The following is a 57,671-nucleotide window of genomic DNA, read 5'->3' on the forward strand; positions in this document are numbered from 1 at the left end:
GACAATGGAAGTAATAAAAACAGGAATAGAGGGCGTGGTTATCATCGAGCCGCGCCTGTTCAGGGACGAACGCGGATATTTCTTCGAAAGCTTCTCGCAAAGGGAGTTTGACGAGAAGGTAGGGCATGTGACATTCGTGCAAGACAACGAAAGCATGTCTTCATACGGCGTGATGAGGGGGCTGCATTTCCAGCGTCCGCCATTTACGCAGGCGAAACTGGTGAGGTGCGTAAAAGGGGCGGTGCTCGATGTGGCAGTAGACATACGCAAGGGTTCGCCGACATACGGGAAGCATGTAGCGGTGGAGCTGACCGAAGACAATCACCGGCAGTTCTTCATCCCCAAGGGCTTTGCCCATGGCTTTGCGGTGTTGAGCGAGACAGCCGTGTTCCAGTATAAATGCGACGAATTCTATCATCCGGAAGCGGAAGGCGGAATCAGCATCCTCGACAAGGAGCTGGGCATCGACTGGCGCATCCCGGCAGACGGCGCGATATTGAGCGGAAAAGATACCGCGCATCCCCTGCTGAAAGATTTTGAAACTCCGTTTGAATAATGTGACAATGTGCTAATGAGTTAATGTGCTAATGAGTTAATGTGTGAATGAGTCAATGTGCTAATGTGCGAATGTGATAATGTGACAATGTTTGTCACGCCGGATTTGCAATCCGGCGTAATCCTTCTTGTGGATTTGCAATCCACATCGTCAGCAATGGTTTCGGATTACAAATCCGATTCGGCTATTACGCCGGATTGCAAATCCGGCGTGACCCCTCTTCATTAACCCATTATCACATTAGCATATTGACTCATTCGCACATTAACTCATTCGCACATTATCACATTATCACATTAACACATTGTCACATTATCACATTAACTCATTCGCACATTAAATTGAAAACCTTATGAATATACTTGTAACAGGCGCAAACGGCCAGCTTGGCAACGAGATGCGCATCATCAGCAAAGATACGGATGACACCTATACGTTTACCGACGTGGTGGAGGCGGAAGGCGTCGAAACGGTGCTTCTCGACATTACCGATGCCGAGGCGGTGAGAAGCATCGTGCGTGAAAAAGGCATACGCTGCATCGTGAATTGTGCAGCCTATACGAATGTGGACAAGGCAGAGACGGATGAGGCTTTATGCCATACGCTCAACGCCGAAGCCCCGAAGATACTCGCCCTTGCCATGAAAGAGGCAAACGGGCTGCTTGTACAGATTTCGACCGACTATGTATTCGGCGGAGACCCTTACAACACGCCGTGCCGTGAAGACCAGAAGGGCACGCCCACCGGTGTGTACGGCAAGACAAAGCTCGAAGGCGAGCGGAACGTGCAGGAGGCAGGGTGCGATTATGTCATCATCCGTACCGCATGGCTTTATTCGGAATTCGGAAAGAATTTTGTGAAGACCATGCTGGGGCTGACGGCTTCGAAGCCGCAACTGAACGTGGTGTTCGACCAGGCAGGGACACCTACTTATGCCTACGACCTTGCCCGGGCAATCCAAACGGTGCTGGCCGATTACGCAGGCGAGAATCCGGAAAACGGGTATTCCAAACGCGGCATTTACCATTTCAGCAACGAAGGCGTATGTTCATGGTACGACTTTACGAAGAAGATAGCGGAACTTGCCGGAAATACGGAGTGCGACATCAGGCCGTGCCATAGCGACGAGTTCCCGAGTCCGGTGAAGCGGCCGGCATATTCTGTGCTCGACAAGACAAAAATCAAGCAGGTTTTTGGCGTGGAGGTGCCTTATTGGACGGATTCGTTGAAAGTCTGCATGAACCGCATGTTCAATTGACAATTGCGATGCCGTTCTGTTTGTTACGCTGGATTTGTAATCCAGCGTAATCAAATTTGCGGATTTATAATCTCATCGTCTGTAGATGTTTCGGATTACAAATCCGATTCTTTCATTACGCCGGATTGCAAATCCGGCGTGACAAAACTTTTTCGTAATCCATTTCTGATTGACTATAATTGTCAATTGTTCTGTTTTTGCAGGGTGAAGACAAATTCCAGCCCTCCGCTCGGGTTGTTTTTGGCGAAGATGGTTCCTCCGTGAAAAAGCACGGCGTTCTTTACGATGGCAAGCCCCAGTCCGGTGCCTCCCAGTTTGCGCGAGCGCCCCTTGTCTACCCGGTAGAAACGTTCGAAGATGCGGTTCAGGTGTTCTTCGGGCACGCCCGTTCCGGTATCCGAGAAGCTGAAGTAATAGAACTTCTCGTCTTCGCGGAAGCAGTTTATTTTTACGGTTACTCCTGTGCCTGCGTATGCGATGGCATTGTCCATCAGGTTGCGGAAGATGGAGTAGAGCAGCGAGCTGTTTCCGTTGATGCTCAGTTCGTCGGGCAGGCGGTTGATGACCGTGATGTGTTTCTCTTCCAGCGCCAACGCCACTTCGTTCAGCATGTTCTTTATCATCAGGCTCAGGTTGATGTGCTCCCTTTCTACCAGGTTGGGCGCCTCGTCCATCCGGGTCAGCACCGAGATGTCGCGCAAGAGGACGGTCAGGCGGTTGCTTTGCGCATAGCTCCTCTCCAGGAAGGTATGCATGGTTTCTTCCGGAAGGTTGGGCGTATTGAGGATGGTTTCCAGATACCCTTGGATGCTGCTTACCGGCGTTTTCAGTTCATGCGCGATGTTTTGCGTGAGCTGGCGTTTCAGGCGCGCCTGTTGTTCCTCTTGGGTAATGTCGATGATGGATATTTCGAACGACAGGTCCTGGAAGATGATGCATTCCACCGAGAACGAGCGCCCGTTTTTGTCTACGTGCAAGGCGAGCCTTTTTTCTTCCTTGCTGAAATTCCCTTCGTTGCGCTTCAGGAATTCCGTAATGGGCTGTAGCTCGGCGATGTTGAACACCTCTTCGGTCGAAGCCAGGTTGTGGTCGGAGATGGTGTTGGCGTATTGCGTGAACAGGTTGTTCACCAGTATTTCTTTCCGCTCGCGTGTGAATACGCCCAGTCCTTCGTGCGAGGTTTGCAGGTGTGATATCAGTTTTTCGCGCTCGATGTACAGTGCTTCCTTCGTGCGGTGCAGGCGCTGGTATATCTTGATGATGTGTTCGGATATTTCTCCCAGCTCGTTTTTAGGGAATGTCTCCGAGGTGTCTATCCGTTCGTTCCGGTCGGCACGCAACGCGAATTGTTGCAGCTTGGCGATGGATGTGCCCAGCTTTTGCGTATAGCGGTAAAACAGGATAATCAGCAGCATGCTGATAGCCAATGTGAACCATACGAATTTCGAGTCGGCTCTCAGGTGCTTGCTCAGGCTTACGTTATAGGGGAGCGCCGAGCGGATGATGAGCCGTTGCGAGGGGTAATAGCGGGCGGAATAGAAGTATTCTCCTCCTTTGATGCTTGCCGAATGGCGGCTGATGTCGTATCCGCTTCCATACATCAGCGCGTCTTGCACCTCTTTCCGCGTCCGGTGGTTTTCGAAACTGCTTACATCGGGCTGTATGTTGTCGTACACCACTTTTCCCTGCGGGGTAATCAGGGTTACGCGCAAGTCGGGAATCATGTGTGTAGACACGTAGTTGTGTAAAGAGTCGGTATTGAGGCCGCCTTTACTTGCGATAAAGTCGTACATCCGGTTGTTGTAATTCTGCAGTTGCATGTTCAGCAAGTCGCTCTTGTACTCCTTTTCCCTGTTATACTGGAATATCAGGAAGCATACCGCAAAGGAGATGAACAACAGGACAACAGACAAAAACAGGCGCTTGCTGAACGGAAGCAGGCGGTATATCAGCTTGGTCATAATGGTTTTTTGAGTTTTTAAGTTTTTGAGTTTTTATACTATGTGCGGTATGAATTTGTGCATTTTGAGGCTGTCTCAAAATAAAAAAGCGACAATCAAAAAGTGATGTCATGCTGAACGTAGTGAAGTATCTCGGATACATCAGCTTACGTTTTCGAGATCCTTCACTGCGTTCAGGATGACAAAATGAAAGCTAATTTCTATTTTGATACACTCTCAAATATTTTTTAAGCTCCCCCCTTCGGGGAAGTTGAGTGGGTTTCTATTCACATTCGAAACAATACCCGTATCCCAGGCGGGTGACGATGTTTTTCCCGTATTCGCCGATTTTCTTGCGCAGGCGGGTGATGTTGACGTCTATCGTGCGGTCGAGCACATATACCTCGTCGTTCCACACCTTCGAGAGAATGTCCTCGCGCGAGAATACCCGTCCCGCATTCTGAAGCAATAGCGACAGGATTTCAAACTCTTTCTTGGTCAGCGAGATTTCTTCTCCCTCGATGGTCACCTTCTTCTGCGGCACGTTGATGACCAGTCCCTTGTATTGCAGCTCTTCACTTTCCTTCCGTTGCAGGTTGGCGGTGCGGCGCAATACGGCTTTTACGCGCATGATGACCTCGCGCAGCGAGAACGGCTTCGAGATATAGTCGTCGGCTCCTAAGTTGAAGCCCGTGATGGTATCGTTTTCCGTGTCTTTGGCGGTGATGAAGATGATGGGGATGTTTACAGTGTCTTTGTTGGCTTTCAGCATGCGCGCCATCTTGAATCCGGAAATTTCGCCCATCATCACGTCCAGCAGCAACAGGTTGTATTGCGTAAGGTCCAGTTTCAGGGCCTCTTCTGCCGAGTTGGCAGTATCGACTTTGTAACCCTCCATTTCGAGGTTGAACTTCAGGATTTCGCACAAATCGTCTTCATCGTCTACTACAAGGATTCGGTATTCGTTCATGGTTCTGTTTTTTTTAGTTAATAATTAATAGTTAATAATTAATAGGGTGTAATGGCGATATTTGCCTTTATTAACTATTAATTGTTAATTATTAATTAATAGAAAATCTGTGTAATCTGTGGTGAAAAATTCACTCGCAAAGATGAGGCTTTCTTGTTTCGGTATTGTGAAATAGGTATTACAATCCGGTTACAAAGTAGGGCGGGTAAACTCTCCGGCGATGGGACGGCTCAGCTCGTTGCGCACCTGTTGCGGGGTAAGCCCGTGCCCTAACAGGAACATCAGTTTGGTGAGCACACTTTCTACAGTCGAGTCGTATCCGCTGATGACGCCCGCGTCCAGCAGGTGCAGGCCGGTTTCGTAGCGTGCCATTTCCACCATGCCTGTAGGGCATTGCGAGATGTTGACGATAATGATGCCGCGCTCCGTAGCTTCTTTCAGCAGGCGGATGAACCAGGGCTTTTGCGGGGCATTGCCCGAGCCGTAGGTCTTCAGCACCACAGCCTTCAGTCCCGGGGTGCGTAAGACACCTTGTACGATGTTTTCCTGTATGCCGGGGAAGATGGTGAGGATGATGACATTGGTGTCGAACACGAAGTGGGGGTGCATCGGCACATCGGGATGCGCTTTGCGGATGCGGTCGTACTCATACTTGATGTGGATGCCTGCCGTAGCGAGCGGGGGATAGTTGTACGAGCGGAAAGCGTTGAAGTTCTCGGCGTTGATTTTCGTTGTGCGGTTTCCGCGCAGCAGCAGGTTTTCGAAGAAGATGCATACTTCGGGCACCACTGCCGTACCGTCGGGATGTTTTGCCGCGGCAATCTCGATAGAGGTTATCAGGTTTTCTTTTCCGTCGGTGCGCAGCACGCCGATGGGCAGCTGGCTTCCTGTCAGGATGACCGGTTTGCTCAGGTTTTCCAGCATGAAGCTCAGTGCCGATGCCGTATATGCCATGGTGTCCGTGCCGTGCAGGATGACGAATCCGTCGAAGTTATCGTAATTGTATTGGATAATCTTGACCAGTTTTGCCCACAGTGCCGGTTCCATGTCCGATGAGTCGATGGGCGGGGTGAACTGGTACGAAGATATCCGGTAGTTGAACCGCCGCAGTTCGGGCACGTTTTCCTGAAGCTGGTCGAAGTTAAAGGCTTCCAAAGCCCCTGTTTCGGGGTTTTCTATCATACCGATGGTTCCGCCGGTATATATAAGGAGTACGGATGGATAGTCGGGCTTAATCATAATTCGTGTCTGTTTTGTGCATGCAAAGGTACGAAATAGCGTGCGAAATCCGAAATGTTTTCTATGATAAATGACAAAATGTTTGCTTCGGGATGAGAAACTGAAAACTCAAACGGGTGCTGTTGTTGCTAATTGATAGCTTATGGCTGGATTTTTCGCGTTTTTGCCCCTGCCGGGGTCGTTTCCAACCACGTTGTCTTCTTGCATTATCATAGTAGAGACGATGTGCACAGACGATGTGCGCATCGTCTCTACGGAAACGGTACGAGGATGAACCGGCGCCGCAATTGTTCATTGTCTATTGAAAATCGCCTCTTTGATCCTTGTAACCGCTTTCAGGGCATCGCCTTGCGCTTCATTGAGCAAGGTGACGAACTTGCTTCCGATGATGCATCCGGCGGCGTGGGCAGAGGCGGCTTCGTAGGTTTGGCGGTTTGAGATGCCGAAGCCTATCATCCGTGGGTTGCGCAGGTTCATCGCCTCGATGCGGCGGAAGTATGCCTGCTTCTGCTCGTTGAAGTCGCGTTGCGCGCCGGTGATGGCGGCAGAAGATACCATATAGATAAAACCTTCGGTATGGCGGTCGATTTCGCGGATGCGTTCTTCGCTGGTTTCGGGGGTAATCAGCATAATGATGCGCAGGTCATAGCGTTCGGCTATGGGACGGTATTCTTCCATGTAGTCTTTGAAAGGAAGGTCGGGGATAATCATTCCGTCTATGCCGCATGCCTGGCAGCTTTGGCAAAAGTTCTCGAATCCGTATTGCATGATGGGGTTGAGGTAGCCCATCAGGATGAGGGGGATGCGTACGTTGCGGCGGATGCCTTCCAATTGGGCGAAAAGGCGGCGTAGGGTCATTCCGCCACGCAGGGCTCGGGTAGCGGCGTCTTGGATGACGGGGCCGTCTGCCATCGGGTCGCTGAAAGGGATGCCGATTTCTATCATATCCACACCTTGCGCTTCGAGGGTGCGGATGACATCGGCGGTGTTGTCGGGTGTGGGACATCCTGCACAGAAATAGATGGAGAGGATGTCGTGTTTCTTTTGTTCGAATAGTTGATTGATACGGTTCATGGTGGTAATAATTAATAATGTGCTAATTAATAATGTGCTAATGTGTCAATGTGATAATGTGTCAATGTGCTAATTCATTCTCTCATTGTCACATTGTTCATTGATACATTGTTTATTCTCTCTATAAATGCCTTCAGCTTTCCGGTATCCTTTACGGCGGGAGCGGTTTCGAAACCGCTGTTCAGGTCGATGCCTGCCCACTGGGGATGATGGAAACGCCGCAATGCTTCGAGGCTTTCGGGGCAGATGCCTCCGCTCAGCAGAAACGGCACGTCGCCGAGATAGAAGCGAAGCAAGGACCAGTCGAACGCCTTGCCTGAGCCTCCGTGTCCGGCACTCGGGGTGTCAAACAGCAGGTAGTCGCACAAGGGAAGGTAAGGAATGGTCTGCTCCAGGTCGGCAGGCGTGCGAGGTGCGAACGCCTTGATGAGGTGGAACCCGTGGCACCGCAGTTCGAGACACAGCTCAGGGCTTTCGGTGCCATGCAGTTGCACGTAGTCGAGGCGCAGGGCTTCGGCACGTGCGGTTATGGTGTCGAAGCCGGCGTTGACGAATACGCCGACGCGTTTGGCGTGGCGGGGCAGATAGGCGGGTGTGTCCGCCACGAAGCGGGGCGAGCGTTCGTAGCAGATGAACCCTATCCAGTCGGCTCCGGTATTTTCTATGGCGCGGATGTTTTCGGGCTCGCGCATGCCGCATACTTTGATTATCATGTTGTTTGTTGTTTGGGCACCACAGATTACACAGATTTAGTAATATGAACGTCCGTATTTTGTCCAATTTGTTTGTAGGGGCGTATTGCATACGCCCTGATAACGTCTTTGTGGGTTAGTTGGCGCATTCGGGCCTATGCGATACGCCCCTACAGCGGATGTGTGCGGAATTCATTTTTAATAAAATTGTCACTGTGGTGAATGGGTTATAATTAATTATTTTAATCTGTGTAATCTGTGGTGAGTAAATCTGCAATAAACCGGCTTAATGCTTCTCCCGGTTCGTCGGTCTTCATGAAGGTTTCGCCGATGAGGAAGCCGTCGAATCCTGCCTCGCGCAACTGAAGGAGGGTATCGGGGCTGGAAATGCCGCTTTCAGAGATTTTCACTATGCCTCGGGGCAATGCCTCGGCAAGCCGGAGCGAATGGGACGCATCGGTGTGGAAGGTGCCCAGGTGTCGGTTGTTGACGCCCACTACGTCGATGTATTCGTTCAAGTAATCCAGCTCTGCTTCGGTATGGATTTCCAGCAAGGTTTCCAGTCCCAGCGCGTGTGCTTCTTTTGCCAGCGTGAGGCACGCTTGGGGGGTAAGTGCAGAGGCTATCAAGAGGACGGCGTCCGCCTGTACTGCCTTTGCCTGCAACAATTGGTATCGGCTGATGATGAAGTCCTTGCGCAGGATGGGCAGGCTGGTCGTAGGACGTGCCGTGCGGATGTCTTTCAAGGTTCCGCCGAAGTATGCCTCATCGGTCAGGATGGAGAGTGCGGCGGCTCCTGCCTGCTGGTATGCGGCAGGTATTTTGCCGGCATCGGCGTCCTGATGAATCCAGCCCTTCGAAGGCGAACGGCGTTTGAACTCGGCGATGATGCCCGTGGGCGATGACTGAAGGCTTGCCTTCAGGCTGCGTGCCGGAACAGGTTCGCCCAGTTGTTTTTCAAGGAAGGCGGCAGATACCACTTTCTCTTGTCCGGCTATCTCGATGCGCTTGTGCGCGATGATTTCTTCTAAAATGTCTTTGCTCATAAGTGGTTGCGTTTGTGTTTGATTCACCACAGGGGACACAGAGTATCACAGAGGAAAAAATTAAAAGGTTCTGTGTTCCCTGTAGTGAAAAATCCATATTTTACTTGTTTATCTCTACGAACTTGCAGAAGGTGCTCCATGCCTTTCCGCTTTCCAACGACTGGCGTGCCAGTGCCACACATTCTTCTATCGGCTTGCCGGGCTCGCGTGCCTGAATGGCGAACGAAGCGTTGATGAGCACACATTCGGTCTGCGCTTTCGTGGCACGGTTGCAGAGCACGTCGTCGAATATTCGGGCGGCTTCCTGCGGGCTTTTCCCTCCCGAAAGTTCTTCCTGGCGGGCAAGCGAGAAGCCTAAGTCTGCCGGGCGGTAAATGGTCTCGTAGCGGTTGGTCATCACCTTGAACTCGTCGGTGAGCGAGATTTCATCGTATCCGTCGAGGTTGTTCACTACGGCGAAACCGATGCCCAGTTGCTGGAGCGTGTTGGTGTAGAGACGCATCTGGGCGAGGTCTGCCACTCCCAATAGCTGGTATGCCGGCTGGCAGGGATTGATGAGCGGTCCCAACAAGTTGAACAGGGTGCGCACCTGCAACGCCTTGCGCACGCCTGCCACGTGTTTCATTGCCGGATTGAAGAGGGGAGCATGGAGGTATGCCATGTGACAGGTCTCAATGGAGCGGCGCAATCGGTCGGGGTCGGTAGTGAACCGCACGCCGTGTTGTTCCATTACGTTGCTGGCTCCGCTCACCGAAGTGGCGCCATAATTGCCGTGCTTGGCTACGGCGTAGCCTGCTCCTGCCACCACGAAGCAGGCGCAAGTGGAGATATTGAAGGTGTTCTTGCCGTCTCCTCCTGTCCCCACGATGTCGATGGGGCTGTAGTCGGAGAAATCGACGGGGATGCGTGTTTCAAGCAATGCCTGGCGGAAGCCGGCAAGTTCGTCTACTTTGATGCCCCTCATCTGGAATACGGTGAGCAGGACGGCTATCTGTGTATCGTTGTATTTGCCTTGTGTGATGCCTTTCATCAGTCCGTATGCTTCGTCGTGCGAAAGCTCTTCGTGGGCAAATAGTCTTGTAAGTATTGCTTTCATATTGAGTGAGGTTTATAGTTCTTGAAACGCAGATTATCGCAGATTAACGCGGATTGAATTTTTATTATAGGGCATATCCGTAGAAATAAATTTTAATCTGCGGAAATCTGCGTTAATCTGAGTTTCACAATATGTTCTGTGACGCTTAGTGCTCCAGCCAGTTTTGCATGATGCGTTTCCCGTCGGGGGTCAGCACCGATTCGGGATGGAACTGGATGCCTCGGATGTCATATTCGCGGTGGCGCAATGCCATGATGTATCCCTCTTTGCTTAGGGCGAGTGTTTCGAGGCAGGAAGGCAAGGTGTCCTTGTCGACTACCCACGAGTGATAACGCCCTACGGGAATCTCACGGGGTAATCCTTGAAAGAGGTAATCGTCGGCGATGAGGTCTACCGGGCTTTGTATGCCATGGAATACGGTGGAAAGGTTTACCAGTTTTCCGCCGAACACTTCGCCGATCGCCTGTTCGCCCAGACAGATGCCCAGTATAGGCTTCTTTCCGGCATAGGAACGGATTACGTCAAGCAATAATCCGGCTTCTTCGGGGATGCCCGGTCCGGGCGAGAGGACTATCTTGTCGTATGCTTCCAAGTCTTCCAACAGGAATTTGTCGTTGCGGAGCACGGTCACTTCGGCTCCCAATTCTTGCAGTATCTGGCTCAGGTTGTAGGTGAACGAGTCGTAGTTGTCTATAATAACGGTTTTCATTTTTTGAGTTCTTAAAGTTTTTCAGCTATCAGGATGGCTTTTTTCAAGGCTCCCAGTTTGTTGTTCACTTCTTGCAGTTCGTTTTCTTCGTTGCTCAGGGCGGTGATGCCTCCGCCTGCCTGGAACCAAAGTTCGTGGTTGCGGCTTACGAAGGTGCGGATGGTGATGGCCTGGTTCAGGGTTCCGTTCAGCCCGATGAAGCCGATGCAGCCTCCGTATGCACCGCGGTTGTGTGGCTCTATCTCGCTGATGAGTTGCATGGCACGTACTTTGGGGGCGCCGCTCAATGTACCTGCCGGAAAGGTGTCGAAGAACGTGCGGATGGGATTGGCGTCGGCGTTCAGTGTGCCGCTTACCCGGCTCACGAGGTGGATAACGTGGCTATAATATTGCGGTTCTTTGTAGAAAGCTACGTGCGTGCCCGTGCAGTTCCGGCTTAGGTCGTTGCGTGCCAGGTCTACCAGCATCACATGTTCGGCGTTCTCTTTCGGGTCGGCAAGCAGGGCTTCGGTCAGCTTTCGGTCGGTTTCCTTGTTTCCGCTCCTTCGGGTGGTGCCGGCAATGGGGTCGATGGTGGCTTGCCCGTCTTCTATCCTGCAATGGGTCTCGGGCGAGGAACCGAAGATGCGGAATCCTCCGAAGTCGAAGTAGAACAGGTAAGGCGAGGGATTGATGCTGCGCAGGGCGCGGTAGAGCTTGAAGTCGTCTCCCTGGAAATACTGGATGAAACGGCGTGAGAGTACGATTTGGAACACATCGCCCCGCAGGCAATGGGCGATTCCCTTGCGGATGTTTGCCTTGTGCGCTTCATCGGTCAGGGTACTGGTGGTTTCCCCTATGGGGTGGAAACCGTAGGTGGTATAATTACGGTCGTGGATGGCACGTTCTATCTCGCCAATGTGGCTCGGCTCGCTTCCGTCGTTCATCTCGATGAGTACCATTTCGCTCTTGAAATCGTTGAATACGATGATGTACTTATACAGGATGTAGAGGATATCGGGTGCATCGTTCTTGGCTTCGGTGCTGTCTTTCACCTCCACAGGTTCGAAATAGCGCACGGCGTTGAACGAGGTATATCCATACACGCCGCAATAGTCGGCATATTCTCCTTTTACCCGGAAGCGGGCAAGGAAGCGGTTCATCACATCCTCCACCGTACATGCTTCGCTGATAGGAGTTTCTTCGCGCGAGTGGTCGGGATAGATAGCGGTAGCTACATCGTGGCTTACGCTGATGCTGGCTATCGGGTTCAGCCCGATGAACGAACGGTTGTTTTCGCTCCCGTGATAGTCGGAGCTTTCCATCAAGGCGCTTTGCGGAAAGAGGTCGCGCACCTTCAGGTAGGTGCTGACTGGTGTATGCAGGTCGCCCAGCAGCACTTTATGATTGGTATGGTAATGGTAGGTCATTTTTTAGTTAATAATTAATAGTTAATAGTTTAATGTGCTAATAGACAATGTTGCAATGTGCTATGCTAATAGGCAATGTGGCAATGTGCTAATAAACAATGCACATTCTCTCACATTAGCACATTCTCACATTAGCACATTCTCACATTAGCACATTTGCACATTATTCAAATACGTTTCCATGTCCTTGTCCCCTCGTCCCGATACGGTGAGCACCACGATGTCTTCGGGGCGGAAACTGACCTTCTCCAGTGCGCCCAATGCGTGTGCCGATTCCAGTGCGGGGATGATGCCTTCCAGACGGGTCAGTTCGTAGGCGGCACGGATGGCTTCGTCATCGTTGATGGCGAGCACCGTGGCACGGTGTTGTGTGGCAAGGTTGGCGTGCAGGGGACCGATACCCGGATAGTCCAGCCCTGCCGATACCGAGTAGGGTTCCAGGATTTGTCCGTCTTCGTCTTGCATCACGAGGGTTTTCGCTCCGTGTATGATGCCCAGCCGTCCCAGTTGGATGGTGGCGGCAGAGTATCCCGAATGGATGCCCTTTCCGCCTGCTTCGGCGAGTACGATTTTCACCTTGTCGTTGTTCAGGTAATGATAGACGGTGCCGGCGGCGTTGCTTCCTCCGCCCACGCACGCTATCAGATAGTCGGGATAATCACGTCCCTCGTGCTCCATCAGTTGTTTTTTGATTTCTTCGCTGATGACCGATTGCAGGCGTGCCACCATGTCGGGGTAAGGATGAGGCCCTACGGTAGAACCTATCACGTAGTATGTGTCTTCGGGGTGGCAGCACCAGTCGCGTATGGCTTCATTGGTGGCATCCTTCAGGGTTTTGTTTCCCGAGGTGACCGGGCGCACTTCGGCTCCCAGCATCTTCATTTTTTCCACGTTGATGTGCTGGCGTGCCACATCGGTTTCGCCCATATACACCACGCATTCCATGTTCATCAGTGCGCAGACCGTAGCGGTCGCTACTCCGTGCTGTCCGGCTCCGGTTTCGGCGATGATGCGTTTCTTTCCCATTCGCCGTGCCAGCAGCACTTGCCCGATGGCGTTGTTTATCTTGTGTGCGCCTGTATGGTTCAGGTCCTCCCGTTTCAGGTAAATCTTGCATCCGTATTTCTCCGAAAGCCGGTTGGCAAGATACAGGGGAGAGGGACGTCCCACGTAGTCGCGCAACAATTGGGCGAACTCTTGCTTGAAATCATCGCTATCCAATACCCGTAGGTACGCGTCTTTCAGTTCGGTCACGCACCGGTGAAGAATTTCGGGGATGTATGCTCCGCCGAAATTTCCATAATACCCGTTTGAGTCTACTTGATACTTTTTCCGATTCATATTTTGATTGTTTAAGTTATTGCCAATGGGGATAAAAACAAAAAAGGCTGTCGTAAGAACGACAGCCTTTTTTGTATGCCTTGATAAATGATTGTTGGTTATGAGAACAGACAGATACACACGGACTGGGTTAGCTTACGACTTTGGGAGTAGTAAGTAACGCCACCAACGATATGTATTTGTCATTACTGAGTTCATGAGTTTTTTGTTATGTTTCTGTTTAATTCGGGAGCAAATATAGCGATAATTTTTGAAGATGCAAACAAAATGGAATTTTTTTTGTTCTATATCCATAGAAGTTTATTTGTATAAACAAGAAAAAACAACTATCTTCGTAGTACATATATAAAAGGAGAAAATTATGAAATTATTCGGTTATTCAGTAGTGAGCAGCCTGTGCGCATTGGTAATGGGCGTTTTGCTGGTAATGTGGCCCGAGGCCGCAGTGATTTATCTGGTAATAACGGTAGGGGTGCTGTTCCTTTTGCCGGGCTTGTATGGCATATTCGCCTATTTGGCTTCGCGCCGTCAGGCAGAAAGCGGAAGGGCTTTTCCCGTTGTAGCGTTGGGCAGTGCCCTGTTGGGGTTATGGCTCATTGTCATGCCCGATTTCTTTGTCGGCACCCTGATGTATGTGCTGGGTGCATTGCTGGTGTTCGGAGGCGTCAGCCAGCTGATGAATTTTATTTCCATACGGAAGCTCACGGGTACGGTTCCGGGCATATTCTATGTCCTTCCGGTTCTGCTCCTGCTGGCTGGCATCCTGATTCTGGTCAACCCCTTCGAAGCGGCAAAAGTTCCTTTCATTGTCCTCGGCGTATCTTCCATCGTCTATGGCCTGACCGACCTCTTCCGCATCATCCGCTACCGGCAAAAGAAAGAGGCGGGGATAACGGATGTGGAGGTGATAGACGAGTGAAGGGGATGAACCGCGAATAAGCTTAGAAGCTGTTTTGAATTTATCGTGCGATGATTTGGGATGAGTTTTTGAGGCATTTCCGCTTGTGTGATGAGGAAGATAGCGGGCTATCTGACGAAGAACAGAAGCGGAAAGGACCAAAAAAATCGCCCAAAGCACATACGAAAACGGAAACATCAAGACGAGAAAAACTTTTTGGAGAAATTCAAAACAGTTTCTAAATACGGATTTTGCATGGAAGAAATGCAGAATTCCCCGAAAACTGCACGAAAATGATGCAAAATCTGTGTTCCAACGCTTGTTGGCATACTTATTTCCAAGATAATCCTTGGAACATTTAGCTTTGCGGCTGGGCAATATCAGGTTTCATGCCAGTTTAGATATACTGAAACTTTAGTTTTATCCTGCTGAAACTTTTGTTTAAATGCACTGAAACTAAAGTTTCAGTATATCTAAATCGGGTATGAAACTTGTCGCCTTCCCTCATTCAGTCTTTCTTCCAGTTATATTCATGCTTATATAGGTCGTATTCCGGCTCGTTTGTTACACCGTGACGCTTGAATACCTTGCGCACGAAGTCTTGTGCTTGGGGCGTGAAAGGCCGTTCGTGCCGCTTCAGGCGGTAGAACATGTTCTTTCCGAAGCTGTAGAGCAGGTCGTTTTTGATAGCGACGGCATCTTCATGAACCAGCTTGTCGAACATCTTGCTCCAGCCATACGCGTATTTCACGGGCGTATCGTCTATAAACTCGGTACATTTCTTTCCGGTCAGTTTCCGGTTCGGATTGAGCACGCGCACGTAAAGCGTGTCTTCCGGAATGAACTTTGAAGCCTGATAGCGCAGGCATTTGTCCGCCCTTTTACATTGGGCGTTGAGGCACAGCCCGAAGTTTTTCGGGACGCTGTTATAATCCAATTCGTTAATCATTCGTGTATTTTTCGGTTAGTCAGGCATAAAGGTAGGCGTTCTTTCCGGCTTATGCAAGTTTTCGGAATTAATTTTTATCTTGCCGCCTGCTTTCTCTTTGCGCGGGGCTTCCCTTTACGTGCCGGAGCTTTGGACTCGTGCCGGATAATCGCGAAGTGTCTAATTTTTTGACACCTACTGTCTAATTATTTGACACTTCTTGAAATATTAAAATATGTAACTTGTTATAAACGAACGGTTTGGCTTTTTGGCACGGTATTTGCTTGTGTTTGGATAGAAATCTAAAACAAATAATATGAAACACGATTACAGTATGACATTGCGCATCTTTGTACTATCGCTTTTAGCAGGATGCTTTTTGCCGGGCTTTGCCCAGCATATCATTAAAGGAATTGTTACCGATAAAGGGAATGTTCCGCTTTCGGGAGCGACTTGTGCGGTTTATGCTTCCGATTCGGTGTTGGTATCCGGGAGCATGGCGGACGAGAAAGGAAAATTTGCCTTGAAAGGCATTGCACCGGGCGATTATGTCCTGCAAGTGTCTTTTGTCGGTTATCAGAACATGCGCATAGCGATAGAAAATCTGGCGGAAGATGTTGATTTGGGAACGATTGTCTTGCAAGACGATGCGCAGGTGTTGGGCGAAGTAAGCGTAGTGGGTTCTGCCCGAAAGTACAATGTAGACAGGCAGGTCTTGATTCCTACCCAATCCCAAGTGACCATTTCCAACAATGCGTGGACCTTGATGCAGAACATGCAGCTTGCCCGTATCCGGGTGAATCCGGTGACCAATGACATCACGACGTATGAAGGAGATAAGGTCATTCTTCAAATCAACGGGGTAAGCGTGCCGAAAGAAGAAGTTATCGCCTTGCGTGCCCAAGATATCGTGCGGGTGGAATATACCGAGAATCCGGGTGCACGCTATCAGGCGGGAGCCTTGGTCAACTATGTGGTGAAGGAACGCAAGCAAGGCGGGTATGTTTCGGCGGAAGGTTTCCAGAACCTTTCTTCATTGGGCATCAAGCGGTATAGCCTGAACTCCAGCTATAACTGGAAGAAGTCGCAATTGGGCGTAATAGTAGGTTATGAGGAGATGCGTTCCAAGTGGACGAGGGAGAATGAATACCGATACCAGCTTCCCGATTATAGTTTTGTGCGCAAGGAGGAGGGGATGCCTACAAAATACAAAGACCAGACTTTGAATGCTACCTTAAAATACACGCTCTACGAAGCGGACAAATATCAGTTTAATGCCACGTTCCGGAACAAGTACAACAATGTACCGAACCAGTTTTCCGACAGGAAAGGGTATGTGACGGATTCGTACACGGGTGAACGCACTTTCCTTCAGGATTACTCCCAATGGAAAGAAAACTCCTCTTCGCTGGACTTGTATTTCCAGCGCAACCTGAAGAATAAGCAATTCCTTTTATTTAATGTAGTGGGTACATACATCGGTTCGGATAATACCCACCGGTATCAGGAGGATGATGAGAGCGGTCAGGTCTTGTCGGATATTTATTCGAAAATCGATGGGAAGAAATATTCGTTTATCGCCGAAGCCGTGTATGAGGGGAGCAATAAGCATAGTAAGTGGAGTGTAGGAGCACATCATAACCAAAGCTATACAGATAATGCGTATACGGGTGATGTGGTTTCGGACGTGAACCTGCGCTATATGGAATCGTATGTCTTTGCCGATTACCGGTATGCGTATAAGAAGTTCAGTGCTTCCGTTGGGCTGAACGGGAAGTATATCCGCTATAGCCAGAAAGGGGGGAAAGACAAGAATTTCTATTTCGAGCCCCGCCTGCAATTGCAATACCTCTTTACCGATAACCTGATGTTGCGCTATAATGCACGGATTTCATCGTATGCTCCTTCGCTTTCTTCCTTGAATGATACGGAACAGGAGGTGGATATGTGGCAAGTGACACGGGGAAACCCCAACCTTTCCACTTACCAGCGTTACCGTCAGGAGTTATTGTTTTCTTACAATAACCGGTATTTTGGCATAGACATAGTGGGGCGCTATTTCTATGATGATAATCCGATTATGACCAGCCTGTTTTATGAGGACGGGAAGATCGTATCGATGGACGAGAACCACCGGAATATGCACCGGTTGGTGTTCGAGCCTACGTTGAACCTGCATCCCTTTGGTGAATATATTTCCTTGAGCGTTACTCCGGGAATGAACCGGTATATCGTTAATGGCAATTCGTATGTGCACACTTATACGCACTGGTATGTATTTGCTTCGTTAGTAGCCAGCTACAAACGCTGGTTCCTGAATGCATCGATGAATACCCGGTTCAATTCGTTGAGCGGAGAGGTCATTACGTATGGCGAAGCCTTCCACCAAATCGCTTTGGGCTATAATGCCAAGCGGTGGAACGTAACAGCAGGTGTGATGCTTCCTTTCACCAAAGAATATTCCCAAGCTTCCCGAAACCTTTCGGAGATAGCTTCCAGCTATTCGAAGGTATCTACCAAGAGCCTTTCACACCTGTTTTTTATTTCGGCATCGGTCAATCTCGATTTCGGAACGAAGTATAAGGCGGGCAAGCAGAAGCGTTCCAACTCGGATACCGATTCGGGCATCTTGTCCGGCTCGAAGCGGGGAATGGATTGACAGACTTGGATGGTCGGATAAACGCATATAGATGGGATGTCCGATGCAACCGTATGTGTGTGGCTCCGCACCTATATGTCCTGCCCGATGGAGTCCTATGCCTCCGCCTATGCATAAAAAGTCGTGGGTTTTGGATAAATAATCCACCTTGGATAAGCAGGAAATGCGTATCTTCGCAGAAAAGAAATGAAATGATGAAAACACAGACTTTAGGAATGCGAATGATGCTGATGGCGGGGGCGGTGATAGGATGCCTCGCCTTGAGCCTGCCGGCTTTCGGGCAAGGGACAAGAAAAAAGAATTTGCTCGGAGAGACCGATGAGGCTTTCTTCCGTACCGAGGATGCCCGGCGCATCGGAGAGCAAGTATTGATTTACCAGCGGTGCACCGGGGGCTGGCCCAAGAATATCGACATGGCACGCCGGATGACGGATGCCGAAAGGGAACAGGTGCTGAAGGATAAGGAAAGGCGTGACGACTCGACCATCGACAATCATGCCACCACGATGCAGATGGACTTTCTGGCACGCCTGTATCAGGCTACGGGCGATGTGCGGTACCGTGATGCGTTCCGTGCGGGAGTGGACTATCTGCTTTCGGGACAATATGAGAACGGTGGCTGGCCTCAGTTCTGGCCCGTGATGCGCGATTATCAGCCCCATATTACCTTTAACGATGATGCCATCGTAAACTTGTTGGAACTCTGGCAGAAGCTGATGGCGGGGGAAGCCCCTTACGGCGGGGACTTATTAAATAAGGAGTATCAGGGTAAGTTGCACGATTCTTTCGAGAAAGGCATCGGGTGTATTCTGGATTGCCAGATAAAGACGGACGGGGAGCTGACCGTATGGTGCCAGCAACACGATGAGCATACGCTGGAGCCTGCTTCGGCACGGGCATACGAATTGCCTTCGTATTGCTCGCAAGAGAGTGCTGCCATCGTGCGCTTGTTGATGAGCCTTCCCCATCCGGATAAGCGGGTGAAGCGGGCGGTGCATCATGCGATGAAATGGTTTGATACGTATAAACTGACGGGATACCGTGTGGAACGCATCCGGGAAGGACGCCGTGTCTTGGATACACGCTTGGTGAAAGACAGCCTTGCCGGTCCGATATGGGCACGTTTTTACGACCTGAAGTATTGCGAGCCTTATGTGTGTGACCGGGACGGAATACCCCGCCGGCACTTGGAATACCTCGGTCCGGAACGCCGGAACGGATATAGCTGGTACAATAGCCGTCCGGCAGAACTTTTCGAACTTTACGATAAGTGGGCAGACCGGTATGACAAGGCGCATAAGGTGCAGGTTAGTCTGAAAACGAAAGGTGCCAACGAGAACGGGACGATAGATATGTTCCGCCGTCCGGAAGTGGACCGTTCGGCTTTCGATGTCATCGTAAAGCCGGGCGACAGCATCCAGCTGGCTATCGAAAAGGCGCCTGAAAAGCCGGAGACTCCTTTTAAGATATTGGTGCTGAACGGCACGTATAACCAGAAAGTGATTATCGACCGTCCGAACATCGTGCTGGTGGGCGAGAACCGGGACAGCACCGTGCTGGTGCTGGCAGAGACCGCCAAGACCCGGAAGATAACCGAGTATCACGGCAAGCCCGTGGGGAACGGGGTTATCGTCTTGCAGGAAGGGGCGGACGATTGTGTGATAAGCGGCATGACGGTGTATAATAATTATGGTACGACCCTCGAGAAGACCACGACCCATCAGATGGCGATTTACGGACGGGGCACGCGGACGATTGTTATCAATTGTAATGTATGGGCGGACGGGAACGACGCGCTTTCCCTTTGGGCGCCCGAGAGTGGAGGCATGTATTATCATGCCGACCTTTACCTGCGTTGTCCGGGTGTAGACTTCCTTTGCCCGCGCGGGTGGTGTTATGCAACCCGGTGCCGGTTCTATGGAGACAGCCGTGCGATGATTTGGCATGACGGCAGGGGAGACAAGAGCAAGAAGCTGGTCATCACGAACTCGTCTTTTGATGCCAAGAGCCCTACCGCTTTGGGGAGGTATCATCACGATTCGCAATTCTTCCTGATAAACTGCACGCTTTCGAAGAATGTGCTGAACGAGAACATCGGCTATGCTTATTCGGACAAAGTGCTCGACCCTTGCCCGTGGGGGCAACGCACCTATTACAGTAATTGTACGCGCGAGGGCGGACATTCCGGCTGGCTGGATGATAACCTGGACAAGGCAGAAGGCGCTCCCGCCTTTTATGGCATTACGGCAAAGTGGACATTCGGAGGCAAATGGGACCCGGAGAAGCGCATCCGGGATTTGTGGAATGTGCTGGCTTATTAGAATGAAGAATTAAGAATGAAGAATAAAGGACGCCACCCATTCTTCATTCTTAATTCTTTATTCTTCATTAAAAAAATGCTTTGCTTCTTTCTTGATTCAAATAAAATTCGTACATTTGCACGCAATAAAATCTAAAGTGTTTTTACCCTATGTCATTTATTGCAGATAAAGTAGTAATGGACGGATTGACATACGATGATGTGTTGTTGATTCCGGCTTATTCAGAAGTATTACCCAAGACAGTCGAGCTCTCGACTAAGTTCTCACGCAACATTGAATTGAAAATCCCGTTCGTAACGGCGGCGATGGATACCGTGACCGAGGCGCAAATGGCGATTGCCATCGCACGCGAAGGAGGTATCGGCGTTATCCACAAGAACATGCCTATCGAAGAACAGGCTCGTCAGGTGGCTATCGTGAAACGTGCCGAGAACGGTATGATTTATGATCCGGTAACGATTAAGCGTGGTTCTACCGTAAAGGATGCGCTGGGCATTATGGCGGAATATAAGATTGGCGGTATCCCTGTAGTGGATGACGAAAACTATCTGGTAGGTATCGTGACCAACCGTGACCTTCGTTTCGAACGCGACATGAGCAAGCATATCGATGAAGTGATGACCAAGGAGAACATCGTGACGACTGCTCCGGGCACGGATATGGAGACCGCATCGGAAATTCTTCAGAGAAACAAAATCGAGAAATTGCCGGTGGTAGACGAGAACGGCAAGCTGATCGGACTGATTACCTATAAGGACATCACGAAGGCGAAGGACAAACCGATGGCTTGCAAGGACTCGAAAGGCCGTTTGCGTGTAGCTGCGGGCGTAGGGGTGACCAATGACACCCTTCAGCGTATGGAAGCTTTGGTAAAGGCGGGTGCCGATGCCATTGTGATTGATACAGCCCATGGCCATTCGAAATACGTGATTGAAAAGCTGAAGGAAGCCAAGAAGGCGTTCCCCGATATTGACATTGTCGTAGGAAACATCGCTACGGGCGAGGCCGCTAAAGCCTTGGTAGAAGCTGGTGCCGATGCTGTAAAAGTAGGTATCGGTCCGGGGTCTATCTGTACGACCCGTGTGGTAGCGGGAGTCGGCGTACCTCAGTTAAGTGCCGTTTACGATGTAGCGAAGGCGTTGGAAGGTACAGGCGTGCCTTTGATTGCAGACGGTGGCTTGCGCTATTCGGGCGATATCGTGAAGGCTTTGGCAGCTGGCGGATACAGTGTGATGATTGGTTCGCTGGTAGCGGGTACCGAAGAGTCGCCGGGTGATACGATTATCTTCAATGGACGTAAGTTTAAGTCTTATCGTGGTATGGGTTCGCTGGAAGCCATGGAAAACGGCTCGAAAGACCGTTACTTCCAAAGCACGACAACCGATGTGAAGAAGTTGGTTCCGGAAGGCATTTCGGGACGTGTTCCTTACAAAGGTACCTTGTATGAAGTGATTTACCAGCTGGTTGGCGGTTTGCGTTCGGGTATGGGGTATTGCGGTGCCCATAACATTATGGAATTGCACAACGCGAAGTTTACCCGTATCACCAATGCCGGTGTATTGGAAAGCCATCCGCACGATGTGACCATCACGAGCGAGGCTCCTAATTATAGCCGTCCGGTATAAGGATAAGATGAATCTGATTATACTTTGTCATTCTGAGTACCTGCTTCCCATGAAGCAGGGTCATTCAGAATGACAATGTTTTTATAAATCGTATAAAGCATGGACCGATTCCGATACCTTCTTTTTTCCGTTTTCCCCTTATTTTTCATTTCGGGCGCTTATGCCGGTAATATGGATGAAGACCTGATGCGGTTGAAAGTCGCTGATGCCGAGCGTTGCGGATGGGATACACTTCCGAAGTTCCGGCATTATTGCAGGGCGATGGAAGGAAAGGTGTGGAAGGAGTTGATGGTGGATGCCGGCGGGATGGATTCTTTGCTTCATGCATTGTATCGGGAAAGCGTGGAGCGGTATTCGGTGAAAGGTTGGGTAAAGCTGGAAGAGATTTCGGTACGTCTTTCCCAGCATGCTGCGAAAAGGGAAGTGGCAGAAGCATGCCAGAGGATGGATTCTATTTATGCGTGTTTGCAACAGGGGGGGTCTTTTGATGCGTTTATAAAAGAGCATACGGTGCCTGTATGGCGTCCCGTAGCCGGGTTGTTGCAAGAATTTTCCTCTCGGCTGGAGCGGCTGGAGAAAGGAACTTATACCACACCGTTTTTGTCTCCGTTAGGTGTACATATCATCCGGTTGGCAGACCGTAAACCGGCGGTGAGTTATGAAGAGGCGTATCCTTATCTGAGCATTTATGCAGAGCGGTTGGGAAGACGTAACCCGGCGTTAAAGCAAGGCTTGTATGCCCAGTGGGCGGCAGGACATGTGGAGGATGGTTTTCTGGAGAAACGCTTGCGGGAGGTCAAAGACCGTTTGCTGGTTGAGTGGTGGGATCGCCGTCATCCGTTGCCTGTTCCTGATGAACGCGATTTGGAAACTTATTTTGAAGCGCATAAAGGGGAGTATGCATGGGAGTTTCCGCATTATAAAGGGGCGGTTATCCGGTGTCAGAACAAGAAAATGGCTTCGCGTATCCGTAAATGCTTGAAGAAACTTCCGCAAGCCCAATGGGAAGAGGCATTTCGGATTTGGAAAGAAGCAAATCCCGAAGCGGATGCCGTGATAGAAGTAGGCTTGTTTCAGATAGGAAAGAATGCGTATGTGGATAAATTGGCATTCGAATGCGGAGAGTTTCCGCATGATGTCCGTTATCCGTATGTGTGCGTAATGGGCAAGCGTTTGAAGAAAGGTCCGGAAGATTTTAGGGATGTGCGGAAACAGGTAGAGAAGGATTATTACCGGGTGCAGATTATGGAACAAATCGGAAAATCAAGGCAGGAAAGTCTGAAATTATCCGGTATGACATATAAAAACCGTTAATTGTAGCGGTAGTAATTAATTAATGATGTATCTTCGTTCGCCAATTCAGACGAAAACGCTCCATGGATAAACTGATTATCTTGCTTATGGGATTGCTCCTTTTGAACGGATGTACGCATTCGGTCAACCATCAAGGGAAAACTCCGTTGGTGGAGGTTGATGATGCTTTCTTGTATAAAGAAGATGTGGATGCGGCTTTGCCGGTAGGCATTCACGGTAAGGATAGCATGCGGTTTGCCGAAGAATATATCCGGAATTGGGTAGAGGACGTGTTGCTTTACGGGAAAGCGGAAGGCAATATTCCGGATAATGAAAAGATAGACCGTCAGGTGGAGGCATACCGGCGCGCATTGATTATGCATACGTATCAGGAAGAATTGGTAAGGCAGAAGTTGGGGAACGAGGTGACAGAGGCGGAGATAGCGGCTTATTACCAGTCGCATGCCGGACAATTTCAGGCGGAACAGCCTTATATACAGGGATTGTTCGTGAAAGTTCCGCTTCAGACACGGAACCTGAACCGTGTGCGGAATTTGTATAAACAGAATACGCAAGACGCTATCGACGGGCTGGAGAAATTCAGCATCGCCCATGCCGTGAGTTATGATTACTTTTACGACCGTTGGCGTCCGGTATCGGAGTTTGTGTCGAAGCTGCCGTTGGAGGCTTTGGAAACAGACGCGGATTATTTGAGGCGGAATAAGGATGTAGAAGTACGTGATACGGCATATTGCTATTTCCTGCATGTGGAACGGTTTTTGCCTAAAGGTGACCCGCTTCCGCTGGAATATGCAAAAAATGAAATTAGGGAAATGATAATCAATCTGAAGCGTGTAGAATTTATCAATCAAATGAAACGTGATTTGTATAGAGAGGCTTCAGAGAATAATGATATAATTTATTATAAACCGGACAATGAGTAAGTTTAGATTGATGAAATGTTATGTATGCCTGCTTCTTTCGCTGGCAGGAGTGTCCGTTTTTGCTCAGGACAATGTCATCGATGAAGTGGTTTGGGTGGTAGGCGATGAAGCCATCTTGAAGTCGGATGTAGAAAACGAGCGGTTGAATGCACAATATGAGAACCGGCATTTCGATGGTGACCCTTATTGTGTGATACCTGAAGAACTGGCGGTACAGAAGCTTTTTCTGCATCAGGCAGAACTGGATAGTATCATCGTTTCCGATCAGGAGGTGATTCAGCAGGTAGAACAACGGATTTCGTGGCTGACCGAACAGATTGGTTCCAGGGAGAAAATGGAAGAATATTATAATAAGACCTATACGCAGATACGCGAGATGTTGCGTGAAAACATCCGTGACGGATTGACGGTACAGCAGATGCAACAGGAAATTGTAGGGGACATTAAGCTGACTCCGGCTGAGGTGCGCAATTATTTCAATAAATTGCCACAAGACAGCATCCCGTTTGTGCCCACGCAAGTGGAGGTGCAGATTATAACGCAAGAACCTAAGATTCCGGAAACGGAAATAGAACGGGTGAAGGCGCAATTGCGTGAATATGCCGACCGTGTGAACAAGGGCGAGACTTCTTTCTCTACATTAGCCCGTTTTTATTCGGAAGATCCCGGAACGGCACGCCGAGGAGGTGAAGGCGGATTTACGGGACGGGGCGAATTGGTTCCGGAGTTTGCCAATGTGGTGTTTAATCTGACAGATACGAAGAAAGTTTCCAAAGTGTTTGAAACGGAATTCGGCTTCCATATCGCCCAATTGATAGAAAAGCGGGGCGACCGTGTAAACTACCGCCATATCTTGTTGCGTCCGAAAGTAGACCAGAAAGCCATTGATGCTTCATTGGCGCGTTTGGATTCGATAGCCGATGATATCCGGAAAGAGAAGTTTTCTTTCGACGATGCGGCTACATGGATTTCGCAAGATAAGGATACGCGCAACAATCACGGATTACTTGCCAATCCCCAGTCGAACACTTCCCGTTTCGAGATGCAACAGTTGGCAGGCTTAATCTCGCAGGATGTGGCAAAGGTGGTAGAAGGCATGCAAATCGGCGAGATTTCGAAACCTTTTACGATGATTAATTCGAAAGGGAAACAAGTCTGTGCCATTGTAAAGTTGAAGAACCGGATTGACGGGCATAAGGCTACTATTACAGAAGATTACCAGCGTTTGAAGAGTATGGTGACCGCCAAGCGAAGCGAAGAGAAACTTCAGAAATGGATTGTAGACAAGCAGAAGAATACGTATGTACGCATCAATCCTAACTGGCGGAAATGTGATTTCAAATATCCGGGATGGATTAAACAATGATACGGCTACGTAAATGATGCAGAAAGGAAGAAATAAAAGACATACGTTCAACGGGCATAGGGCACTCTTGGTGTGTGCCTTATGCCTTTTCGGCTTTTGTCTGTTGGCGCAGAAACCGGTTCAGAAGCAAGCTATTTCTCATGCGAATGATTCGGTGTCTCAAAAACAGCCGGAGCCTAAGAAGCAGCAGGCTAAAAGCAAGGTGTACCTGATTCATTCGGACGTGTTGCGTAAAGATTCCCGTCACCCCGATGCACAAGTGGTGGTGGGTAATGTCGTATTCCGTCACGATAGTGTGTACATGTATTGCGACAGCGCATACTATTATGACCAAATTAGTTCGTTCGAAGCGTTCAGTAATGTGAAGATGAATCAGGGCGATACGCTTTTCCTGTATGGCGACAGGTTGTATTATGACGGGAATACGCAGATAGCCGAAGTGCGGATGAATGTGCGGATGGAAAACCGGAACACTACGTTGTTGACGGATAGCCTGAATTATGACCGGGTGTATAACCTGGGCTATTATTTCGACGGGGGAACCTTGATGGATGAGCAGAACGTATTGACTTCGGACTGGGGGCAATACAGTCCGAGCACCAAACAATCGGTATTCAATTACGATGTCCAGTTGGTCAACCCGCAATTTACCCTTACTTCAGATACATTGGAATACAATACTGCGACTAAAATTGCGAATATTGTAGGGCCTTCGGATATCGATAGTGACGAGAATCACATTTATTCGGAACTGGGCACGTATAATACCGTTACGGGGAAGGCTTATTTGTATAACCGCTCGGTGCTGACCAATGACGGGAAACAGTTGACCGGAGATACGCTTTATTATGACCGCGATGCAGGTACAGGCGAAGCTTTCCGCAATATGGTGATGACTGACACCGTCAACAAGAACATGATGACGGGCGAATATGGTTTTTATAACGAGAAAACCAAGTTTGCGTTTGCTACCGATAAGGCAGTAGGCATCGATTATTCGCAGGGGGATAGCTTGTTCTTGCATGGAGACACTTTGATGATGCGTACCTTTTATTTAGATACCGATACGATGTTCCGTGAAATGCAGGCTTTTCATAAGGTGCGCTTCTACCGTACCGATGTGCAAGGAGTGGCGGACTCGTTGGTGTTTTCTTCCAAAGACAGTTGCCTGACGATGTATCGGGACCCGATTCTTTGGAACGAGAACCAGCAGTTGGTAGGTGAGAAGATTTGCATTTACATGAATGACAGTACCATCGATTGGGCACATATCATTAATCAGGCTTTGTCGGTAGAGGAACTGGATTCTACGATGTATAATCAGGTGACGGGAAAAGAAATGAAGGCTTATTTCCGGGGCGGAGAGATGCATAAGACCGAAGTAATCGGGTCGGTGCGTCTGGTTTATTATCCCATGGATTCGGACAGCACCCTGATTGGGATGAATGTGTCTGAAACCAGCAAGCTGGAAGTGTATCTGGAGAACCGGAAAATCGAACGGATGGTAATGAGTCCGCAATCGAACGGGACGTTGTATCCCATGCTCCAGATACCTAAGGGGAAAGATAAATTAGATAACTTTGTATGGTTCGATTATATACGTCCGTTGAATAAGGAAGATATATTCGACTGGCGGGAGAAAAAGGCGGAAGACCAGTTGAAGAAGAATGTCCGCGGACCGGTAGAATTGCCTAATCAGCATTTGTTTGAAAATAAAAAGGAGGAATAGCGTATGGGACTGTTTACGATGAGGAAGCCGCGCGCGTATCACCACGAATACATTTATGTGGATGAACGGAAAGAAAAGTTGCAGAAGGTGGAAGAAAATGCCAAGCGTGATTTAGGCATGCTTCCTCCGAAAGAATTTTCGCCCGAAGACATTCGGGGAAAGTTTATCGAGGGAACAACTCACTTAAAGCGCAGGAAAGAAAGCGGACGCAAACCGCTGAGTTATGGAGCGCTTTTCGTGGGCATCGTCGTGTTGCTTTTTATTTTGCATTATTTGGTTACAGGTGAGTTTTCGTTTTAAGAGAGAGGTGCATTATGAGTGATGTGATACGTTTGTTGCCGGATTCCGTAGCCAATCAGATTGCGGCGGGCGAAGTGATACAACGCCCTGCGTCCGTTGTGAAAGAGTTGGTGGAGAATGCGGTAGATGCAGGTGCACATCAAATTGATGTGCTGGTTACAGATGCCGGAAAGACATGCATTCAGGTGATTGATGATGGCAAAGGCATGTCGGAGACGGATGCGCGTTTGGCTTTCGAACGTCATGCGACATCGAAAATACGTGAAGCGTCTGATTTATTTGCCCTTCATACGATGGGGTTCCGGGGAGAAGCGTTGGCGTCGATTGCAGCAGTGGCTCAGGTAGAGTTACGCACGTGTCAGGAAGGAGAGGCGTTAGGCACCCGGCTGCTGATAGCCGGCTCGAAAGTAGAAGAGCAGGAGGCGGTGGCATGTCCGTGCGGAAGCAATTTCAGCGTGAAGAACTTGTTTTATAATGTGCCGGCCCGCCGTAAGTTCTTGAAATCGAACCAGACGGAGCTGAGTAATATCTTGGCGGAATTCGAGCGTATCGCTTTGGTGAATCCGGACATTTCTTTTACACTTTATCATAATGGGACGGAAATGTTGAACTTGCCGGCTATCCAGTTGAGGCAGCGAATCATGGGCGTCTTTGGTAAAAAACTGAACCAGGAATTGCTTTCCATGGATGTCACAACCAGCATGATACGGATGCATGGATTTATCGGAAAGCCTGAAACAGCCCGCAAGAAAGGGGTGCGCCAGTTTTTCTTTGTCAATGGGAGGTATATGCGTCATCCTTATTTTCATAAGGCTATAGCTGAGGCTTACGAACGCTTGGTGCCGGTGGGCGAGCAAGTTTCTTATTTTATTTATTTTGAAGTTGACCCTGCCCATATCGATGTAAATATCCATCCGACCAAAACTGAAATCAAGTTCGAGAATGAACAGGCTATCTGGCAGATTCTTTCTGCGGCGGTAAAAGAGACATTGGGACGTTTTAATGCGGTTCCTTCCATTGACTTTGATACGGAAGGCATGCCCGATATTCCGGCTTTTGAGTCGTCAAGGCAAGGACGCGTTACGCCTCCTTCCGCTTCTTACGACCCTTCGTACAATCCGTTTCATGTTTCTTCTTCGGTTCCTCCTTCTTCTTATTCGGCAGCATCTTCGTTTCGGAAACCGACTGATTGGGAACCTCTTTTCGACGGATTAGAGCGGAAAACGCCTGTAGAGCCGGAAGCAGAGGAAATGCCTCCCGAAGAGCCTACGCTTTATGATGCCCATCCGGAAGAAACGGTAAAGGAGATTACCACTCAGCACTATCAGTACAAAGGAAGCTACATCCTTACTTCCGTGAAGTCGGGATTGATGATAATCAACCAGCAACGGGCGCATGTCCGTATCTTATATGACCGGTATATGCGTCAGATAGCCGACAAGCGCCATGTTTCCCAGCGTCTGCTTTTCCCGGAAATGGTGCATTTCTCGGCTTCGGAAATTCCGGTGTTGGAGGAGATAAAGGATGATTTGCTGGCTTTAGGTTTCGATTTGAGCAATTTGGGCGGAGGTTCTTATGCCATTAATGGGGTGCCTGCAGGCATTGAAGGGCTGAATCCGGAGCGTTTAGTGACCGATTTGGTGCAGACAGCTATCGAAAAGGGAGTGCATGTAAAGGAAGAAGTACAGTCGCTGTTGGCTCTTTCGTTGGCAAAGGCTTCGGCAATTGTTCCGGGGCAAGTGCTGACGTCCGAAGAAATGAACAACTTGGTGGATGGGCTTTTCGCCGTTTCTACACCGAATTATACTCCCGATGGAAAGATTGTGCTTGCCGTAGTCAAAGAGGAAGACATTGAAAAGCTTTTTAAGAATTGATAAAATGAATGTCTGCCAACACCACGTAAGGGCGTATGCGATACGCCCCTACAGTTTATTGGAGGAAATGGGATATTCATTATTGATAATTGTCAATTTAGAAGACTGAAAGGTATCTTTCTCCTGTGTCAGGCAGCAAGGCTACGATGTTTTTCCCTGCGTAATCCGCATCTGATGCAAGTTGCAGGGCAGCGTATGCGGCTGCGCCTGAGGATATGCCTGCCAGCAGCCCTTCTGTAGCCGCCAGTTCTTTTTCCATGTGGAGCGCATCCTCGTCTTTTACCCGGATGATACGGTCTGCTATGTCCGTGTCGTAAGTTTTGGGAATAAATCCGGCTCCGATGCCTTGAATGCGGTGCGAACCTGCTTTCCCGCCTGACAAGACGGCTGAGGCATCCGGTTCCACTGCGATGATTTCTATCTGCGGATTATGTGCTTTCAGTCCTTTTCCTACACCGCTTAAGGTACCTCCTGTACCTACGCCGGCAATAAATACATCTATTTTCCCGTCGGTGTCTTTCCATATTTCTTCTGCTGTGGTCCGGATATGGGCAGCAGGATTAGCCGGATTCTCGAATTGCTTCAGAATGATGGCACCGGGAATTTCCTGTTGCAGCTCGTTGGCTTTACGGATAGCTCCGTTCATTCCTTCGCTTCCGGGTGTCAATACAAGTTGGGCACCCATGGCTTTCAGCAGCATCCGCCGCTCTACGCTCATGGTTTCCGGCATGGTCAGAATGGTTTTATATCCTTTAATGGCAGCAATCCATGCCATGCCTACTCCTGTATTTCCACTGGTTGGTTCAATCAGGGTTGCTCCGGGCTGTAGAAGCCCTTTTTGTTCCGCATCTTCTATCATGGCAAGGGCTATACGGTCTTTTACGCTTCCGCCGGGATTGAAATATTCCAGTTTTGCCAGTATGGAAGCCTTGGTGTGGTATTTTTCACTCAAACGGTTCAGTTTCAGGAGCGGAGTGTTGCCGATGAGTTCGGTCAGTTGCTGGTAAATTCGTGCCATAATCTTACTAATTGATGTCTTATAAAACAAAAAAAGAGAAAACTTTCGTTTCCCCTTGCTGCTGTTGCGGAGGCCTGACTCGAACAGACGACCTTTGGGTTATGAGCCCAACGAGCTACCAACTGCTCCACTCCGCGATATTGATTTGAACTTGTTGCGGAGGCCTGACTCGAACAGACGACCTTTGGGTTATGAGCCCAACGAGCTACCAACTGCTCCACTCCGCGATGTTAATCCTTAATTTCCTAAATCGACTGCAAAGGTACGGGTTTAGTTTTAAATATGCAAATAATTTGCCGTTTTTTTTGCGACAATGAGCCAATGCCATGCAAACTCCGGTTGCGTGAGGCATAACTTATACGCTGAAAATTTGTGTAGTCGGAAGAAAAACCGTACTTTTGCACACACCATTTGATGTTGTGCAATAGAAGTAGATACGATGACCGTACAGAAGACCAAAGCAAAATTAGTGGATGTAGCCCGCCAACTCTTTGCTAAGAAAGGGGTGGATGCTACGACAATGAATGATATTGCCGTGGCTTCGAAAAAAGGAAGGCGTACACTCTATACTTATTTCAAGAGCAAAGAGCAGATTTATATGGCTGTAGTCGAATCGGAATTGGAGATGCTTTCCGATACGATGGAAAGAGTTGCACAAAAGAACATTCCTCCCGATGAAAAGATTCTGGAATTGATTTCCACCCATTTGGATATTGTAAAGCTGGCGGTGTACCGTAACGGTACGCTGCGTGCCAATTTCTTCCGTGATATATGGCGTGTAGAAGCCATGCGCAAGCATTTCGATCAGAATGAGATGAAATTGTTTCGGGAGGTTCTGAAGGAGGGAAAAGAACAGGGCTTGTTTGATATCGACAATATAGAGATTACTGCAGACATTCTGCATTATTGCATTAAAGGGATTGAGGTGCCTTATATACGCGGACAGATAGGAGAAGACCTTGACGATGAAATAGGTTGGCGTTACGTAGCAAAGATTGTCTACGGGGCATTGGGAAGAAAGGAGTAAAACAATATGGGCTGCTGAAATTCCCAAGAAAGAGCCTAAGCCTAAAAAAACTCAATAACTTATAAACTGAAAAACGAAAGAACTTAAAAGCTAAATAACTTAAAGATTATGGGATTATTAACAGGAAAAACAGCGATTATTACGGGTGCTGCCCGTGGTATCGGTAAAGCGATTGCGTTGAAGTTTGCCGCAGAAGGTGCAAACATCGCATTTACAGATTTGGTGATAGACGAAAACGGAAAGAAGACAGAAGAAGAAATTGCCGCTTTGGGTGTAAAGGCTAAAGGCTATGCTTCGAATGCTGCCAGCTTCGAAGATACCGCAAAGGTCGTAGAGCAGATTCATGCCGATTTCGGTTCTATCGATATCTTGGTGAACAATGCCGGAATCACCAAAGACGGGCTGATGATGCGTATGAGCGAAGGGCAATGGGATGCCGTTATCAATGTGAACTTGAAGTCGGCTTTCAACTTTATTCATGCTTGTACACCGATTATGATGCGCCAGCGGAGCGGAAACATCATCAACATGGCTTCGGTGGTAGGCGTACACGGTAATGCCGGACAATGCAACTATGCTGCATCAAAAGCCGGACTGATAGCATTGGCAAAATCAATAGCTCAGGAATTAGGCTCTCGTGGCATCCGTGCCAACGCGATTGCTCCGGGCTTCATCATTACCGATATGACAGCTCAGTTGTCCGACGAAGTGAAAGCGGAGTGGAACAAGCGCATTCCGTTGCGTCGTGGCGGTACGCCTGAAGATGTGGCGAATATCGCTTTGTTCTTGGCTTCAGACATGTCTTCTTACGTATCCGGTCAGGTGATTCAGGTAGATGGCGGTATGAATATGTAATTTGCGTTGCCTGGGCGTATGACTATCGTATACGAAGACAATCATATTATTATCGTCAATAAGACTGCTTCCGAAATCGTACAGGGCGACAAGACGGGCGACACGCCTCTTTCGGAAATGTTGAAACAATACATCAAAGAGGCGTATGCCAAGCCCGGAAACGTGTTTCTGGGCGTTACCCACCGTCTGGACCGTCCGGTCAGTGGATTGGTGGTTTTTGCCAAGACCAGCAAAGCATTGTCACGCCTGAACGATATGTTCCGCAACGGTGAAGTAAGGAAGACCTATTGGGCGATTGTAAAGCAATGCCCTCCTGCCGAAGAAGGCGAGTTGGTCCATTACCTGGTGCGTAACGAAAAGCAAAACAAGTCGTATGCTTACGACCGGGAAGTGAAGGACTCGAAGAAAGCCGTTTTGCATTATAAATTGATTGACCGTTCGGAAAACTATTATTTGGTGGAAGTTGACTTGAAGACCGGGCGTCATCATCAGATACGCTGCCAGTTGGCAAAGGCAGGATGTCCGATAAAAGGAGACTTGAAGTATGGTTTTCCGCGTTCCAACCCTGATGGGAGCATTTGTTTGCATGCACGGACGGTGAGTTTCATTCATCCGGTTTCGAAAAAGCTGATAGAAGTTACAGCTCCGCTGCCCGAAGGGAATCTGTGGAAAGCATTCCAGACGATTGGATGAAAGTAAAAAGAGGACGCTTCACAGCGTCCTCTTTTTGTATTAACACATAGGCATCTTCATTTTATCAAAACTAATAATTCAATCTTGAATATTATTTTTGACTTAAATTTCTTATGGGGTTGGGTTTGTAGTTTAGTTAATGTTCCGTTTAGTAGTTTTTATGTATCGTTTCAATTCTCTATAATTATACATGCAAATAGTGTGCCAAGAGGCGATGGGTTTGTAAGACATTGATTTTGAATGCGTATGTGTTTTTTCGTGTAGACGCTGGAACGGGAACGGGTGGGGAATGTCGCGACAACGGTGTGGAATTATTCCACGCTTTCCCCGTTTATGTTATACAGTTTCATCTTATTGTATAGTGTTTTGCGGTCGATTCCTAATAGCTGGGCAGCTTTGGTCTTGTTGTATCCGGTGCGGTGAAGCGCGTGCTGGATGCGCTGCTTTTCCAGGCCTTCATCGTGCAGGTTAAACGATTCGGAAGCAGGTGCGGAAGGGGAGGTGAGGATTTCTTCACCCAGTTCGTTCAGGGTAATAAAATCGCCTTGGGCAAGCAGGGTTGCCCGTTTCACGGTATTTTTCAGCTGGCGCAAGTTGCCGGGCCATGTGTAGCGTTGAAGGGCTTTGCTGGCTTCTGCGTCAAATCCAATCAGGTTTCTTTCCAGTTCGCGGTTTGCCTGGTCCAGAAAGAAATTAGCGAAAAGCAGGATGTCTTCGGGACGTTCTTTTAGGTCGGGCATGCGCAGCGTAAATTCGTTGATGCGGTGATACAGGTCTTCGCGGAAGGTTCCTTTGGCAATCCCTTCTTTCAGGTTTTCGTTGGTGGCGCAGAGCAGGCGGACGTCCACTTCGATTTCCTTGGTCGACCCGATGCGGCGGATGCGCCGTTCTTGCAGGGCACGCAACAGCTGGACTTGTACCTCATATCCCAAGTTCCCTATTTCGTCCAGAAAAAGTGTGCCTCCGTTGGCTTCTTCGAATGCGCCGGTCTTGTCAGCCAAGGCACCGGTAAACGAGCCTTTGATGTGCCCGAAGAATTCGGAGGCAGCCAGTTCTTTCGGTATCGAGCCGCAGTCGATGGCAATAAAAGGTTTTCCGTTCCGCTTGCTAAGCTCATGGATGCGGTGGGCTACATACTCTTTTCCTGTTCCGCTCGAACCGGTAATCAGCACCGACATTTGGGTGGGGGCTACCAGCCGCACATAGTTGAACAGTTGGTGCGCGGCTTCGCTTTCTCCTTCCAGAAAGTTTTGCGTGAAGGGTGTAGATGTTTTTTCCTGCAAGTCAGCAGCCGGTATTTCGGGTTTCCCGATATTTTCCTTTATCTTGTTCAGCAGTTCGTCAGGGTGGATAGGTTTGGCGATGTAGTCGCTTGCCCCGTGTTTCATGGCTTGTACGGCACTTTGTATCTCGGCATAGCTGGTCATGATAATAAAAGGAGTATGGCAGGACTGTTCACGGAGCCATGTCAGCAGGTGAATGCCGTCTTGGTCGGGCAGGCGTAAGTCCGATAAGATCAAGTCATACGTATGTTCGGCAAGCAGCTTACGGGCACGTGTGTTGGCACTTGCCGTATCTACCTGGAACCCTTTTTTCGTCAGCCATGTTTTCATCATGGTAGAGAACACCAAATCATCTTCAACAATCAATATAGAAGAAGCCATACCTTACATTATCCGGTTTGCGTTTACAAAATAAAGATACCTTTCCCTTGCTTTCCGTAGCAATTGAGGCAAAGATACTATTTTTTCGGAAAGAATGCTTCGATTTCTCATGTTTTTCGTCAAATAGTTAGTTACATATACAAGATTCGCAGGCTTTGCTTGTATGCTCCATGCCGGCGGAAAACGCGGGCATCCGCATCGTGTGACATGACCGCCTGATTTGCCCGGAACGGCTGCCCGCTTCAGCCTGCACGGGCAGTCGTGTTTCTCAATGGATACGGTTATGCTTTCTTTCCTCATCGGTTGGATAATTGGTTGGAAAAACGTATCTTTGTATCACTTCTAAAAGACGATGCGTATGAAACCCCTTGAACCACGAAAGTATCCGGTCGGAATTCAGGTATTCTCGATGATACGTAATGAACACTACCTGTATGTCGACAAGACGGAATACGTCTACCGCATGACACATGCCAACAGCAAGTATATGTTCCTGAGCCGTCCCAGACGTTTCGGGAAGTCGCTGCTCACCGATACGCTGCAATGCTATTTCGAAGGGAGGAAAGAACTCTTCGAAGGGCTTGCTATTGAGAAGTTAGAAACGGAGTGGACGGAATACCCTGTGCTGCACTTCGACATGAGTACGGCAAAGAATTTGAATAAAGAAGGACTGGAGGGCGAATTGAACCTGAAACTGAAGGCATACGAAAAGATATATGGGTATGACGAAGCAGAAACAGAAGTAAACCAGCGCCTGCAAGGCTTGATAGAACGGGCTTACCGGCAGACAGGCAAAGAAGTCGTGGTGCTGATAGACGAATACGACGCGCCTTTGCTGGACGTGATGCACGAGGACGAGAACCTGCCCAAGCTGCGCAACGTGATGCGCAACTTCTACAGTCCCCTCAAGGCATGCGGCAAATACCTGCGTTACGTGTTCCTGACAGGCATCACCAAGTTCTCGCAACTCAGCATCTTCAGCGAGCTGAACAACATCGAGAACATCAGCATGGATACGGCATACGCGGCGATTTGCGGCATCACCGAAGAAGAAATGCGCACCCAGATGGACATAGACATGGAATTGCTGGCAGACAAGTTAGGAACAGGAAAGGAAGAGGCCATGGAACGGCTGAAGGAAAACTATGACGGCTATCACTTCGCATGGCCCTCGCCCGATGTCTATAACCCCTACAGTCTGTTGGGAGCACTGAACAAAGGCAAACTGGAATCGTTCTGGTTCGGAAGCGGAACGCCCACCTACCTGATAGAAATGCTCAACAAGTACCAGATTATTCCGCAGGCTATAGGCGGAAGACAATGCGAAGCCAGCGATTTCGATGCGCCTACCGAGCGTATGACCGACATCACGCCCCTGCTTTATCAAAGTGGATACCTCACCATCAAGGACTATTCTCCTTTCTCGGAGCTGTACCTGCTGGACATTCCTAACAAAGAAGTGCGCATCGGGCTGATGAAAAGCCTGCTTGCCAACTACGTGAAGCGTCCTGCCGAGCTGAGGACGCTGGTAGGGCAAATGGCGGAACGTATCCACTTCGATGACATGGACGGGGCGTTGAGGCTGATGCAGACGGTGCTTTCCACCGTTCCCTATTGCGAGAATACCCGCTACGAAGGGCATTACCAGCAGATGCTGTACCTGATTTTCACTCTGCTTGGAAACTTTTCGGATGTAGAGGTACGCACGCCCACTGGAAGGGTAGACGTGGTGATGCGCACACACTCCACCTTATATATAATAGAGCTGAAGCTGGACAAAAGCGCGGCTGAAGCCCTCCGTCAGATAGACTTGAAGCAATATCCCGAAAGGTTTGCCCTCTGCGGACTGCCCGTAGTAAAGGTTGGAATCAATTTCGACACCGAACGGCACACGCTGGAAAGCTGGGAAATAAACATGGAACACAGATGACACAGGCGATTATTTTAAAAGGAACGCAAAGACGCAGAAACGCAGCGTTTTATTTTAGAGAGCAAAGCGCACAGAGAAGGACGTTTGGTTCCGTGACCTTTGCTTTCTCTAAATTTTTCCTCTGCGGCTTTGCGCCTCTGCGTTCAACATAAAGAATCACAAATGATTCAGTGTAAAATAATAACACTAAAAGACGATGCGTATGAAACCCCTTGAACCACGAAAGTATCCGGTCGGAATTCAGGTATTCTCGATGATACGTAACGAAAACTACCTGTATGTCGACAAGACGGAATACGTCTACCGCATGACACATGCCAACAGCAAGTATATGTTCCTGAGCCGTCCCAGACGTTTCGGGAAGTCGCTGCTTACCGATACGCTGCAATGTTATTTCGAAGGGAGGAAAGAACTCTTCGAAGGGCTTGCTATTGAGAAGCTGGAAACGGAGTGGACGGAATATCCCGTGTTGCACTTCGACATGAGCATGGGCAAGCATCTGGACGAAAAAGCGTTGATAAGGTATCTGCAAAGTATCCTGCAAGACAATGAAATCCGCCAAGGCACTCAGGCACGGGAAACAGAAGACGTGAATGTCCGTCTTAAGGATTTGATAATGGACACGTATGCCAAATATAACAAAGAAGTCGTGGTGCTGATAGACGAATACGACGCGCCTTTGCTGGACGTGATGCACGAGGAAGAAGAGCTTCCCAAGCTGCGCAACGTGATGCGTAACTTCTACAGCCCTCTCAAGGCATGTGGCAAGTATCTGCGCTATGTGTTCCTGACCGGCATCACCAAGTTCTCGCAGCTCAGTATCTTCAGTGAGTTGAACAACATACAGAACATCAGCATGTTGCCTGAATACGCGGCGGTTTGCGGCATCACCGAAGAAGAGATGCGCACCCAAATGAACATAGATATGGAGTTGCTGGCAGACAAGTTGGGGACAGGAAAGGAAGAGGCCATGGAACGGCTGAAGGAAAACTATGACGGCTATCACTTCGCATGGCCCTCGCCCGACATCTATAATCCCTATAGTTTGTTAGGGGCACTGAATGAAGGGCGGCTGGCGTCTTATTGGTTCGGAAGCGGAACGCCCACCTACCTGATAGAAATGCTCAACAAGTACCAGATTATTCCGCAGGCAATAGGCGGAAGGCAATGCGAAGCCAGCGATTTCGATGCTCCTACCGAGCGCATGACCGACATCACGCCCCTGCTCTACCAAAGCGGATACCTCACCATCAAGGACTATTCTCCTTTCTCGGAGCTGTACCTGCTGGACATTCCTAACAAAGAAGTGCGCATCGGGCTGATGAAAAGCCTGCTCGCCAACTACGTGAAGCGTCCTGCCGAGTTGAGGACGCTGGTAGGGCAAATGGCGGAACGCATCCACTTCGATGACATGGACGGGGCGTTGAGGCTGATGCAGACGGTGCTTTCCACCGTTCCCTATTGCGAGAATACCCGCTACGAAGGGCACTACCAGCAGATGCTGTACCTGATTTTCACCTTACTGGGAAACTTTTCGGATGTAGAGGTACGCACGCCCACTGGAAGGGTAGACGTGGTGATGCGCACGCACTCCACCTTATATATAATAGAGCTGAAGCTGGACAAAAGCGCGGCTGAAGCCCTCCGTCAGATAGACTTGAAGCAATATCCCGAAAGGTTTGCCCTCTGCGGGCTGCCCATTGTGAAGGTCGGAATCAACTTCGATACCGAAAGGCACACGCTGGAAAGCTGGGAAATAAGAACGGGGCAGGGATAATCTAATATGAATATCCGCAACCAACTCCTGTAGGGGCGTATCGCATACGCCCTGAAAACATCCATGTGGATTAGTTGACGCATTCGGGCGTATGCGATACGCCCCTACAGGAGATGTTTGCGGATTTCAAAAAAATACATATCTTCCGATGGGTTGTATATGCAAAAAAGGCGGAGACCGCTTTTGCCGTCCCCGCCTCTTTCAGGTTAGTTTGTTATTTGACTTATGGATCAATCTTTAGGTTATCTGTATTTTTCCCAATAAGACCTTGTGTCGTATTCGACATCAATTTGATCTCCCGTCAATGCTGCATCCCGATAGTGTAGAGTAATGATGAAAGGAGGTGTTGTCGTGTATGAATACGAATCGTTTCCGTTTTTAAATAATTCGTATGTATGGATATAGACTGTTTTGCTTTCTCCAGCATTTAAGGTTATATTACTTAAGGGAGGATTATTCAGGTAAGTATTCGCAGAATAAATCTTAACTGATTTACGGTAAGGAGGGTATTTCCCATCATTTTCAGTCAAATAAAAATCGCTTGATTTTAATGTTTGATTATAACTGCTATGTAACGTTACTTCCATGAGCATAGTACCAGTAGTGTGCATGGTATATCCTGCGTCCATGCTTCCGCTTTCTGCATCTACGTAACGAATATCAAGCAATTCACCTCCTAAATCGTAGCTAAGTCGATACCAATCTGCACTAAACCATAATTTGCACTTCTTGATTGCACTTCATTTATTTGATTATCAAATTCTTCTTGTTGGCAAGCTGTTAAAATGAATATGGATAGCAAGATAAAAATTGTATTTTTCATAAGTTGATTTTTTTAAGTTATAGGAAAGAAAGGAGGAAGCTAATTCCTCCTTTCTGAAACATTATGCTTATAAATTAATATCCCGGATTCTGCAGAGCTTTCTTTTCATCATCAGACAAAGGTTCATTATTATCATCAGTTAAACCATCAAGGAATGTCTGCGGAATAGGGCGCAAGTTATGATAATCTTGAATATATAATACCTCTGGGTTAAAAAGTTTGGCACGTTTAATAAGTGTGTTTGTACGGCTCAATTCATCCCAACGATCCCATTCGCCTAATAATTCACGAGTGCGTTCATTTAAAATGAAATTGATTTTACCCTCTAACGTACTGGCATTTAATCCCAATGTATTTAATATAGCTACGTCTTCTTCCGGCAAATTGTTCCAACTGGATATTTGCAAGTTCGATTTATCCCAATTGCCATCGCTCGGACGTTCAACACCTGTAGAAAGAACGTATGAATTCTTTTGGATAAACGAATATCGGAAAGCTTCTTGATTTGTGAGACTTCTACCGCTGGCGTCTTTATTTCCTTTTACGCAATTTGCTGATGCTGTTGTATTGCTTTGAAATGCAATAGAACCATCTACATAATATTCACGGTCTTCACTAGCTTTCCATTCAGCACGTTCACGCAATTTATTGATTGTTGCCAACGCTCCGGCATCGTCACCATTACGAACTTGACATTCAGCTTTTACCAAATAGGTTTCTCCGACACGCGCCATGATAACATCACGATGAGCGTCATTCTTTTCACCTGTACGTGAGCCGTCTTCCGTTTTATTAATTCCACAATACATATTAGCACGGTTCGGTGCAGTGTTTCCGTATTGATTCATAACGTATTCACCGTCTGCATAAATCGGCGCTACATTAGGTACCCATTTGCCGGTTTCAGGATTGATGAATGAATGTTCAACCTCCGCACGTCCGAATTCATTTTTATGGAAACGAGTATCATTCTTCTTATTTAAAATGAACAGGATTCCTTGATCACCTAATGCCGGGGCGTTTTCAGGAGCTACGTATTCAGGAGTTTCAACGTAATTACAGATACCATAAACGGTTTTAAAAGTCTTCCACATACGTGAGTCGTTTACGTTATCAAATGAAGCATACGTATATTCAGTGGGACGGCAACGTTGAAAATCCATGGCACCAATGTATTGACCGCGTGGAACCCATCCCCCGGAATAAGTATTAAACTGAGACGTAAAATAATTATAAGTACGGTTTCCATACCGACCTTGGGTAGTAGACGCATCATTATGCAATGCTGCCATTAAAATTTCTTTAGAATTTTCAATGCTACAGTCTACTCCTGTCCAATTGGCATACAGATTATTATAGTCACTTTCAAGTCCACGTGCGTTGATTACTTCATCGCAAAGTGCGATAGCTCGGTCCAAATCGGCCTTTGCCGGATAATTGGACTTCCATGTGCAGCGTTCACTTTGACGGTAAAGCAACGCTTTAGCTAAAAAATGAGCCGCAGTATATTTGGTCCATGTTCCCGCACCACGCCAATCATCGGCTCTCAGCAATTCATAGGCATGTTCCAAGTCATCAATTACCTGATTCAAGACTTCTTCACCAGAAGCAAGCTTAAAGTTACGAGGTACTCCTGCACTTACGTCAATAGGCTCTAACTGCAACGGACAACGTTCATATTGGCAAAACAACCGATAATAATTATATCCCCGCAAGAAATAGGCTTCTCCCATAGCAGAATTCCGATCTTGCTCATTTTCAATCAGAGGAGCTTTCTCGAGCAATAGATTACAGCTTGCGATACCGTAATACATTTCATTCCATAAATCGGCAGGAGAAGGATGGTTACGTCTTGTAGAACCTACAGGATTCAATTCTGCTGTATTATAATCCATCCATCCTAATGAAGTTTCATCTGAACCCATTGTAAACTCATCACAGCCGTATAATGTTGTAGCATAAGCCCATTCATAGCCAAAATGCCAACGTAAGTTACCATAAAGGCCGGCAGCCATAGCCAATGCACCTGAACCCGTTTCCAATAAGGCGTCTGTTGTTGTATGGCTTGCATTTTCCTCCAAAAAAGCATCGCCACATGAAGTTGTGCCGAGCAATAATGAGGAAATCAGTACGCCAGATAATATTTTATTCATATTTTTCATATGCTTTTTTATTTTTATTGTTTTTGTTGTCATGGATTAGAAACCGATATTCAAACCAAAAGTAACACCACGATTGTAATATGATGTACCTAAGTCAAGGTCAATGTAGTCGATAGATGAATAGATATCACCTAAGTTACGAGCCTGCATATATACCTTTAAAGAACCAATACCTAATTTGTGGCAAATGTTGTCAGGTATATTATATCCCAAAGAAATATTGCGCAGTTTTAGGAAAGAAGCGTCTTTATAACCTAACAAACTGGCGTATGAGTCACCCGAACCATAGATAGGCATTTGCCATTCTGCATTTGGATTAGAGGGTGTCCAATAATCGATTTCACGTTGTTGGAACATACCTGCCTGAGCTTCACCGCCAGTAGAAATCATATAGCCAAAGCGACCGTATAACTCGATGCCTAATTCGACTCCTTTCCACGTGAATGTATTTGTCCAACCTAATGTCCAACGCGGAGTCTTATTGCCTAAAATAACTTTATCGTCATTGGCGTCCAATTTATAATCACCATTCTGGTCTACAGGTTTCACCATACCGACTTTGAAGTTACTTCCGTTAGCATTCCATTTTGCCATCTCTGCAGCATCCGATTCTTGCCAAATGCCATCGGCTGCATAATCATACCATACGCCGATTGATTGTCCGATAAACCAACTGTTGTCTATCATGTCATTTTTACCATTAGCAAGCTCTACAATTTCTTCTTTCTGATAAGCCGCATTGAGTGATGATACCCATTCAAAATCTTTTGTGCGGACAGGAATCAAATTCAGAGACAAGTCTACACCGAAGTTTTTAGTCTTACCAATGTTCTGCATCGTAGTTGGATAACCGGTTAATGTCGGTATTGTAACATTCATCAGCAAGTCTTTGGTTTTTGAATGATAAATGTCAATTGTACCGTTAATGCGGTTATTCAGGAAACCAAAATCAATACCATAGTTCCATTGAGTAGTCTTTTCCCATGACAAATTTTGATTAGCCATGGCATTGGCGTCTTCACTCATGTTCACATAATAAGGCTCGTTGGTTACAAAAATCATTTGATTACCTGTAGAAAATGGCATCCACCCAGTGAAAATGTTTCCCAATGTACCATAAGGATCTACTGCCGCATTACCTGTTGTTCCGACACCAATACGCAATTTTAAGTTATCAATCCAACGGATATTCTGCATAAAGTCTTCTTGGTTGATACGCCAACCTATAGCAGCTGACGGGAAGAAATCCCATTTGTTTCCTTCTGCCAATACAGAAGAACCGTCATAACGCCCAGATACGGTTACTAAATACCGGTCATTGAAAGAATAATTAATACGAGCCATATAAGAAGCCAATTGGCTTTCAATCAATCCCGTACTCATGCCTGCTTTATACCGTGATTGAGTGATGTCGACAATGCCCATGTTATTCCAAAGCATTTCTGGAACAAGTATATCAGAAGCGTTCATAGAACCGCTTTCATGATTGTTCTTTGAAGCTGTTTGCAACAACGTTACTCCCAAATTATGTTTGCCAAATTGCTTATTATATAGAATCATGTTATCTAACGTCCATGAGAAATAGCGGTTTGATCCCCAGCTTGCATAATTCGTAGAACCAGCTAAAGATGCAGAAGAGCTATCGCGGAATACGCCATTTCGATTATAACGGAAATCCGGACCGAATGCAAATTTGTAGCTCAAACCTTCCAAAGGTTTCCATATTTTCCCAAAATCCAATTGTGCATAGAAACTACTTAATGCACGGTAGTTTTCACGGTCATCCTTTACTTTATTCCATTCGTCAATAACCGTATAAGTACGGGATTCCGTATGAGGCTGCATAATGATATTTCCTTCGTTATCATAAGGCACCGCATAACGGGGAATGGCTTTTGCCAATCCATAAATATCTTTCGGACCACTGTTTGTACCTGCCTGACGGTCTACACCATATTGCTGGTCTGCAAAAGACATATTAACAGAAGCGCCAATTTTCAACCATGGTTTGGGAGTAATATCTACCGTAGCAGATAAGTTAAAGCGTTCATATTCCTGCCCTTTTTGTGTTCCCGAATTATTTAAATATCCGAACGAAAAAGAACTTTGTACATTTTCAGTACCGCCACTTGCGCTTAAGGTATGTTCATGCGTAATACCGGTACGAGTAACCATGCCAGTCCAATCCACATCTTCTACCAATGAACCGTCCCAAGCACCGTTTGCCCAGCCACGATTTACATTTTCCAATGCGTATGGATCGCCTGTAAAAATCCGTTGGTCATTCTCGTAAGTAGGAGCATCCCCTGGAGCGTATGAATCAGGATTGGCATTATAATGTGCCCACCGTTTCCATGTGATGTAATCACTGGCACTCATTGCCGGAGATTTGTCCTTTAAGTATTCTAATGTTACTGTACCTGCGTAATTTAAAGCAAAGCTACCAACTTTACCTCTTTTAGTAGTAACCAATACAACACCATTAGCACCACGAGAACCGTAAATGGCTGTAGAAGAGGCATCCTTTAAGATGTCGATAGATTCTATATCACGCGGATTTAAGGTTTCAATACCGCCTGCACTCAAGGGCACTCCGTCTACGACATAAAGAGGTGAGTTACTTGCTGTCAACGAACGATTACCACGGATACGGATTTCGCCGATTTCACCCGGACGTTGATTCGAAGTAATGTCTACACCCGCAGCTTTACCCTGCAAAGCTTCAAAAGCATTGCTTACAGGTTTGGCATTTAATTCCTTTTCTCCCACACGAGTTAAAGCTCCGGTTACATCCGATTTCTTCTGCACACCATAACCTACCACTACGACTTCATCCAACACCTCGGTATCTTCTGCCAAGGTCACTTGGATGTTGTTTTTCCCAGCTACCGGAATCTCTTGGGTCTTGTAGCCCACAAAGCTGATTTCGATAGTCCCGTTCTCGGGCACATTGTTTAAGGTGAACTTACCGTCGAAGTCGGTAATTACTCCGTTGGTAGTACCTTTTACCACTACACTGGCTCCGATAACGGATTCTCCATTTTGGTCGAGCACCGTACCCGACACCGTTTTGCCTTGCGCGTACATACCTATACTTATTACGCTTAGCAAGGCGAAGAAGAACAGACGTTGCCACAATGATGAAGCGCAGCGTCCCAGAATCGATTTGTCTTTTCTGTTTTTCATACTTCCAAATTGTTAAGTTAAACCAAAGTTAGATTAATTCACATAATTTTCTTATCGCTAAGTATGGCGAATTTATTCAGTTTTCTTGATTCTTGCAATGGAAAATTGTGTAAATATATGGGACAACTGTATTTTTTACGCTCAAAATAGGTGGTTTTTTATCATTTTTGCCCTAAAATCGGAATTCGAAGGCAAAATTCCCTCAAATCCGAAGCGTTAAAATTGCTTTTGGCAAAACGTTAAACGTAACTAATTATAACTTAAAATTTAACAGATAAGCTTCCGGTCCGCTTTGCCTTTTAGAGGCAATACGGCAGGAAGAAGACTAAAAAAACGATAAACCATGACCACTTTTTCTATTGTAATCGTTCCTGCCAAGCGATTGGCAAACGGGAAGCACCGCATCCGGATTGCGGTGGCTCATCATTCGCAAACCCGGTATATCACGACTCCCTTTCTTTTGGACTCCAAATCCCAGCTCCGGAATGGCAAAGTAGTCCGACATGCCTATGCCGACCAAATCAACCGTATCCTGAACAGGCAACTGGACGAATACGCCTTGATTCTGTCCACCCTTCCGTATGCCGAAGGATTGACGTGCACTGAAATCATCCGTTACATCCTTCAAACAAAGGAAAAGGAAGGGATTTCTTTCTCCCGGTTCGCCGGCGAGTTTCTGAAAAGTATGGAAAACAACGAGCAAGTCAAGTCGTACAAGCTTTACAAGTCGGCTTTGAAACATTTCTTCTCCCTCTTCGGCGAATCTTTGCTTCTGAAGCAGATAAACCCGCGGCACATCCGGCAATACCGGGAGGAGCTGAAACGGAAAGCGCTTTCGGATACAACGGTACGCATCTACCTGACGCTGATGAAGGTCATGCTGAACCATGCGGTTAAAATGGGGTACGTGCGTTATGCCATACATCCTTTTGCGGCTTGCAAATTTCCGGCTGCCCGCATCCGTGAACTCGACCTGACGGTAGAAGAGGTGAAACGGATACGTGACGCGCACCTGACGGACAGACACCTCATCACCGTGCGCGATATTTTTATGCTCAGCTATTACTTGGGAGGAATCAACTTGAGGGATTTGCTGGATTGCCGTTTTGCCGAAGGCGGTACGGTCTTGAAATATGCCCGCCATAAAACCCGTAGAAGCAAAAGCGGTGAAAACGAAACGGCATTTTCCATTCAGCCCGAAGCAAGAACGCTGATAGAGCGGTACCGTTCGCCCGACGGCAGGCTGGCTTTCGAAGGAAACACTATATATAATAAGGTGTATAGCCTGGTTTACCGGTATATGAAAAAAGTGGCACGTCTGGCAGGGGTTTCTTCTAATGTCTCGTTCTATTCGACACGGAAGTCTTTCGTCCAGCATGGGTATGACCTCGGCATCCAGATAGAAACCATCGAATACTGCATCGGGCACAGCATGAAGGCCAATCGTCCTGTCTGCAATTACCTCCGCATCATGCAGCGTCATGCCGATGCAGCCATGCGGAAGATTTTCGATGCGCTGCTGTAAGGCGAAAGCTTTGCCGGGAGACGGTTTTATTCTTCCCGTGCATTGAGCCGCGCATTTTATAAGCAGTATCATAGTAGAGACGATGTGCACATCGTCTCTACAGAAATCGGTCATACCGTGGTACAAATCCGGTGCAACAAAGGTCGATTGGCAAAAACAGTTATCTTCTATCCTCAACGCACATAGCTTCGTTCCGTGCACGATTAGTAATCGTCAGCCTGTACGATTAGTAATCGTCAACCCGTACGATTAGTAATCGTGTTGGAATCGCAGTTATGTTTCCCGCTGCACGCAGTCAGCTGTGAGTGCCAATGCAGTAAGGTTATAACCCTTGTCATGCTGGATTTGGCGTAATTGAAATAGATGAATATCCACATTAATAACTTGTAGGGGCGTATCGCATACGCCCGAATGCGTCCACTTATCCACGCGGATGTATTCGGGGGCGTATGCGATACGCCCCTACATGGGATATTTGTGGAGTTTATTTTGAAATACCCTCTTTCCCATTATCCTCTTTCCGTTTCGGCGCACACCGCCATATCCGCACCACGGAATATCACTTTCAGCAGGTGAAGCCGCGTTTCAGAATAAGGTTTCATAATTTTCAGTCATTGCAATAAAGAAAAGTTTCATATTGCCTTTTCACACAATTATTGGGAATAATCATCTTTATACGATTGAACTTATTGCTTTCCATTGTCAATAGTCCATAATAATACAACAGGCTTATGAAATATTTATCTTCTGCTACGTCTTCGGCAGGAAAAGAAGTCTCCAGATGTGTTAAAAGACTCTATATCCGTCAAAAACACGGTCTCGTCCAGGCATTCTTGGGCGAAGCAATAGTTGTTGTACCATGGTTTCATCTCTTCCATCATCGCCTCAATGTCGGCATCGGCACGCAGCTTGCCGTTGTCCTGATAATAACGGAACATGGTGCGCACGTCACTCTCGGAGAATCCGAGCATGTGGTTGAACTCCGGCGCTTGGGATATGTTCCAGTCGATGTTGTAGCCGCTCAAAAGGTCATCCAGCGTGACAGGTGATTATTGCAAAAGCCGAATCCTTATCCGTTTATTTCATTGCCCGATTATTGTATGCTTCAAAGAACCGGAATGGTATATCCTTCCGCCTTGATTGTTAGCCTGTTATCTGCAATCCCTTTTAATAAGAAATGAAGCGGTAAATTACCGCCTATTGTATGAATGATTGTCGGACCGTTTTTTAAGGGAGCCTTACTATTCAGATATCCAACTCATTACCTGAAAGGTTGAATCTAACTTTGGTTTAACTTAACAAATTGGAAGTATGAAAAACAGAAAAGACCAATCGATTCTGGGACGCTGCGCCTCAATAGGGCAACGTCTGTTCTTCTTCGCCTTGTTGACCGTAATATCTATAGGTATGTACGCGCAAGGCAAAACCGTGTCGGGTACGGTGGTCGACAAGACCGGCGAAACCGTTATCGGCGCGAGTGTGGTAGTAAAAGGCACGACGAACGGTACGATTACCGATTTCGACGGCAAGTTCACCTTATCTAATGTCCCTAATGACGGGACCATCGAAATCAGTTTTGTGGGCTACAAGACCCAGACGATTTCGGTAGCGGGGAAAAGCACGGTTCAGGTGGTGTTGGAAGAAGACACCGAAGTGCTGGACGAAGTAGTGGTAGTAGGTTACGGTATCCAGAAGAAATCGGACGTGACCGGTGCGATGGCACGCGTGGGTGAAAAAGAATTGAAAGCGATGCCGGTAAAGAATGCCTTGGAAGGTATGCAAGGTAAGACAGCCGGCGTGGACATCACTTCCAGCCAGCGTCCGGGTGAAGTAGGTAAAATCAATATCCGTGGTGTGCGCTCCATTACAGCAGACCAAGACCCGTTGTATGTTGTGGACGGTATGATTATCCAGAACGGCGGTATCGAAAACATCAACCCGTCGGATATCGAATCTATCGACGTACTGAAGGATGCTTCGGCAACCGCTATTTACGGTTCACGCGGTGCGAACGGTGTTGTATTGGTAACTACTAAAAAAGGTAAGGAAGGAAAGATTTCCTTGAACTATTCGGGTACCGTTACTTTCGAAACCCTGCATGACGTAACCGAGATGATGTCGGCTGCGGAATGGTTGGACTATGCCCGTCTGGCAAAGTACAACATGGGTTCTTATCCTTCGGCTACTCCTGATTATGCAGGTGATAGAGCTGCATTCGGCAGTGTAGCCGCTTCGTGGGCAAACATTGAAAAAGCATGGGAAGGCGGCACATACGATCCTTCGAAAATAGGTTCTTACGACTGGGCTTCGCATGGCAAGCAGACCGGTATCACTCACGAACATACCCTGAGCGCATCGGGCGGTACAGACAAGTTCCAAGGCTATGCTTCGTTCGGTTACCTGAACCAGAAAGGCACACAGCCGGGACAGGCTTACGAACGCTATACGTTAAAGACCTCATTTGATGCCAATCCGATAGACTTCTTTAAGATGGGTGCCAACATTAACGCTTCGTATTCCGATCAGGACTATGGATACAGCTTTACCAAGTCCGTAACCGGTTCCGGTGATTTATACAGTGCATTAAGAAGCATGTTGCCGTGGACGGTTCCATACGATGAAAACGGCGAATATATCCGCAATCCGAACGGGGATGTCAACATCATCAACCCGATTCGGGAATTGGATTACAATACCAACCAACGCCGTACCTTCCGTGCCAATGCCAGTATGTATGCACAGGTAGACTTCGGCAAGATCTGGGAACCGCTGGAAGGACTTTCTTACCGTCTGCAGTTCGGTCCCGAATTCCAATATTATACGTTGGGTATTGCCAATGCAGCCGATGGTATCAACGGAGACGGCAATAACAGAGCGCAATATAAGAATGAGCAAAAACGTTCGTGGACCTTGGATAACCTGATTTATTACAATCGGAGTTTCGGTGACAAGCACGATTTGGGCTTGACCTTGATGCAGTCGGCTTCGGCTTACCATTACGAAATGGGCGATATGCGTGCAACAAATGTGGCTTCTGCTGATGAGTTGTGGTATAATATGGCTTCTGCCGGCAGTTTGAATTCATTTGGTACCGGACTGACCGAGACTCAGATGGAATCCTTCATGATTCGTGCCAACTATGGCTTTATGGACCGTTACTTGCTGACCGCTTCTATCCGTTGGGACGGTGCGTCGCAGTTGGCTCCGGGTCATAAGTGGGCAAGCTTCCCTTCAATGGCAGTCGCTTGGCGTATCGACCAGGAAGAATTTATGCAAGACCTGAATTGGTTGAGCCAATTGAAACTGCGTTTCGGATATGGTGTAACGGGTAATGCAGCAATTGATGCATACGCTACTAAGGGTGCAATAACAAGTCTGTATTATAATTGGGGACAAACCGATTCGTCATTAGGTTATGTACCTTCAGATCCTTCAGCTAAAGATCCTGCTAAAATGGCAAATCCTGATTTAGGTTGGGAACGTACGACTCAATATAACGTGGGATTGGATTACGGTTTCTTCAATAACCGTTTGACCGGTAGTTTGGATGCTTACTGGACTAAGACAAAAGACTTGCTGTTGTCCATGACTATTCCTTCACTTACAGGTTATACTTCTACTTTTGCCAATGTGGGTAAGACTTCAGGTTGGGGTATTGATTTGCAAATCAATGCCATTCCGGTACAGACCAAAGACTTTACGTGGAATACAACTTTGACTTGGTCAATGGACCGTAACCAGATTGACGAGTTGTCTAACGGAAGAACCGAAGATGTAAATAATAGATGGTTTGTCGGCGAAGAAATCGGGGTATATTATGACTATGTATATGACGGTATCTGGAAGACATCGGAAGCTGAAGAAGCTGCCAAGTATGGACGTAAGCCCGGACAGATCAAGGTGAAAGACTTGAATCATGATGGCGTTATCGATGCTACGAATGACCGTCAGATTGTAGGTAAAGTACGTCCGGATTGGACTGCAGGCTGGAACAATACATTCAGCTATAAGAATTTTGAACTCTCATTCTTTATCCTTTCGCGCTGGGGCTTTACCGTACCTCAAGGAGCTGCTACCTTGGACGGACGCTATATGCAGCGTAAATTGGATTATTGGGTAGCCGGAACCAACGAGGATGCCGAATACTATTCTCCGGGTTCGAACGGTGAAGCAGCCGATACTTATAGTTCTTCTATGAATTACCAAGACGGTTCGTACATCAAGGTACGTAACATTTCGTTGGGATATAACTTTACACCCAAACAGTTAAAGAATACCGGATTAAGTACCTTGAAGGTATATGTACAGGCAATGAACCCGTTCACTATCTACAAGGCTACCGATTGGCTGGATACCGACTTGTTGAACTACGATAACAATACCACGACTTTTGGTTCGCCCACTACGCTGAAGAGCTGGGTTATCGGATTGAACATCGGCTTCTAAATAGGTATTGGTATGATATATAATAATATGATAAAAGGAATAAACGTATGAAACTAAATAAAACATTATTTACTCTGCTGATAGCAGGAGTAGCGGGAGGTATGGCTACTTCGTGTAGCGATTCTTTCCTTGACGAGGAACTGATTACCCAGCCCAGTACAGATCGTTTTAAAACTCAAGAGGGTTTGGATGAATTGGTAACAGGTGCTTATCAAAAATTGAAATTTAAATTCAATTATATTTGGGCTATCGAATGCTATAATATGGGTGTCGATGAATTTACGGATGCCAATAATACCATGCCGGCGTGGAATCATTATAGTCAGGACTTAAACTCTGCAGAAACGGGCGCTAATCAGCCCATGTGGGATAATATGTATGGTTTGATAGAACCTGCCAATATCTTAATAACCAATATTCCGCAATTTTATAGCCAGTCGAGTGCTACATATAACACTCGTTTGGGTGAAGCCTATTTCTTGAGAGGATATGCCTATTTTGAACTGGTAAAACAATTTGGCGGTGTACCTATCAAATTAAATCCTTCTACCTCGGTAGAAACAACATTTACCCGTAATAGCGAAGAAGAGGTTTATGCTCAAATTATATCTGATTTAGAACAAGCCTATAGCTTGTTACCGGAATCTCCTGAAGCAACCGGTCGTATTACGAAGTGGGCTGCTGCGCATTTCTTGGCTAAAGCACATTTGTTCCGTGCTTCGGAGTTATATAGTGACTGGAATGATAGTTATATAGCACAAGATTTACAGGATGTCATTAAATATGGAACAGAGGTATGCAATGCTCATCCTTTATGTTCTAATTATGTAGATTTGTGGGATTATACAGAACCCAATGGGGCAAACGAAAAAGTAAGCGAAGTAATTTTGGCTGCACAATTTTCAAATGATGAATCTACATGGGGACGATATGGAAATCAGATGCACTTATATTATCCTTCAGTTTATCAGGATATGGCAGGAACAAAACGTGACATTTCAGGTGGACGTGAATTTTCTTACGTGAGTGCAACGGAATACACCATGCAGGTTTTCGACCGTGTGAATGATTCTCGTTTTTGGAAATCGTTTATTACTTGTTATGGCGCGAATGATACTTCCAGTGCTCCTACTTGGAGTAAAGGAGATATTCAATCCGGTTATGCTCCGGAAGGTGCTGTAGAAGGTGGCAAACGTTTTGTGGCAGGTGAAATAGGTATTAAATATATCGTAAATAATCCTGGTGATACTCGTTATACAAAATATGAAGAGTTGAATACAGAAACAGGTCTTACCGCCCCTGTAGAAGCAAAAATATTGAAGAATGGAAAGATTTCTGCTCCTCATACTTTTGTTCGCTATTATGCAGGACAAGCACAAAGCTGGAACTTGGATCCGCAAAATTCAACCGGAAACTATTATAGTATTGTACCTCACAAACGTTCTGTAGCGTTGTCTAAATTTAGAGATGGCTATCGTAACTCTGTTGCTTCTCAATTTGGAACACGTGATGCGATTATTGCTCGTTCTGCAGAAGATGTGTTGATGGTAGCTGAAGCGTATATTCGTCAAGGCGAGTCACAATATGCCAATGCTATTGAATGGATTAATAAGTTGCGCGACCGTGCTGCTTATCAAGCCGGTGAAGATAGAAGTGTAAATGTAGATGGTGGTCAGGCGTACAAAAATAATCCTTATTGCAGTGGAAACGGTGGTGGATATTCTCCTGATGGTGCAATTTATAGTGAAGAAAATACGTATTACGAATCGAATAACTTGGAAGGTCAGGAAGATGTGTACAATGCACAGTCTTCTTTGGATAATATGCACCTGAATAGTGTCAGCGATATCTATAATTCGGAAGTAGACCAGCCGATTTACGATGCGTTGGGTTGCAGCAGCAATGCAGACAAGATGATGTGTTTCTTGCTGAACGAACGTACCCGCGAGCTTTGTGGTGAATTGTATCGTTGGGAAGACCTTGCCCGTACCATGACTTTGGATGCCCGTTGGCATGCATTTAATGACGGTGTAAGCCGTGGCATCGGTGAATTTGATCCGGCGAAACATTATTATCGTCCGATTCCACAATCGTTCTTGGACGGTATCACCAACGAAAACGGTGGTGCATTAAGCAATGAAGAAAAACAAGCTATGCAGAATCCGGGATATTAATTCCTGAGAACATAAACTAACCTGAAAGAGGCGGGGACGGCAAAAGCGGTCTCCGCCTCTTTTGTGTATAAAAATCTATTCTTTTGTATAAATTTCTATGTCTTTCCATTTGTTTTATGCTTACTTTCGCCCATCATTTGGAACTAATTTTTTAACTCATTCAATAAAATCATGAAAACACAACTTTTCTTTTCTGCATTGCTTGCCGGATTGGTCGTTACAGGTACAACCTTTGCGCAAGATCCAAGAGAACGGAATTATTATTATGAAATTTTGAAACCCCAACATGAACCGAAGCCTTTGGTGGAAGGGTTTGCCCAATCGAAAGTGAAGGAATACCTGAACCGGGGATTGTCTGTAGCTCCGGCTGCAGACGGAAAAGGCATTTATCTGAGCTGGAGAATGCTTGAGACGGATAATGCGCAGGCTCGTTTTGATGTGTACCGTTCGGCTGACGGAAAGACCAGAAAACTGAACCGGAAACCGATAGATACTACTTGTGACTTTACCGACCGTTCTCCGGTGAAGGGAGAAGCGGTCTATTGGGTGACGTGTACTGCTGACGGCAAGGAGTCGGAAAAGGTGAAGGCGGATTTCAGTACCCTGCGCAATTACCGGTCGATTCGCTTGAACAGGCAGGTCAAAGCCGGCAAGGTAGGAGTTGCCGATTTGAACGGGGACGGTACATACGATTACATCATCCGCACACCGGAAACGAATGTCGACCCGGGTATGCCGGGTGACTTGACGGGGAAGACTTATCAGATAGAAGCCTATTTAAGTGACGGCACTTTTTTATGGTCGAAAGATTTGGGGCAAGGCATTGAACCGGGAATCTGGTATTCGCCTTACGTAGTCTATGACTTTAATGGAGACGGGAAAGCCGAAGTGGCATTGAAAACGGCTCCGGACAATGTGCGGAGAGATGAGAAAGGAAGAGTGGATTCGGGGGATGAATATTTGACGGTATTAGACGGCATGACGGGACAGGAAATCGCTCATGTAGACTGGCCCAAACGGAATGACCGTTATGGCAATCTGGTGCGCAGGAACCGGAATCAGATCGGCATGGCTTTCCTGGACGGGAAAACTCCCTGTATCTTGGCATGCAGGGGAACGTATAAACTGATGACGGTAGAGGCGTGGCAACTGAACAAGGACAAGTTGGACCCGGTATGGAAATGGGACGGTGACGAGGAGAATCCGGTGGTCAGAAGCATGGGTTCGCACAATATGGTATGCGGTGATGTGGATGAAGACGGAAGGGAAGAAATCTTGTTGGGCTCGTGTATGCTGGATGATAACGGTACGCTGCTCTGGTCTGCCGGACTGGGACATCCCGATAAGGTTTATCTGACAGACATTCATCCGGAACGTCCGGGAATGGAAGTGTTCTTATGTCTGGAGCCTTGGCATGATAACGGAAGAGGCGTATGCATGGTAGACGCACGCAGCGGCGAGCCGGTGTGGAACATCGGGCATAAGACGTTTCATGTAGGCGACGGAATGGTGGCAGACATTGATGCATCGCATAAAGGACTGGAATGTTTCGCCAAAGAAGACAGGAAAGGCGGAAGTACCGACCAGTATCTGTTGGCTGCCGACGGGACGTATTTGAGCCGGAACAAGGATGTGCCTTCTTGCCGGAACTGGGCTTGGTGGGATGCCGATTTGCTCAGGGAAACTTTTGCAGGCGATGACAACCGTTGGGGAGCCAGCTCTTCTTCGAACGGAAAGGCGCTGAGCATTGTGAAGTGGAAAGGTGCGGAGCTTACCCACGGCATTGAGGGGGATATCCTGATGATTGCTGACTTGTATGGCGACTGGCGGGAAGAGATTGTAACGGCGTTGGATGGTGAAATCCGGATTTATACGACGAATATCCCGGCACGTGACCGGCGTGTGACATTGATGCAGGATCCTGTTTACAGAAGCTATATCGCACACCGTTCCATGGGGTATCCCCAGTCGCCTGTCCCTTCTTATTATTTAGGAGAATAATCATTAATCAGGTAGGAAATGAAACGTATCATATTGATTGGTATGGCTATATGCGCTGTTTGGGGATTAAAGGCTCAGAGCGCAGGAAGTATATCGGGACTTGATAAAGCCCATTTTGATAAGTATTGGAAAGTGGAATCGGAGTCACCGGATTATGAAGTGTCGTTTTCGGGAGATACGTGTGAAATCCTTTCGCCTAAAGGATTGACCTTGTGGCGGAAAGAGAAGATGTGTGGAAATGTCGTAATCGAATACGACGCTTGTGTGGTGGACGAAGGGAAGCCGGGTGACCGTCTGAGTGACCTGAACTGTTTCTGGATGGCCTCCGATCCGCAAGCGAAGAACATCTGGCAACGTATGGACTGGCGCAAAGGGGAGTTCCTGAAGTGCTACTCGCTGCAGCTTTATTATTTGGGCTACGGAGGGAATTACAATTCTACGACCCGTTTCCGCAGGTATGACGGCAATCAGGCTGGGGTAACTGATGCGGCACAACGTCCGGGCATCTTGAAGGAGTATACCGATAAAGAGCATTTGCTTGTTCCTAACAAGTGGTATCACGTTAAGTTGGTGAATAAAGGCGACCGGGTACAATATTACATAGATGGTAAAAGGCTGGTGGATTATTGCGACCCCAATCCCTTGCGGGAAGGTTGGTTCGGCTTTCGCACCACCTTGTCGCGTACGCGGATTGCTAATTTCCGGTATGTTTGTCGGGAGGATAAGGATACGGCGTGTTTGCATTGGGTAGGAGAAGTGCCTTCACAGGCTTGCGGGGTAAGTTTCGGTGTGCCTTTCCGTAAAGGGGAAGTACAGCCGGATATGCCTTTGCTTTTGCAGGATGCGGATGGGAAAGTGATTGCTTCTGATAGCTGGACTGCTGCTTATTGGCCTGACGGGTCGGTGAAGTGGGCAGGTATGGCGGCGGTAGTTCCCGGAGGTACAACATCTTTACAGGTCGTTCCGAAACGGAAGAGCCCCGAAAGTCCGGAGCTTTCCGCTTTGACTGTAGAGGAGACGCCGTCGGGTTGGAAAGTCTCTACGGGAGTGATAACAGCCTATGTTCCTCGTTCGGGCAGTTGCGTCATAGACAGTTTGCTATATGGTAAGACGAAAGTAGGAGGGGCTGCCGACTTAATCGCTTCTGTTCAGGACAAACCGTTGGGTGAAGGGTTGTCTGAATCGCATGTCACGCATTTTTCCAGCCGGTTGCAACGTGTGTCTGTAGAACGGGCAGGAAAGGTCCGTGCAACCTTGAAGTTGGAAGGGGTTCATCAGTCTGCCGGGCGTGAATGGCTTCCGTTTGTATTGCGCTTGTATTTTTATGCCGGAAGCGAGCAGGTCCGGATGGTACATTCGTTTGTGTTCGACGGAGAACAAGACAAGGATTTTATCCGTTCGATAGGCGTACGCTTTCGTGTGCCAATGCGTGAGGCATTGTATAACCGGCACGTTGCTTTCGCTTGTGCGGAAGGAGGAGTATGGAGTGAACCGGTACAGCCTTTGGTGGGACGGCGTGTCTTGACATTAGGTGATGACAAAACGCTCCAGCAACAGCAAATGGAAGGAAAACGGATTCCTGCATACGAGCAGTTCGATGAGAAAAACCGTGACTTGCTCGACCACTGGGCTGCATGGGATAATTTCCGCCTTTCTCAATTGACGGACAATGCGTTTTCTATCCGGAAACGGGCAGAGGCAGACCGTCCTTGGATTGGAACGTTTACCGGAACCCGTTCCGACGGATTTGTCTTTGCAGGTGATGTGAGTGGAGGTATCGGTGTCGGATTGCAGGATTTTTGGCAAGCATATCCGGCTTCGTTGGAGGTGCGGCAAGCCCGTTCGGATGAGGCTTCGCTAATTGTTTGGTTATGGAGTCCGGAAGCGGAAGCGATGGACTTGCGCCATTATGATAGCGTCGCTCATGATTTGAATGCCAGTTATGAAGATGTGCAGGAAGGAATGAGTACACCTTATGGCATTGCGCGTACGCATACCTTGACCTTGGTTCCGAAAGCGGCTTATCCGGGAAAGAAAGGCATCGCTGATATTGCTTGCCTGTTGGCTAAAGCGTCTCCCTTGCTGTGTACTCCTGAATATCTGCATGCTTGCCGGGCTTTTGGCATTTGGTCGTTGCCCGACCGTAGCAATCCGGCACGCAGCCGGGTAGAAGACCGGTTGGATGCCTATATAAGTTTTTATCAAAAAGCGATAGAGCAACACAAATGGTATGGCTTTTGGAATTACGGCGACTTTATGCATGCATACGACCCGGTGCGTCATGAATGGCGGTATGATGTAGGAGGGTTTGCATGGGACAATACCGAACTGGCTTCTAATATGTGGCTTTGGTATAATTTCCTCCGTACCGGACGTTATGATATATGGAAGATGGCTGAGGCGATGACCCGCCATACTGCTGAAGTGGATGTGTATCACATCGGTCCGAATGCAGGACTGGGAAGCCGTCACAATGTCAGCCACTGGGGATGTGGGGCAAAAGAGGCGCGTATCAGCCAAGCGGCGTGGAACCGTTTCTATTATTACTTGACAACAGACGAACGTAGCGGCGATTTGATGGCGGAAGTAAAAGACGCAGACCAGAAACTTTATACGCTCGACCCGATGCGGTTGGCTGAGCCTCGAAGCAAATTCCCTTCTTCCGCTCCGGCACGCCTGCGCATCGGTCCGGACTGGCTGGCATACGCGGGCAATTGGATGACCGAGTGGGAACGTACGCGCGACCGGAAGTATTTGGATAAGATAGTGACGGGTATGAACAGCATTGCTTCGTTGCCCAATGGGTTGTTTACGGGAAACAAGGCGTTGGGGTTCTATCCCGATACCGGTGTCATTACTTACGAGGGAGACCCGACGTTGAAGAACACCAACCATTTGATGACGATTATGGGTGGCTTTGAACTGATGAACGAAATGCAAGGCATGATTGACGTTCCTGCATTCAATCAGGCTTGGCTGGAACATGCACGCGACTTTAAGTTGTATAATCATTTTCGTGTCAGTCGTTTGCAGGCATACGCGGCTTGGCATCTGTATGACCCCAAGCGGGCGGCTGAGGCTTGGACAGACTTGTGGGGAAGGCTGGAACATACGCCCGCTCCT

General features: G+C 47.7%; 40 protein-coding genes, 2 tRNA genes and 1 pseudogene (1 of these 43 cut by a window edge). 23 read left to right on the top strand and 20 right to left on the bottom strand.

Annotated features, from left to right (window positions below; translation table 11 throughout):
* Window positions 1–4: 4 nt before the first annotated feature.
* Both rfbC and rfbD read left to right on the top strand, forming a co-directional pair.
* Window positions 5–556 (top strand): dTDP-4-dehydrorhamnose 3,5-epimerase, encoded by a 552-nt coding sequence (gene rfbC / locus BACSA_RS14835; RefSeq protein WP_013618848.1) that lies wholly within the window; start codon window positions 5–7, stop codon window positions 554–556.
* A 352-nt stretch (window positions 557–908) separates the two neighbouring features.
* Window positions 909–1,814 carry a dTDP-4-dehydrorhamnose reductase gene (gene rfbD, locus BACSA_RS14840; RefSeq protein WP_013618849.1) on the top strand — a complete coding sequence of 302 codons (906 nt, stop codon included), beginning with the start codon at window positions 909–911 and terminating at the stop codon, window positions 1,812–1,814.
* 182 nt (window positions 1,815–1,996) lie between these two features.
* On the opposite strand, the gene BACSA_RS14845 is transcribed toward rfbD, so the two are convergent.
* The 10 genes from BACSA_RS14845 to trpB all read right to left on the bottom strand — a co-directional run bounded on the left by BACSA_RS14845 (window position 1,997) and on the right by trpB (window position 13,330).
* Window positions 1,997–3,775: a sensor histidine kinase gene (locus tag BACSA_RS14845; protein WP_013618850.1), complete on the bottom strand. Its 1,779-nt coding sequence runs from the start codon at window positions 3,773–3,775 to the stop codon at window positions 1,997–1,999.
* A 262-nt stretch (window positions 3,776–4,037) separates the two neighbouring features.
* Window positions 4,038–4,724, bottom strand: a complete 687-nt coding sequence (locus BACSA_RS14850) for a response regulator transcription factor (RefSeq protein ID WP_013618851.1) — start codon at window positions 4,722–4,724, stop codon at window positions 4,038–4,040.
* Between the two features lie 189 nt (window positions 4,725–4,913).
* Window positions 4,914–5,963, bottom strand: coding sequence for an asparaginase (locus BACSA_RS14855; RefSeq protein ID WP_013618852.1), 1,050 nt, complete (start codon window positions 5,961–5,963; stop codon window positions 4,914–4,916).
* A 291-nt stretch (window positions 5,964–6,254) separates the two neighbouring features.
* Complete coding sequence (trpA, locus tag BACSA_RS14860; protein WP_013618853.1) at window positions 6,255–7,037, bottom strand: tryptophan synthase subunit alpha; 783 nt, start codon at window positions 7,035–7,037, stop codon at window positions 6,255–6,257.
* Window positions 7,038–7,111: 74 nt separating this feature from the next.
* Complete coding sequence (locus tag BACSA_RS14865; RefSeq protein WP_013618854.1) at window positions 7,112–7,750, bottom strand: phosphoribosylanthranilate isomerase; 639 nt, start codon at window positions 7,748–7,750, stop codon at window positions 7,112–7,114.
* Between the two features lie 221 nt (window positions 7,751–7,971).
* Window positions 7,972–8,775, bottom strand: coding sequence for an indole-3-glycerol phosphate synthase TrpC (gene trpC / locus BACSA_RS14870; protein WP_013618855.1), 804 nt, complete (start codon window positions 8,773–8,775; stop codon window positions 7,972–7,974).
* A gap of 100 nt (window positions 8,776–8,875) precedes the next feature.
* Window positions 8,876–9,871 carry an anthranilate phosphoribosyltransferase gene (trpD, locus tag BACSA_RS14875; RefSeq protein ID WP_013618856.1) on the bottom strand — a complete coding sequence of 332 codons (996 nt, stop codon included), beginning with the start codon at window positions 9,869–9,871 and terminating at the stop codon, window positions 8,876–8,878.
* A 145-nt stretch (window positions 9,872–10,016) separates the two neighbouring features.
* Complete coding sequence (locus tag BACSA_RS14880) at window positions 10,017–10,580, bottom strand: anthranilate synthase component II (RefSeq protein ID WP_013618857.1); 564 nt, start codon at window positions 10,578–10,580, stop codon at window positions 10,017–10,019.
* Window positions 10,581–10,591: 11 nt separating this feature from the next.
* Entirely contained in the window at window positions 10,592–11,989 is a 1,398-nt protein-coding gene (locus tag BACSA_RS14885; RefSeq protein WP_013618858.1) for an anthranilate synthase component I family protein, read from the bottom strand.
* 147 nt (window positions 11,990–12,136) lie between these two features.
* A complete protein-coding gene (gene trpB / locus BACSA_RS14890; protein WP_013618859.1) occupies window positions 12,137–13,330 on the bottom strand; it encodes a tryptophan synthase subunit beta in 1,194 nt (397 codons plus the stop codon).
* A 361-nt stretch (window positions 13,331–13,691) separates the two neighbouring features.
* Here trpB and BACSA_RS14895 point away from each other — a divergent pair, with 361 nt between their 5' ends.
* Window positions 13,692–14,249 carry an HdeD family acid-resistance protein gene (locus BACSA_RS14895; RefSeq protein ID WP_013618860.1) on the top strand — a complete coding sequence of 186 codons (558 nt, stop codon included), beginning with the start codon at window positions 13,692–13,694 and terminating at the stop codon, window positions 14,247–14,249.
* A gap of 50 nt (window positions 14,250–14,299) precedes the next feature.
* Window positions 14,300–14,470, top strand: coding sequence for a hypothetical protein (locus tag BACSA_RS20280; protein ID WP_169311461.1), 171 nt, complete (start codon window positions 14,300–14,302; stop codon window positions 14,468–14,470).
* Window positions 14,471–14,736: 266 nt separating this feature from the next.
* On the opposite strand, the gene BACSA_RS14900 is transcribed toward BACSA_RS20280, so the two are convergent.
* The gene (locus tag BACSA_RS14900; RefSeq protein ID WP_013618861.1) at window positions 14,737–15,177 is read right to left on the bottom strand and encodes a DUF6078 family protein; all 441 of its coding nucleotides are present in this window, start codon (window positions 15,175–15,177) and stop codon (window positions 14,737–14,739) included.
* Window positions 15,178–15,472: 295 nt separating this feature from the next.
* Here BACSA_RS14900 and BACSA_RS14905 point away from each other — a divergent pair, with 295 nt between their 5' ends.
* From BACSA_RS14905 to mutL, 9 genes are all read left to right on the top strand, one after another.
* Window positions 15,473–17,815 (top strand): TonB-dependent receptor, encoded by a 2,343-nt coding sequence (locus BACSA_RS14905; RefSeq protein WP_013618862.1) that lies wholly within the window; start codon window positions 15,473–15,475, stop codon window positions 17,813–17,815.
* 194 nt (window positions 17,816–18,009) lie between these two features.
* Window positions 18,010–20,136: a pectate lyase gene (gene pelA, locus BACSA_RS14910; protein ID WP_013618863.1), complete on the top strand. Its 2,127-nt coding sequence runs from the start codon at window positions 18,010–18,012 to the stop codon at window positions 20,134–20,136.
* Window positions 20,137–20,285: 149 nt separating this feature from the next.
* Window positions 20,286–21,761: an IMP dehydrogenase gene (guaB, locus tag BACSA_RS14915; RefSeq protein ID WP_013618864.1), complete on the top strand. Its 1,476-nt coding sequence runs from the start codon at window positions 20,286–20,288 to the stop codon at window positions 21,759–21,761.
* 99 nt (window positions 21,762–21,860) lie between these two features.
* Complete coding sequence (locus BACSA_RS14920; protein WP_013618865.1) at window positions 21,861–23,075, top strand: peptidyl-prolyl cis-trans isomerase; 1,215 nt, start codon at window positions 21,861–21,863, stop codon at window positions 23,073–23,075.
* 62 nt (window positions 23,076–23,137) lie between these two features.
* Entirely contained in the window at window positions 23,138–23,998 is an 861-nt protein-coding gene (locus BACSA_RS14925) for a peptidyl-prolyl cis-trans isomerase (RefSeq protein ID WP_013618866.1), read from the top strand.
* The gene (locus BACSA_RS14930; RefSeq protein WP_013618867.1) at window positions 23,991–25,364 is read left to right on the top strand and encodes a peptidylprolyl isomerase; all 1,374 of its coding nucleotides are present in this window, start codon (window positions 23,991–23,993) and stop codon (window positions 25,362–25,364) included. Before BACSA_RS14925 ends, BACSA_RS14930 begins: the two co-directional genes overlap by 8 nt.
* 13 nt (window positions 25,365–25,377) lie before the next feature.
* Window positions 25,378–27,093 carry an OstA-like protein gene (locus BACSA_RS14935; RefSeq protein ID WP_041584064.1) on the top strand — a complete coding sequence of 572 codons (1,716 nt, stop codon included), beginning with the start codon at window positions 25,378–25,380 and terminating at the stop codon, window positions 27,091–27,093.
* A gap of 3 nt (window positions 27,094–27,096) precedes the next feature.
* Window positions 27,097–27,393, top strand: coding sequence for a hypothetical protein (locus tag BACSA_RS14940; protein ID WP_013618869.1), 297 nt, complete (start codon window positions 27,097–27,099; stop codon window positions 27,391–27,393).
* Between the two features lie 14 nt (window positions 27,394–27,407).
* Window positions 27,408–29,267 carry a DNA mismatch repair endonuclease MutL gene (gene mutL, locus BACSA_RS14945; protein WP_013618870.1) on the top strand — a complete coding sequence of 620 codons (1,860 nt, stop codon included), beginning with the start codon at window positions 27,408–27,410 and terminating at the stop codon, window positions 29,265–29,267.
* A 97-nt stretch (window positions 29,268–29,364) separates the two neighbouring features.
* Here the strand turns inward: mutL and cysK are convergent, their stop codons facing one another.
* From cysK to BACSA_RS14960, 3 genes are all read right to left on the bottom strand, one after another.
* Window positions 29,365–30,285: a cysteine synthase A gene (gene cysK / locus BACSA_RS14950; RefSeq protein WP_013618872.1), complete on the bottom strand. Its 921-nt coding sequence runs from the start codon at window positions 30,283–30,285 to the stop codon at window positions 29,365–29,367.
* A gap of 64 nt (window positions 30,286–30,349) precedes the next feature.
* Window positions 30,350–30,422, bottom strand: a tRNA-Met gene (locus tag BACSA_RS14955).
* Between the two features lie 17 nt (window positions 30,423–30,439).
* Window positions 30,440–30,512, bottom strand: a tRNA-Met gene (locus BACSA_RS14960).
* Between the two features lie 212 nt (window positions 30,513–30,724).
* Here BACSA_RS14960 and BACSA_RS14965 point away from each other — a divergent pair.
* The 3 genes from BACSA_RS14965 (at window position 30,725) to BACSA_RS14975 (ending at window position 32,860) form a co-directional block, all read left to right on the top strand.
* Window positions 30,725–31,312 carry a TetR/AcrR family transcriptional regulator gene (locus BACSA_RS14965; protein WP_013618873.1) on the top strand — a complete coding sequence of 196 codons (588 nt, stop codon included), beginning with the start codon at window positions 30,725–30,727 and terminating at the stop codon, window positions 31,310–31,312.
* Between the two features lie 108 nt (window positions 31,313–31,420).
* A complete protein-coding gene (gene fabG, locus BACSA_RS14970) occupies window positions 31,421–32,167 on the top strand; it encodes a 3-oxoacyl-[acyl-carrier-protein] reductase (RefSeq protein WP_013618874.1) in 747 nt (248 codons plus the stop codon).
* Between the two features lie 18 nt (window positions 32,168–32,185).
* Entirely contained in the window at window positions 32,186–32,860 is a 675-nt protein-coding gene (locus BACSA_RS14975) for an RluA family pseudouridine synthase (RefSeq protein WP_013618875.1), read from the top strand.
* A 311-nt stretch (window positions 32,861–33,171) separates the two neighbouring features.
* Here the strand turns inward: BACSA_RS14975 and BACSA_RS14980 are convergent, their stop codons facing one another.
* Window positions 33,172–34,524 (bottom strand): sigma-54-dependent transcriptional regulator, encoded by a 1,353-nt coding sequence (locus tag BACSA_RS14980; protein ID WP_013618876.1) that lies wholly within the window; start codon window positions 34,522–34,524, stop codon window positions 33,172–33,174.
* A gap of 358 nt (window positions 34,525–34,882) precedes the next feature.
* On the opposite strand from BACSA_RS14980, the gene BACSA_RS14985 reads away from it, so the two are divergent.
* The gene (locus tag BACSA_RS14985) at window positions 34,883–36,454 is read left to right on the top strand and encodes an ATP-binding protein (protein WP_013618877.1); all 1,572 of its coding nucleotides are present in this window, start codon (window positions 34,883–34,885) and stop codon (window positions 36,452–36,454) included.
* Window positions 36,455–36,656: 202 nt separating this feature from the next.
* A complete protein-coding gene (locus BACSA_RS14990) occupies window positions 36,657–38,231 on the top strand; it encodes an ATP-binding protein (RefSeq protein WP_013618879.1) in 1,575 nt (524 codons plus the stop codon).
* Window positions 38,232–38,473: 242 nt separating this feature from the next.
* Here the strand turns inward: BACSA_RS14990 and BACSA_RS14995 are convergent, their stop codons facing one another.
* The 4 genes from BACSA_RS14995 to BACSA_RS15005 all read right to left on the bottom strand — a co-directional run bounded on the left by BACSA_RS14995 (window position 38,474) and on the right by BACSA_RS15005 (window position 44,402).
* Window positions 38,474–38,860, bottom strand: a complete 387-nt coding sequence (locus BACSA_RS14995) for a hypothetical protein (RefSeq protein WP_013618880.1) — start codon at window positions 38,858–38,860, stop codon at window positions 38,474–38,476.
* 47 nt (window positions 38,861–38,907) lie between these two features.
* A complete protein-coding gene (locus tag BACSA_RS20285) occupies window positions 38,908–39,054 on the bottom strand; it encodes a lipoprotein (RefSeq protein ID WP_013618881.1) in 147 nt (48 codons plus the stop codon).
* Between the two features lie 74 nt (window positions 39,055–39,128).
* Window positions 39,129–41,216 carry a RagB/SusD family nutrient uptake outer membrane protein gene (locus BACSA_RS15000; RefSeq protein WP_013618882.1) on the bottom strand — a complete coding sequence of 696 codons (2,088 nt, stop codon included), beginning with the start codon at window positions 41,214–41,216 and terminating at the stop codon, window positions 39,129–39,131.
* 36 nt (window positions 41,217–41,252) lie between these two features.
* Complete coding sequence (locus BACSA_RS15005; protein ID WP_013618883.1) at window positions 41,253–44,402, bottom strand: SusC/RagA family TonB-linked outer membrane protein; 3,150 nt, start codon at window positions 44,400–44,402, stop codon at window positions 41,253–41,255.
* 343 nt (window positions 44,403–44,745) lie between these two features.
* Here BACSA_RS15005 and BACSA_RS15010 point away from each other — a divergent pair, with 343 nt between their 5' ends.
* Entirely contained in the window at window positions 44,746–45,927 is a 1,182-nt protein-coding gene (locus tag BACSA_RS15010; protein ID WP_013618884.1) for a tyrosine-type recombinase/integrase, read from the top strand.
* Window positions 45,928–46,549: 622 nt separating this feature from the next.
* Here the strand turns inward: BACSA_RS15010 and BACSA_RS20665 are convergent.
* Window positions 46,550–46,976, bottom strand: a pseudogene (locus tag BACSA_RS20665) (AAA family ATPase); the annotation flags it as partial.
* A 358-nt stretch (window positions 46,977–47,334) separates the two neighbouring features.
* Here BACSA_RS20665 and BACSA_RS15020 point away from each other — a divergent pair.
* The 4 genes from BACSA_RS15020 to BACSA_RS15035 form a co-directional block, all read left to right on the top strand.
* On the top strand, window positions 47,335–50,373 hold the full coding sequence (locus BACSA_RS15020; RefSeq protein ID WP_394358868.1) for a SusC/RagA family TonB-linked outer membrane protein: 3,039 nt from the start codon (window positions 47,335–47,337) through the stop codon (window positions 50,371–50,373).
* 47 nt (window positions 50,374–50,420) lie between these two features.
* Window positions 50,421–52,547 (top strand): RagB/SusD family nutrient uptake outer membrane protein, encoded by a 2,127-nt coding sequence (locus BACSA_RS15025; RefSeq protein ID WP_013618886.1) that lies wholly within the window; start codon window positions 50,421–50,423, stop codon window positions 52,545–52,547.
* Window positions 52,548–52,718: 171 nt separating this feature from the next.
* Window positions 52,719–54,548, top strand: coding sequence for a rhamnogalacturonan lyase family protein (locus BACSA_RS15030; protein WP_013618887.1), 1,830 nt, complete (start codon window positions 52,719–52,721; stop codon window positions 54,546–54,548).
* Between the two features lie 18 nt (window positions 54,549–54,566).
* Window positions 54,567–57,671, top strand: the 5' portion of a protein-coding gene (locus BACSA_RS15035; protein ID WP_013618888.1) for an exo-rhamnogalacturonan lyase family protein. The gene runs 132 nt beyond the window's last position; only the first 3,105 of its 3,237 coding nucleotides appear in the window; its start codon is at window positions 54,567–54,569; the stop codon falls past the right edge of the window.

It is taken from the genome of Phocaeicola salanitronis DSM 18170, assembly GCF_000190575.1.
GTDB classification, from domain to species: domain Bacteria; phylum Bacteroidota; class Bacteroidia; order Bacteroidales; family Bacteroidaceae; genus Phocaeicola; species Phocaeicola salanitronis.

Excerpts from the sequence above, each read along its gene's own strand:
- BACSA_RS15005 (WP_013618883.1), bottom strand. The coding sequence starts at position 44,402 with ATGAAAAACAGAAAAGACAAATCGATTCTGGGACGCTGCGCTTCATCA.
- BACSA_RS15020 (WP_394358868.1), top strand. The coding sequence starts at position 47,335 with ATGTACGCGCAAGGCAAAACCGTGTCGGGTACGGTGGTCGACAAGACC.
- BACSA_RS14895 (WP_013618860.1), top strand. The coding sequence starts at position 13,692 with ATGAAATTATTCGGTTATTCAGTAGTGAGCAGCCTGTGCGCATTGGTA.
- BACSA_RS14885 (WP_013618858.1), bottom strand. The coding sequence starts at position 11,989 with ATGACCTACCATTACCATACCAATCATAAAGTGCTGCTGGGCGACCTG.
- BACSA_RS14935 (WP_041584064.1), top strand. The coding sequence starts at position 25,378 with ATGATGCAGAAAGGAAGAAATAAAAGACATACGTTCAACGGGCATAGG.
- BACSA_RS14990 (WP_013618879.1), top strand. The coding sequence starts at position 36,657 with ATGAAACCCCTTGAACCACGAAAGTATCCGGTCGGAATTCAGGTATTC.
- cysK (WP_013618872.1), bottom strand. The coding sequence starts at position 30,285 with ATGGCACGAATTTACCAGCAACTGACCGAACTCATCGGCAACACTCCG.
- BACSA_RS14980 (WP_013618876.1), bottom strand. The coding sequence starts at position 34,524 with ATGGCTTCTTCTATATTGATTGTTGAAGATGATTTGGTGTTCTCTACC.
- BACSA_RS15030 (WP_013618887.1), top strand. The coding sequence starts at position 52,719 with ATGAAAACACAACTTTTCTTTTCTGCATTGCTTGCCGGATTGGTCGTT.
- BACSA_RS14995 (WP_013618880.1), bottom strand. The coding sequence starts at position 38,860 with ATGGACGCAGGATATACCATGCACACTACTGGTACTATGCTCATGGAA.
- BACSA_RS14985 (WP_013618877.1), top strand. The coding sequence starts at position 34,883 with ATGAAACCCCTTGAACCACGAAAGTATCCGGTCGGAATTCAGGTATTC.
- trpB (WP_013618859.1), bottom strand. The coding sequence starts at position 13,330 with ATGAATCGGAAAAAGTATCAAGTAGACTCAAACGGGTATTATGGAAAT.
- BACSA_RS15000 (WP_013618882.1), bottom strand. The coding sequence starts at position 41,216 with ATGAAAAATATGAATAAAATATTATCTGGCGTACTGATTTCCTCATTA.
- BACSA_RS14855 (WP_013618852.1), bottom strand. The coding sequence starts at position 5,963 with ATGATTAAGCCCGACTATCCATCCGTACTCCTTATATATACCGGCGGA.
- guaB (WP_013618864.1), top strand. The coding sequence starts at position 20,286 with ATGTCATTTATTGCAGATAAAGTAGTAATGGACGGATTGACATACGAT.
- pelA (WP_013618863.1), top strand. The coding sequence starts at position 18,010 with ATGAAAACACAGACTTTAGGAATGCGAATGATGCTGATGGCGGGGGCG.
- BACSA_RS15025 (WP_013618886.1), top strand. The coding sequence starts at position 50,421 with ATGAAACTAAATAAAACATTATTTACTCTGCTGATAGCAGGAGTAGCG.
- BACSA_RS14900 (WP_013618861.1), bottom strand. The coding sequence starts at position 15,177 with ATGATTAACGAATTGGATTATAACAGCGTCCCGAAAAACTTCGGGCTG.
- mutL (WP_013618870.1), top strand. The coding sequence starts at position 27,408 with ATGAGTGATGTGATACGTTTGTTGCCGGATTCCGTAGCCAATCAGATT.
- BACSA_RS14925 (WP_013618866.1), top strand. The coding sequence starts at position 23,138 with ATGGATAAACTGATTATCTTGCTTATGGGATTGCTCCTTTTGAACGGA.
- trpC (WP_013618855.1), bottom strand. The coding sequence starts at position 8,775 with ATGAGCAAAGACATTTTAGAAGAAATCATCGCGCACAAGCGCATCGAG.
- BACSA_RS14850 (WP_013618851.1), bottom strand. The coding sequence starts at position 4,724 with ATGAACGAATACCGAATCCTTGTAGTAGACGATGAAGACGATTTGTGC.
- BACSA_RS15010 (WP_013618884.1), top strand. The coding sequence starts at position 44,746 with ATGACCACTTTTTCTATTGTAATCGTTCCTGCCAAGCGATTGGCAAAC.
- rfbD (WP_013618849.1), top strand. The coding sequence starts at position 909 with ATGAATATACTTGTAACAGGCGCAAACGGCCAGCTTGGCAACGAGATG.
- trpD (WP_013618856.1), bottom strand. The coding sequence starts at position 9,871 with ATGAAAGCAATACTTACAAGACTATTTGCCCACGAAGAGCTTTCGCAC.
- fabG (WP_013618874.1), top strand. The coding sequence starts at position 31,421 with ATGGGATTATTAACAGGAAAAACAGCGATTATTACGGGTGCTGCCCGT.
- BACSA_RS20280 (WP_169311461.1), top strand. The coding sequence starts at position 14,300 with ATGATTTGGGATGAGTTTTTGAGGCATTTCCGCTTGTGTGATGAGGAA.
- trpA (WP_013618853.1), bottom strand. The coding sequence starts at position 7,037 with ATGAACCGTATCAATCAACTATTCGAACAAAAGAAACACGACATCCTC.
- BACSA_RS14920 (WP_013618865.1), top strand. The coding sequence starts at position 21,861 with ATGGACCGATTCCGATACCTTCTTTTTTCCGTTTTCCCCTTATTTTTC.
- BACSA_RS14880 (WP_013618857.1), bottom strand. The coding sequence starts at position 10,580 with ATGAAAACCGTTATTATAGACAACTACGACTCGTTCACCTACAACCTG.
- BACSA_RS14905 (WP_013618862.1), top strand. The coding sequence starts at position 15,473 with ATGAAACACGATTACAGTATGACATTGCGCATCTTTGTACTATCGCTT.
- BACSA_RS14930 (WP_013618867.1), top strand. The coding sequence starts at position 23,991 with ATGAGTAAGTTTAGATTGATGAAATGTTATGTATGCCTGCTTCTTTCG.
- BACSA_RS14940 (WP_013618869.1), top strand. The coding sequence starts at position 27,097 with ATGGGACTGTTTACGATGAGGAAGCCGCGCGCGTATCACCACGAATAC.
- BACSA_RS20285 (WP_013618881.1), bottom strand. The coding sequence starts at position 39,054 with ATGAAAAATACAATTTTTATCTTGCTATCCATATTCATTTTAACAGCT.
- BACSA_RS14965 (WP_013618873.1), top strand. The coding sequence starts at position 30,725 with ATGACCGTACAGAAGACCAAAGCAAAATTAGTGGATGTAGCCCGCCAA.
- rfbC (WP_013618848.1), top strand. The coding sequence starts at position 5 with ATGGAAGTAATAAAAACAGGAATAGAGGGCGTGGTTATCATCGAGCCG.
- BACSA_RS14845 (WP_013618850.1), bottom strand. The coding sequence starts at position 3,775 with ATGACCAAGCTGATATACCGCCTGCTTCCGTTCAGCAAGCGCCTGTTT.
- BACSA_RS14975 (WP_013618875.1), top strand. The coding sequence starts at position 32,186 with ATGACTATCGTATACGAAGACAATCATATTATTATCGTCAATAAGACT.
- BACSA_RS14865 (WP_013618854.1), bottom strand. The coding sequence starts at position 7,750 with ATGATAATCAAAGTATGCGGCATGCGCGAGCCCGAAAACATCCGCGCC.